We start from the raw sequence: 57,671 nt of genomic DNA, 5'->3' as shown, positions 1-57,671 counted from the left end.
GGGGGCGAGGGTGGTGGTGACGCCGTCGATGGTGAGGGTGATCGCGCCGTCGAGCAGGACGAAGGCTTCCTCACGCAGAATGCGGTGCGGGACACCGGCGGTGGCGGGGGCCACTTCCACTTTCCAGACGCAGACCTCCGCGCTGCCGGAGGACGGGCGGATCAACGGGGTGAAACGGGAGCCGTGCAGGTGGTGGACGGGTACTTCGGCGGCACGGACTACGGACATCGGAACTCCTATTGGTCAAGCAACTTGTCTAAATAGTCAAGCTTGTTGACCTTCTTGTCAAGTGCCAAAATCTCCCCTATGCCCGCTTCCGCCCAAGACCTGCCGCTGCTCCTGCTCGCCGCCGCCGCGGAGGTCACCGATGCGATCCATGCGGGCGTCGTGGCGGCCGGATTCACCGACGTGCGGCCGACGCACGGGTTCGCCTTCGTCCGCATGGCCCCGCACGGGGCCACGGTCGGCGAGATCGCCGAACACCTCGGGGTCACCAAACAGGCGGCCAGTCAGCTGGTGGACGAGCTGGTGCGCAAGGGCTACGCGGAGCGCAATCCGCATCCGCTGGATTCCCGCGCCCGGCTGATCACCCTGACCGAGCGCGGATGGGCCTGTACCCGGGCGGCCGATGCCGCCGCGGCGGACCTCACCGCCCGCTGGGCCGCCACACTCGGCGATTCGACGCTGGGCGCGCTGCGGGACGTGCTGGCGCAGGTGGTGACGCCGGGACGGGTCCGACCCGCGGCCTGGTGAGTGCGGATTCGCCGATCAGGTGAGACCGGCGAGATCGGCCAGCACCTCCGAGGCGGTCACCTCCGTCACGGTGCCGAGATCGCCTGCGGTGAAGCAGATCTCGGTAATCTTCTGGACAGGGTGGATGTCGACGGCTCCGACCACGATGCCCGGATCCAGCTCGACGACCAGCTTCAGCCCCGCACCCAGCACGCGGTACAGGCCCGGCTGGACGCCGCCGTCCTGCGCGGCCGCCCGGTCCCAGCCCCGACGGGTGAGTCCCAGCAGCGCACCCACCGAGACCTCGACCCCCTCGAACCGCCGGATCCGGCGCGTGGCGCGCTCCTCCGGCGTGAGCGCGTACACGGGCCGCCCGAGCTGCCGGAACGGTTGGGTTATCTCGTAATCGGCGAAGACCTCACCCCAGCGCGCGACCGCGTCGCCGAGTTCGAGCGGGTGGGCGATGCCGATACGCGCCGATTCCGGGAGCCGCACCGGCGCATCCTCGATATCGGTCGGCGTGAAGTCCTCCGCCAGGCGGAAATTCGTCTCACCGGTCGTCCACACCAGACGGCGTGCGAGATGCCGCAGCAGCGGATGCGTCACCAGGTACCGGTCGAATTCGGCTGTGCTCCAGCGGCGCTGCGTGATCATCGCCCGCTCCAAGCGGCGAATCTGATCGCCGACCACACCGCGCGCGGACTTCTTCAGCACACCGAAGCGCTCATAAGCGGCGGGTGCGAGCTCGCCGTCGTCCTTGACGCCGGGTTTGGGCAGCGTCTTGCGCCGGGTGCCCGACTCGTCGATCACGAACGGCGCCAGTTGCTCGTCGAATCCGACGGTGAAGCGGCGTGACCCGTAGTCGAGCAGCAGCGTGCCGTCCGCGTCCAGACCGAGGTCGGGTACGAGGCGATCGGCGAGTTCGTCGGCGGTCAGGCCGCGTGCGGTGGCGGCGAGGTGCAGACAGCCTTCGGCCGTCGTTCGCTGGCCGGGAGCCTTGGCGCGCTGGGAGATTCGGTGCAGGTGCAGCAGCGCGGTATCGGTGCCGATGGCTCCGAGCACACCGATGGCGTGCTTGTCGCTGCCCGCCCCCGGCCAACGCAGCAGCAGCGCGCCCAGCCGCTCGACGGCCGCGTCATCGGCCAGCCAGCAGAACTGGTCGACGACCCAGGCGTTGCGGCCGGGCATACGGGCGTGCAGCCACTGCTCGAACAGCGCCCAGCCGAAGTCGGCCAGCGTTCGGGAATCACACCGCTCCACGGCTTCTCGCAGCCCTGGATAGGCCTGCGCGGGACCGTTCCACCGGTAGCCGGGCGACAGGGCGAGCCCGCCGATCAGATTGTCCCGCGCGGTCGCGGACAGGGGGCTGCCGTCGTGCAGGCGCACCTCGGGCAGCTCGTCGCGATTCAGCCAGGGCAGCTTCGGTGGTTTGGCGGGTTTGTCCACCGGCCCGGCCTGCACGACCTCGGGTGTCTCGGCGCTCAGCAGTCGCGCGATTCCGGCCGCCGCCTCCTCACCGAACACCCGGGCAGCCGCCACCACCTCGGCCACTCCGTGTGCCTCGGCGATGAGAGCCAATGCGGCCGTGGCCTTTTCCCGCGGAACGCGGCGCTTGGCGAGCGCGTCGGGCACCAGATAGGGCACGGCCGTGAGACCGTGCCGGGCGAACCAGCCGCGAGCGATCCGCTGCGCCGATTTCAAGCGCACCAACCAGTCGGCCATCAGGCGCGCCACCTCGACCTCCAGGAAGGGCACCAGCGCCGGACCGTTGTCGTAGGCGTTGGACTTGGCATTCGAGGCGATGACGTGCAGCGCGTCGCATTCGAACCGGGCGGCCAGCATCCGAAGATCGTGGCCCGCCCCGATTCCGGTGAGGCGCGGTTGCCACTCCGGCAGCAGCGGTGCCACCAGTTCGACCGGCGCGGCACCGAACATATTCGCCTGATACGAGGGGCGGGTGATCGCGCCGTCACGGTAGGCCCGCACCACCTGACCCCAGTCCTCGGCACCGCTCAGGGCACTGGCCGGGCGCAACCGGTCCGCGAGCCGAAGCCACCCCTCCCGTTCACCCGGTTCCCAGACGGCGCTCCGCTCCGTGGGCGGTTTCAGGCCGGGTACCAGCGGTATCTCCTTCGCCCGCTCGGCTGCCGCCGCCGCGACGGCGGCCCGGGCCTGCTGCTCCCACAGCGGGTCGACGAACAGTTCGGGCAGTGCTGCGCTCATGCGTGTCGATCTTCCGTTCTCCGAGCAGGTTTCAGGCAGTATGCCGCAGCGTCCCGACACCCGGCCCGGTCGTATCGCCACCGATGGTTCGGTCGCCGCGGCGCTGTCGGTGGCCGGGACTACCCTGGGATCGCCCCCATCCGAAAGCCTGGACCATGAACGACGCCGAGAACGACGACTACGCCCACAGCAAGGCCGCCGAACACGCGCGCCTGGACAAGGCGCGGCGACTGGCGGCGTATGTCTGGCTGCGCGATATCAGCAGCGCGGAGCTGCGGGAGCTGCCCATGGCGCAGTTGCGCAAGCTGGCGCGGGAGGCGGGGGTGAATCCGCCCGGCAGCGAGGAGACGTGGCAGGTGGTGGCGCGGCTGCTGGACGCGAAGGATGCGTGGGCGACGCGGCATCCGGACCATCCCGCGGCCCGGCGCAGCCATGCCGACGAGAAGATCACCTGGGTGAAGCCGCCGGTGAAACCGTGGGTCACCGGCGAACACTGATCCGCCCGTCGTGCCGCCGTCGGCCGGACGAACGCGGTGCCGGAATCATGTCGGCTCTTGACAGCAAGAAATGAACTGGCGTTCACTGCTTGCGTGTCCCCCGATGACCAGAACCATGCCGGTACCCGCCCCGCGGCTTGGCGCGACGACCTGACCGGCGGCGCGGATTCGCTGTTCGCGGATCGGCCCGAGCCGGTGAACTCCTACACCGCGCGCACCCTCACCTACGAGGTGACCGGCCGCATCGCCCGCATCACCTTCAACCGCCCCGAGCACGGCAATGCCATCACCTCCGACACCCCGATCGAACTGGCGGGAGCGGTCGAGCAGGCCGATCTCGATCCGCGGGTGCACGTGATCGTGGTGAGCGGCCACGGCAAGGGCTTCTGCGGCGGCTACGACCTGTCCATCTTCGCCGAGGGCGCGGGCAGCGGCGGCTTCGGACCGGCCGGCGGGACGGCCGACGGCAGCGTGCTCGACCCGGTGGTCCAGGCGCGCAACCACGACCCCCGCGGCACCTGGGATCCCATGGTCGACTATCAGATGATGTCGCGATTCAACCGCGGCTTCGCCAGCCTGCTGTACGCCAACAAGCCCACCGTGGCCAAGGTGCACGGATTCGCCATCGCGGGCGGAACCGATATCGCACTGTTCGCCGACCAGATCGTCTGCGCCGAGGACGCCCGCTTCGGCTATCCCCCCACCCGCACCTGGGGCATTCCGGCCGCGGGCATGTGGGCGCACCGGGTGGGCGATCAGCGCGCCAAGCGACTGCTGTTCACCGGCGACAGCCTCAGCGGTAAGCAGGCCGCCGAATGGGGACTGGCCATCGAAGCACCGCCCGCCGAGCGGCTCGACGAGCGCACCGAAGAACTGCTGCGCCGGATCTCGCTGGTGCCGATCAATCAGCTCATCATGGCCAAGCTGGCGCTCAACAGCGCGCTGCTCAATCAGGGCGTGGCCAACTCGGGCATGGTCAGCACGGTGTTCGACGGCGTCTCGCGGCACACGCGCGAGGGGTACGCCTTCCAGATGCGCTCCATGACAGCGGGATTCCGCGAGGCGGTCCGGGAACGCGACGAACCGTTCGGCGATTGGAAGCGCGCGCAGTTCGCGCGGGACGAGCAGAGCTAGTCGAGCGCACTCTCGCGCTCGACCGCCTCCGCCACCTTCGCACCGAGCGAGCGCAGCGCCGTCGCCTCGGCATCGGTCATATGGTCGATGAAAGCCCGCCGGACCAGTTCCACATGGTTCGGCGCGGCGTGTTCCAGGGCGGCGCGACCAGCATCGGTCAGCCGCACCTCACGCCCCCGCGCGTCGTCGGTGGCCGGGCACCGGGACACCAGGCCGCGCCCGTCCATGCGAGCGAGGTGCTTGGACAGGCGGCTCTTGTCCCAGCAGATCTCCGCACCCAGATCCTTGGCGCGCAACTCTCCCCCGTGTGCCGACAGCGCGACCAGGATCTCGTAGTCCGAGGGTGAGAGCCCGTCGGCCGCCAATCCGGCCGCGATGGCGGCGTCGAGACGCTGGCGCATCCGGATATAGGACTGCCAGGTCTGCTGCTCCTCGTCATTCAGCCAACGCACCATGGAATAGATCTTAGCGGCTAATGGTTGACATGGACACCAACCGGTCCACAGGAGGTTCCCATGCCCGCCATCACCGTCGACAACATCCTGGTGCTGCCGCGGCTCCCGCGCCCCGACGCCGCCACCGGACGCGAGCGCGCCGTCCGCACCCTGGTCACCGCCCACAGCCAGCGCGAGGGCGCGGGCTTCGAGGTGCGGCGCCCCTTCCCCAGCGTGGACCTGCGCACCGCCGACCCGTTCATCCTGCTCGACGAGATGGGCCCGGTCACCTACGAGCCGCACGAGGCCAAGGGCGCGCCCTGGCATCCGCACCGCGGTTTCGAGACCGTCACCTACGTGCTCGACGGCAGCATGGTCCACCACGACTCGCACGGCGGCGGAGGCGTCATCGGCGAGGGCGATACGCAGTGGATGACGGCCGGATCCGGCATCCTGCACGACGAGCTGCCCGCCGAGGAACTGGTGACACACGGCGGCCGGATGCACGGCTTCCAGCTGTGGGTGAACCTGCCGCGCGACAACAAGATGGCCGCGCCGCGCTACCAGGATCTGCGCGCGAGCGAACTGACCCTGGTCAGCTCGCACGACGGCGGGGCGCTGGTGCGGATCATCGCCGGGGATGTCGGCGGATTCTCCGGACCGGGGTCGACCCATACGCCCATCGCCTACGCGCACGCCTCCATCACGCCGGGCGGTCGGCTGGAAACGCCCTGGCCGCGCGACTTCACCGCCATGGTCTACGTGGTCTCGGGCAGTGGCGCGGTCGGCGGGCGGCCGGTGACCGCGGGCCAACTGGCGGTGCTGGGGCACGGCGATTCGCTCACCGTGGCCGCCGATGCGAAACAAGATACGCGCACCGGCGATATGGAAGTGCTGCTGCTGGGCGGTCGCCCCATCCGGGAACCGGTCGTACAGTACGGACCGTTCGTCATGAACAGCCGACAGGAAATCATCGACGCCATCGAGGATTTCCAAGCCGGGCGAATGGGTCATATTCCCGCGGAGCACCGCGCGGGGCACCGCCTCGGAGAGTGAAACGCGGCGAAACGGGCCTGCGCGCAAGGCTTCTGCCTCGATGAATAGCGCAACCGGTTGACAATGCAACGGTCCGTTGTGATGGTGGACGGCGGACCGGACCGGCCACCGTGCCGTCCCCGGTAGCGGTGGCGCCCGCGTCGAGCCGGTCCGCCCCGTCCATCGCGCACAAAAACGCACGAAAACACAGAGGAATACATGAACGTTCGCAGGCTCCTCGTCACCGCCAGCGTCGCGGGTCTGACGACTCTCGCCCCCGCCGCGGCGGCCGTCGCCCAGGTTCCCGCCGGATCCTCGGGCACCGGCTCGTCCACCATCGACACCGGCTCGGCCGCGGTCGGCTCGGCCCAGCTGTCGCAGACCGGCTCGGCCGGCGGTTCCTACCGCAACTGCGATGACGCCCGCGCCGCCGGGCACGCACCCCTCTTCCGCGGCGAGCCCGGTTACGGCCCGCACCTCGACCCCGACGGTGACGGCTTCGCCTGCCCCACGGTCTGATTCGCGACGCCGTCGCAGCCAGACAGAAACCCCCGGTGCCTCGATCGCACCGGGGGTTCGTCATCTCTCGAAACCCGCCGATACCGGTCGCCCGGATCGGCGGCGGGCGCTCAGTCCCGGAAGATCTTCACCACCAGCAGCAGGAACACCAGCAGTCCGGCCCCGATGAGGCTGTACTTGATCTTGGGCTCGTTCACCTTGGCCACGAACGCCTGCTTGGTGTTGTCGGCCAGCCGCTGGGGATCGGCGCGCACCGCCAGCTCATCGAGGGTGTTCGCGAGCCGGTGCCGCGCGGCCTCGATCTCGCGCTGAATGTCCTCGGTATCCCTCGCCACGTCACACTCCTGTCTCAGGCCGCTCCCGATGGGCGGCGCGATCGTCGTCCGCCAGCCGACCGCCCATCGCCACATCCGCCGTGGTGAGTAGGGCAAACGCGATGTGCGCCGGCCTGCCAGCGAGTGTATAGCCCGGTGCCGGATCGGCTAGCGTGCTGGCATGACCGAGAACCACCGCCTCAGTCCCGGCGACACCGCCCCCGCCTTCACCCTGCCCGACGCGGACGGGAATCCGGTATCCCTGTCCGACTTCAAGGGCCGCAAGGTGATCGTGTACTTCTACCCGGCGGCGAGCACCCCCGGCTGCACCAAAGAAGCCTGCGACTTCCGCGACAACCTGGCCGAACTGAACGGCGCGGGTATCGAGGTGGTCGGCATCTCCCCCGACAAACCCGCCAAACTGGCCAAGTTCCGCGACAACGAGCAGCTCACCTTCGCGCTGCTGTCCGACCCGGACAAGGAGGTGCTCACCGCGTGGGGCGCCTTCGGCGAGAAGACGATGTACGGCAAGAAGGTCACCGGGGTGATCCGCTCCACCTTCCTGGTGGACGAGAACGGCAAGATCGAGGCCGCCCAGTACAACGTGCGCGCCACCGGGCACGTGGCGAAGCTGCGTCGCGACCTGTCGGTCTGAGCACGACGAAGGTCCGGCCATCCGTCGGTTGGCCGGACCTTCGAGCGGGTTGCGGTGCGCTACAGCGCTATACGCGCGGCAGCATCTGCACCGCCCACTTCAGCATCATCGCCCAGTGGCTGTCCCACCAGCTCTGGAATTCGGGCGTGCCCAGCGGCGGCGGGGCGGATTCGCCCGGGAACAGACCGAAGCCGTCCGGCGCGCCGACCGGGTTGGTCGGTGCGGGGATGATGGACTGCTGGCCCACGCCCGTCTCGCGCTCCGCCGGAGCGTCGAGCAGCGGTTTGGGGCCCATGAGTCCGAGCGGCTCGGAGTCCGCTTCCGAACCCCAGCTGGAGGTGCCGGGATCGAGGGTCACCACGGTCGGCTCGGCCGCGGGCTCGCCCTCCAGCACCGCACCCGCCTCCGAGGGCTCGACGACGGCGGGTTCCCAGTGCGTCTCATTGGACGAACCGACCGCCGAACCGGAATCGGCGATGGCCGGATGCGGGCCGCGGTGACCACCGTCCGCATTGATCCGGGCGTCGGTGAGCATGGGCTCGGGTACCGTGCGCGAACTGCCGCTGGCCGAGTACACCCCGCCCGCCACCAGACCGCCCGCGAGCACACTGGCCGCCGCGAACAGCGCCGCGGTGCCGCGGGTGCGCTTCATCCGCTCGGCCGCCTCGCCCGCGTACTCGGTCTCCGGCAGCGCGGCCAGTGCCGCGCCGATGGCCGGGGCCTGCGCCGCCACCGCGCACGGGATGATGGGGGCCCCGAATCCGGCCTCCAGCGCCGCCACCACGGTGGGTTCGCTTGCGGCCGAACCGATCAGCACCACCGCGTCGGGACGCACCCCGGCCGCGTCGAACTGATCCCAGGCCGCGGTCACGGCGGCCCGCATGGCCTCCTCGGTGGCCGCGCCACCGCTGAGCGACACTGCCGCCAGCACCCGGGTGCGATCCCCGTCGATGAGCGAGAACGCCTGGAAGCCGGGCACGACCTCGCAGATGGCGAGATCCTCGAATTCGTCCACCCAGGTCATGGCCCGCGCGGCCGCGAGATGCGAGGACTTGGCCGAGACCAGCGACGCCTCGTGCCAGCGCCCGGAGGCCAGCCTGGTGACGATCGCGCGCCGCTCGGCGGCATCGCGGTAGGCGACCGCGGCCCCCACGACGTCGCGATCGGGACCGATCTTGTCGGCGACGGCATCCATGACCGCCTCGACAGCCGCGGCGAGGTCCGCCTTGGTCTCGCCGCCGACCCTTCCGGTGAGGTGCAGCAGCACTCGCTCGGGCAGCTTGTCGCCGTCGTCCGCGAGCGCCACAGCATGGACGGTGCCGCGTTCGGTGGAGACACCGATGGTCACCGCTGATCGAACTACCGCAGGAACAACCACAGATTCAGCCTTCCGCCTAGCGCGTTGGAGTCCAGCCGCTATAAGCAGCTGCAATGAGTGTTCGACGCCACACTCGGCGCGGATTGGTCATAACCGATGGGCCTTTCGAAAACACGCAGGACACCGCCGCGTGTCATCAGCGTGTCGCTACCAGTAGCCTGTTGGACGTGGAAACGCGCACGGGAGCGAGGGCAACGCCGAGGCCCGACCCTGCGTTGGAGTTGCAGGACGACCCGCAAGAGTTGATGCCCCGCCGCCGTCCGACGCAGGAACGGAGCAAGCGGAAATTCGACGCACTGCTCCAATCGTCCAGGGAGCTGCTCGTCGAGGTCGGCTTCGAATCCTTCACCTGTGAAGAGGTGGCGGCCCGCGCGGAAGTGCCGATCGGCACGCTCTACCAGTTCTTCGCCAACAAGTACGTGATCGTCTGCGAACTCAATCGCCAAGACCTGGTGGCGGTTTCACAGGAGCTGGCCAACTTCCACGGTGAAGTGCCGTCCATGGACTGGCTGCGGTACATGAACAGCTTCGTGGACCACATGGCGCAGCTGTGGATGACCGACCCGTCCCGGCGCGAGGTGTGGCTGGCCATGCAGTCCACGCCGTCCACGCGGGCCACCGGCGCGATTCACGAGAAGGAGTTCGCGGAGGTGGTGGCGCAGATGCTGCGGCCGCTGATGCCGCGCACCCCCCGCGCCCGCCGGTCCATGATGGCGCAGGTGCTGGTGCACGTCGTGTACTCGATGCTGAACTTCTCGGTGCAGGACGGGCTCAGCCACGATGCGGCAGTGGCGGAGCTGAAGCGGCTCATGGTGGCGTATCTGCTGATCGCCGAGAAGGAATCGCGAACGGGCGGGCAGAAGAACGCCGGAAGCTAGCCGCGCGCGGCGGTGGTTTCGCCCGCTGGCCTACTGGCCGATGAGGTCGGCCAGCTCGCCCGGATCCTCCAGCACCACCATGGCGGCCGCGGTGTCGCCGTCGTGGGTGAGCGACAGGTGGATTCGCACGCGCGGCAGGAATTCCGCGGCGAGGCCGTGCAATCGGATGCTGGGGCGGCCCCAGGCGTCGTTGACCACCTCGATGAGCGGATACGGATTGTCGCCGACCTGCGGGCTACGCGCGAAACGGGAGGAGGCCCACGCCTTGAGCACCGCTTCCTTCGCCGCCCAGCGGGCCGCGTAGCTGCGCGCCGAATCGGTGGACTTGCTCTCGCAGTAGCGGCGCTCCCCCGCAGTGAAGCTTTCCCGCAACATGGTGGTTCCGGTGCGCTTCAGCTGCTCGGAGAACTCCGAGATCGTCACCAGGTCCAGTCCGATACCCAGGATCGTCAACGCGCCGCAGCTCCTCGTCGGTCGGTGTGCAGTCGTGGTCGGCTGAACATACCAGCGGAGCCTACGGTTCCGTAGGCTCCGCTGGTAGTCGATCGGTTCCGCTGGCTGACAGCAGTGCTTTGGTCTGCGCCGCAAGCGTTCCCGCGTCCGGGCGGCAGCGCCGCGTCGGAGGGTGCTGCGCTTGCCCACCCTGCGCCCCTGGCGCAGACTGCCCAAGCGCAGCGGTTCCCGATGATCAGCTACAGGCGGGTCCCCGCTGGGCGATGTACATGCCGTCGGTACCGAGGCGGGCGTCCTTGGTGAGCAGGACGTCGGCCTCGAGTTGGCGGGACTGCTTGGCGGGGGTGCCGTCGCCGCCGAGGCGGCGGTCGGCGGGGCGCTCGTAGAGGGGCGCGCCGCCACACATGGCCTCGACGAAGCGCTGGCGGCCGTTGAGCTTCCGCTCTTCGGCCTTGCGCAGGTACTCCTCGCGCCGCTCGGGGTCGATGGCCGCGACGAACGCCTGCGGGTGCACGACGGCGAGCAGGCCGGAGACGTGGCCGAAGCCGAGCGAGGTGACCAGACCGGCCTTGAGCGGGAGGCGATCGCCCATCGCGAGCGGTTCGCGCAGCCACACCAGGTGCGGGTATTCGCGCATCTTGGCGTCCACGCAGTCCAGGCTGCGGTTGGGCGGGATCACGCCCTGCTCCAGCACCTGGCACAGGCCGATGAGCTGGAAGGCCGCCGCGCCGCCCTTGGCGTGGCCGGTGAGGGTCTTCTGCGACACCACGAACAGCGGTGCCCCGTCGGACCGGCCGAGCGCCGTGGCGAGCCGCTCGTGCAGTTCGGACTCGTTGGGATCGTTGGCCGCGGTGGAGGTGTCGTGCTTGGACACCACCGCGATCTCGTCCGGCGCGACGCCCAGCTTCCGCAGTGCGGCGGCCAGTTGCGACTCCGGGCCGCCGCGACCGGCGGCCAGCGCGCCCAGGCCCGGGGCCGGAATCGAGGTGTGCACGCCATCGGCGAAGGACTGCGCGAAGGCGACCACGCCGAGCACCGGCAGGCCCATCTCGACCGCGACGCTGCCGCGGGCGAGCAGAACCGTTCCGCCGCCCTGGGATTCGACGAACCCGCCGCGACGACGGTCGTTGGCCCGGGAGAAGTAGCGGTCGCTGATGCCCTTGGCGCTCATGGCCGCCGAATCCGCGGTGGCCGACATGTCGCCGAAGCCCACGATGCCCTCGATGCCGAGATCGTCGTAGCCACCGGCCACCACCAGATCGGCCTTGCCGAGCCGGATCTTGTCCACACCCTCCTCGACCGAGACCGCCGCCGTGGCGCAGGCCGCGACCGGGTGCACCATGCCGCCGTAGGAGCCGACGTAGCTCTGAACCACATGGGCCAGCGCCACATTCGGCAGCGCCTCCTGGAGGATGTCGTTGGCGCGCGGCTCCCCGAGCAGGTTGTCGATGTAGAGCGAGCGCATCGAGGACATGCCGCCCATACCGGTGCCCTGGGTGTTGGCCACCATGGCCGGATGCACCCAGCTCATGAGTTCGGCCGGGCTGAAGCCGGAGGACAGGAACGCGTCCACGGTGCAGACGATGTTCCACAGCGCCACCCGGTCCACGGAGCCCGCCATATCGGCCGAGATGCCCCACCTGGTGGGATCCCAGCCGGTGGGGATCTGGCCGCCGACGAAGCGCGACAGCTTGGCCTTGCGCGGCACCCGGATCTCGGTGCCCGCCTTGCGGGTCACCTGCCAGTCACCCGAACCCTCGACCGGCGTGACGACGGTCTGCTCCGGGTTGGCGGCGTGGAAGGCGCGCGCCTCGGCCTCGCTGTTGACCACGAAGGTCAGATCCTTGTCCAGGAACACCGAGGTGAGCAGCGGGGCGGTGTTGTCGACCATCGCGCCGTCGTCGCCGTAGCGGCGCACGCCGCAGCGCTCCACCACGGTGTCGTGGTAGCGCTCGGCCAGCTCGGATTCGTCGACGTAGTCACCGGTTTCGGTGTCGTACCAGCCCGGCTTGGGTTCGTTCTCCCAGGTGACCAGTCCGGTGGTCCAGGCCAGTTCGAGTACGCCCGCGGCGGAGAGCTCGTCGGAGACCTCCATCTCGAAGCGGGTGCGCGCCGAGCCGTAGGGGCCGAGTTCGCCCGCGCCGACGATGACGACCATATCGTCGAGATCGGCTGTCACCGCGCCCCATTCGGGAACCGGCAGCGCCGACGACACCATGGTCGGCGGGGCGGGCAGCGCCGGAATGGTCGCGGCCTTCGCGGCCGTATCCTCCTCGGCCGCCGCCGCTTCCGCGGCCTCCCTGCCCAGCGCGGACAGATCCAGCTTGGCACCGGCCAGGCCGCCGGTCAGATCGATCTGCTGCGGTCCCTGCGCGGTGACGCCGCGCGCCCGCTCGGTGCACCACTTGAGCAGCTCATCGGCCATCTCCTGGGTGGACCAGGTCTGCACGCCCGCCTGCTCCACGGCCTCGACCAGCGGATCGTTGTGGCCCATGAGGCCGGTGCCGCGCACCCAGCCGATGAGAGCGTGCACCAGGGTGACCCGCTGCGCCCAGGACTTCTCGGCCCGCCACTTGGCGACCACGGCGTCCAGCGCGGCCTTGGACTCGCCGTACGCACCGTCACCGCCGAAGAGGCCGCGGTTGGGCGAACCCGGCAGTACCACATGGAGTTTGGCGTCCACGTCGTGGTCCGCGCCCAGCTTGGACAGGCCGCCGATGAGGCGCTCGACCGACCAGAGCAGCACCCGCATCTCCATTTCGGCGCGGGCCCCGGCGTCGGCGAGGTCACCGGCCACCCGCGGCGCCGCGAAGGGCAGCAGCAGAGTGGGGGTCATGGCCTCCTTGACGAGCACCTTGGCGCCGCCCGCGGTGTCGGTCTGCTCGTTGCCGACCCACTCGACGAGGGCGTCGATATCGCTGTAGGAGGCCATATTCGCGGGTACCACCCACAGCGCGGCGCCGTGACGGGCATGGTCACGGTAGAGCTGCTTGTAGAAGGCCAGGCGCGCGTCGTCGAGCTTGGAGGTGGTGACGACGACGGTCGCACCGCCGCCGAGCAGACGCCCGGTGGCCGCCGCGGCGATGGAACCCTTGCTGGCGCCGGTGATCACGGCGATCTCCGAGGACCAGACACCGGGTTCGGTCACCTCGACGGCGGCCGCGGCGATGCGTCCGTAGAGTCCGGCCAGCACCGAGCGGGCCTCGTGCATGGCGCGCTCACGCCACCAGTTGGCCTGCGCGGCAACCGCTTCCCCGGCACCGACGTAGCCGTCGACCGGCAGTTCGTCCAGTCCGGCGTCACCGCCCAGCCACAGCCGCGCGAGATCCTCGCGGGCGCTGGCCCAGCGGTCGTCGATGAGGACGGCCTTGCGGGCGTCGAAGGCGGGAGCGACCAATCGCGGCCAGTCCGAACCGAGTTCGGCCGAGACCAGGTCCACCAGGGTGTCGTCGGTGGACTCCGGCGCGGAGAGCTGTTCGGCGTGGCCCAGCGATTCCAGGATCACCCGGGCGGCCTGCGCCAGCACGCCGTCGCGGCCGGTGATCTGCTCGGTGAACTCGCCCAGCGCGGCGGCGTCGACGGTCGCGCCGCCGCCGCCACCGGCCGACGGGATCGACACCGCGACACCCCGGCGAGCGGCCACGGCCTGCACGGCGGCGTCGATGGCGGCGTCCACGGCCGCACCGTCGCCCAGCGCGCCCGAGACCAGGCCGCCCAGATCACCGCCGCGCACGGACGCGCCCTCGCGGGTGCCGAGCGAGACCTCGGCGGTGACGTGGCTGGCCCAGCCGTCGCCGAGTCCCCAGACCTTCTTGACACGTTCGGCGATGGCGGCGGGGCGCTTGCCGGAGGGACCGAACACCTTGCGCAGGTGGTCACCGATGGCGTCGGAGAGCACCGAGCCGAACGGCTTGTAGGTGCGCGCCAGGCGGTCGACGGTGGCCGAGAGCGCGCCCATGTCGGCGTCGGCGGCACCGTCGATGGCACCGAGCGAGAGTTCGGAGCCGAGGTCGACGAGCAGCTGGTTGCGGCGCGAGGAGACGCCGTCGCACAGACCCTCGATGGTGTCCACCGGACCGATCTGGTCCAGCCGCAGCTTGGTCCACAGCGCGATGAGCACGCGGGTGGCGTCGGCGGCGGTGAAGGCGATGTCGTCCGGAGTCGGGCCGCCGGTCGGGGCGGCCGGAGCGGCGACGGGGGCGGTGGGCGCGGCGGCCGCGGCGGGTGCCGCGGTCTCGGCCGAGGTTTCCTCCGGCTCATCCACCGGGGCCGGGTCGGTGTCGGTGGAATACACCACACCGGCCTCACGCTCGATATTCAGCACCTCGACCGCGGTGTTGGCGAACATCGGCAGCTTGAGCGTATTCGTCGCCAGATTGGCCACGGTCGGCGTTGCCGCCAAACCGATTTCGACGAAGCGCTCGACGCCGAGACCACCGTGGGCGGCATCGGTGAACAGCAGATCCTGGGTCTCGATCCAGCGCACCGGGCTGGCGAACTGCCAGGCCAGCAGCTCGATCAGCACCACGCGGCACAGTTCGGTGGGACGCGCGGCCCAGTCGTCGAAGTCGGCCAGCACCTCGGCCAGCGGCTCGGACGGCACGTAATCGGCGATCTCGGCGATGAATTCGCGCTCCAGCGAGAACGGGCGCGGCACCAGGTTCGGGATGTAGCGTCCGACCAGCAGTTCCGGATGCAGGTCCGCGGGCAGCAGCTCCTGGAGCTTGTGCCGGAACTCCGGCACCCCGGCGCGCAGCACGGTCGAGTGGAACGGCACGTCGATGCCGGGCACCAGTACGAAGGCGCGCTTACCGCCGAATTCGGCACGGCGGCGCTCGATCTCGGCCTCCAGGGCCTCGAGTCCGGCCACGGTGCCCGCGATGGCGTACTGCGAGCCGCGCAGGTTGAGGTTGACCACCTCGAGGAATTCGCCCGCCTTCGCGCCCACGGTAGCGACGAAGTCGATCACCGCGGCATCGGGCACGCCGATCTGCGAGGGGCGGATGGCGGCCATGCGATAGTCGCTGCGGCCCTGAGCATCCCGCGGCACCAGCTCGTGCATGGCGGAGCCGCGCTGGAACACCACCTCGAGCACGGCCTCGAGCGGCAGCACCCCGGCGACGGCGGCGAGCGCGTTGTACTCGCCGACCGAGTGGCCCGCCAGCATCGCGCCGTCCACGAAGGCTCCGGCCTCCCGCAGTTCCGCGACCTGGGCGACGCCCAGGGTGGCCATGGCGACCTGGGTGAACTGGGTCAGGTGCAGCACACCCTGGGGGTGGCGGTACTCGACGCCGCGCGCCTTGAGGTAGGTCGGATTGTCGCGCACCACAGCGAGAATCGAGAAGCCGAGGGCCTCGCGAGTGTGCTTGTCGGCGCGGTCCCAGACCTCCTTGGCGGCCTTGGAGCGGGTGCGCGCGTCCAGACCCATCCCCTTGGTCTGAATGCCCTGTCCCGGGAAGGCGTAGACGGTCTTGGGCGGTGCGATACGACCGGTGGCGGTCATCACCAGATCTCCACCGATGCGGCACCCGACCTCGACGATCTCGCTGCCGCGATCGACCGCGACCCGCTCGACCCGCACGTCGATCTGCGCGCCCGGCCGCACCATGCCCAGGAAGCGGGTGGTCCACGCGGTCAGCGTGCGCGGCGGCAGCTTGTCGGCGGAGTCGATCGCCGAGACGGCGTGCTGCGCGGCGGCCGACAGCCACATGCCGTGCACGATCGGGCTGCCGAGTCCGGCCAGCTTCGAGGCGGCCTCGGAGGTGTGGATCGGGTTGTGATCGCCCGACACCTGCGCGAAGGCGGCCATGGCACGCGGCGCGGTGACGGTGACATCGCGGCGGCGACGGCGCGGGGTGTCGGCGGCATCGGTGGACAGGGTGCCCGCGGCGCGCGGCGGATCGGTGAGTTCACCGGCGCCGGTGCGGCCGCGAATGGCGAAGCGCTCGGTGAGGGTGGCGATGGTCGGCATGGACATGCCGGTCTCGGGCTTGTCCAGCATGCCGGTGATGCGCACCCGCACCTCGATCACCCGGCCCAGATCGGTGTCCAGGGTCTCCCCCGCCTCGGCGCGCACCGCGAGAACGCTTGCGCCGTCGGGCAGTTCACCCGCCAGCTCGATGCGGTGGTCGAGATGCACCAGGTCGAGCATGCCCTCGATGACGCTCGAGCCGTCCTCGGTGCGAGTCGCGCCCAGCACCGCGAACACGGCGGGCCAGCACGCGCCCACCAGCACGTCGGGCACCGTGCGGCCGTTGGTGCTCAGGTTCTCGGGCAGGCCGGAACCGGTGACGCCCGCGTGGTCGGCGATGAGGTCGGGGGTCCAGGCGGTGTTGACGTGCGCGACCTTCGCGCCGTCGACGGTCTTCACCTCGGGCAGCGCCTGGCCCGCGGCGACGGCCAGCAGCGCCGACATGGCGGTCTCGGCGTCGGCCTCCGAAACGACCGGCGCGCCACCGTTGTAGACCGAGGTGGGGACGGTCATGCGAATGCGGACAGCGTCTTTCGCGGCGGCTACCGCGCCGCCCAGCAGCGGCACCGTCAGTTCCACGTAGGCGTGGTCGGTTTCGGGTCCCTCGGTGGCGCTGAGGGTGGCGCCGGTGGGCGGGTGGATCGCGCCCTTGCCGTTCATGGTCCACTCGTGCACGTCGCCGAGCCGGTGGACGGGGTTGACGGTGGTGCGTCCGGCCCACTGCACGTCGGGGGCGGCGAGCACGGTATCCAGTGCGCCGTGGGCGATATCGGCGCGGCGGCGACCGTCCACGGCGGCGGGGACCAGGCCCGCGCGCACCATGGAGTAGGCGGCGTCCTGCTCGAAGCGGTCGAGCAGCTCACCCACGGGCTCGTCCGCGCGGGTGATGCCCGCGACGGCGACGGTGCCCGGGATGATGCACACCTGATCGGCGCTGTAACGCGGATCGTGGGCCTGCCACAGCGAATCCGAGCGCCACCAGCGGCGCACGTCCTGGTCGACGACCGGCACGAAGTTGACCGGCTTGCCGGGGGTCTTGCACAGCGAGATGAAGAACGGCACGTCCGCCGGGTGCAGCACGGTGTCCGCGGCGGCCGGGTAGCGCTCCTTCAGCGCGCACAGCGCGCGCACCGGCTCCTCGAAGGCGGCGTCGTCGGCGAAGAGGGTCTCGATCTCGCCGCGGTCGGCCTCGTTGAGGCGGGATTCGGTGCGGCGCATCATCTCCGCGAAGCGGTCGCGCCAGGTGATGTCCAGCCAGACCGAGCGGGTGGCGTCGGCGATGGCGTCGGCGAAGTCGCCGCCGCAGTCGAAGTCCTTGCGACGGTCCAGGCCCACCGCCAGTTCGACGTAGCGCTCCAGCCACTCGACATACGTCATGGTGGCGACATCGCCGAAGTACGGCTTGGCGGTGCGGTCGAGCGCCTCGATGATCTCGGTGCGGCGCTGGGCGACGGCCTCGGCGTCACCGGCGACCTCGTCCAGCAGGCGGCCGGTACGGGAGGCGGCATTGTCGATCTCGTGGATGTCGGCACCCAATTGACTGCGGCCGGAAGCCATTCCGCCGCTGGCGGTGCCCGCGCCCACCCAGTCCGGGGTGCCGGGGGTGTCCACCAGCATCTGCTTGACCTCGGGCGCGGTGGTGGCCTCCAGGGTGGCCATGGCGGCGGTGCCGACCAGCACGCCGTCCAGCGGCATCACCGGGTAGCCGTGTGCCTGCGACCAAGCGCCGGTGAGGTATTCGGTGGCGCGCTCGGGGGTGCCGATTCCGCCGCCGACGCAGACCACCACATTGCCGCGGCCGCGCAGTTCGGCGTAGGTCTCGAGCAGCAGGTCGTCGAGGTCTTCCCAGGAGTGGTGACCACCGGCGCGACCGCCTTCGATATGCATGATGACCGGGTAGTCCGGCACCGCGTCGGCGATGCGCAGCACGGCGCGGATCTGGGCGACGGTGCCCGGCTTGAACGCCACGTGGGTGATGCCGGCCTCGGTCAGCTCCTCGATGAGGGCGACGGCCTCCTCGAGCTCCGGGATGCCGGCGGTGACCACCACGCCGTCGAAAGGCGCACCGGCGCTGCGGGATCGCTGCACCAGGCGCTTGCCACCCAGCTGAAGCTTCCACAGGTAGGGATCGAGGAACAGCGAGTTGAACTGCACCGCACGGCCCGGATGCAACAGCGTCTTCAGCTCCGCGACCCGGTCGGCGAAGATCTGCTCGGTGACCTGGCCGCCACCGGCGAGTTCGGCCCAGTGGCCCGCATTCGCCGCCGCCGCCACGATTTTCGCGTCCACGGTGGTGGGGGTCATACCCGCGAGCAGGATGGGCGAGCGGCCGGTGAGGCGGGTGAAGGCGGTCTCCACCACGATGCGGCCATTGGGCAGGCGCACCGGCTTGGGCGCGAATTCCGCCCAGGCGGGGGCGATCTCGGGGGCCGCGCCCGGGGTGAACAGGCTGCGCTGGCCGGGGCGGGTGGAGGCGGCGAGCACGCCGACGCCGGTGCCCTTGAGCGATCCGGCGGTCAGGCGGGTGAGCAGGTCACCGGGGCCGAGGTCCAGAATCCACTGCGCGCCTTCGGAAACGACCTCGTCGACGGTGGCGACCCAGTCGATCGGATCGACCAGGATCTCCTTGGTCAGCGCGGCGGCCATTTCGGTGTCGAGTCCGCACTGCCCGGCCCAGGTGCTCACCAGTTCGACGGTCTCGGCCAGGGCCGGGTGGTGGAAGGCGACCTCGACCGGAATGTCCTCGAAGACGGGCGCGAACACCGCGCCGCCACGCTTCTTGGCCTCGCGGTCGCGGGTCTGCTCGGCGCTGATCTCGGCGCAGCGCTGCCGCACCCGGTCGAGCTGGGCCACCGGGCCGGAGAGCACGGCGCGGCGGCGTCCGTTGCGGATGGAGACCACGGCGGCCTTGCTCGCGTCGACGTCCGCCGACACCTCGTCGACCACGGCCCGCAACCGGTCGGGGTCGACATGGGAGACGGCGACCATGGGCATGCGCTCGCCCACCGGCACCAGCCCGCGACGGCGGGCGATCAGACCGGCGGCGGCCCCGATCAACTGGGCCAGCGCGAGCATCTCGGCATCCCGCTCGCCGTGCGCGGCGGCGGCGGTGGCGGCCAGGCGGCCCTGCGAATGACCGATGTAGGCCACCGGAGCCTGCGCGACAATGTCCAGGCCCTGCAGCCGCAGCGCGCGCAGCGCGGCCACCTGGGTGAGGAAGACGCCGGGCATGGAGACCGCGGCGGACCGCAGGATCTGCGGCGACGGGGCCGCCGAGACCTCACCCTGCTCGGGGTCGGCGATCTCCTCCTCGAGCATCCAGCCGATGGGGTCGAAACCGACCGGCCGGACCACGAGCAGCTGTGCCGCAACGGGTTCCAGCCGCTGCGCGGCCTCGTTCACGAGCGCGGTGAGCTCCGGTTCGAGCGCGGAATCCCGCCCGATCTCCTCCAGCTCCCGCAACCACTGGGCGCCCTGCCCACCGAACGCCAACGCGTACGGCGCGCCACCCAGCAACCTGTCCAACAGCGACGACCTGACCCCGCCCTCCGAGGCCTTGCGCGCCACCCTCGCCCTAGATCCGGTCCCGGTGCTCTCGTTGATCGTCAAGACGTTCGACTTCCTTCTCGTAGCGGCTTGCCCCCGCAGGACGGGGCCGCGCTCTCGTCGCGCAGGTCTCCCCGAGGCCACCCGGCCCTGGTAGTGCCCGAGGATTCCACAAAATCATGAGGGGTTCCTCATGTTTACCCCTACGCACGACCCCCTACCGCGCAGTATTCAGGTACGTCCGTCCCAGAACGATCAGAAACATGACTCCGCCTCATGTTTGAACCCCCAGGTCCACGCGGTTACACCCATGAAGGAAAGTTGAGCCTCCCTCATATTCACGGTTACCAAATCGTTATAACCCCTGGTAGGGTTACTGACCAGTACGCCACACCCCACCGGTGCTTCGCTAACGCGGTCAATCCCGGTAGAGTTTGGACGGTCGTACCATCAGCGCGAGTGGCGAAATTGGCAGACGCGCCAGATTTAGGTTCTGGTGTCCACGGACGTGGGGGTTCAAGTCCCCCCTCGCGCACCACGTTTCACATCCCGTCCGGAAACCCGCCGAACGCCCGCTTCGTCCGTTTCCCCGGGACGAACGCCCCCAACTCCCCAACCCGCCGTAACCATCTAGCAAACGCACGAGTGCATTCGCGCTCGGGCGAACCGGTTCCTTGCCTGGCCCATGCTCGATGAACATGCGTCACGGCTAGCCGTGAGACAGTGATCAGCACAGCTGACGATGTCGAGATGCATCCATTCCTTCGAGGCTTCGCGATCCACCGCCTAGCCAGCGGCGAATCCACCACCAGACCAGCGGCAGATCCACCATTCGCGTATTCACGTGACAGGAACACCGCCTCGCCGCGCCTATACGGCAGACCACCGCGGCGCGGTGGTGAACGCCGTTCACTGCCAAGCGCGCAACAGGTCCTCAGGCCCCCAACAGGTAGCGACCGGCAGGTCACCGTCGACTCCGGACCGCGAGACCGCCACCAGCGGCGTATCGAACTCGGTCCCTGGAATCGCGAGCACACTGCGGGCGAGGGCATCGTAGTCGTGGCGGTCGAACGGCCGGTCCTCGAGCCATTTGATCGAGCCGACGAAATGCACTGCGCCCGCGACAGGCTCGCGGTCGGCACCGATCAGGTCGATCTCCGGATTATTCTGCCGATTCCACCAGCCACCCACCGCCTCGGTCCCGGACCAGCGCTCGTCGGGCAGCAAGCGCAGCAGCGATTCCCGAACCACCGGCTCCACCGCACGACCGCGCCAGGTCGTCCAGGAGCGCTCGATCCGCTCCAGCGCCAGATCGCCCCGACCGCGTTCGATGAGCGGAATTCCGCGTTCCAGGAAGGCCAACCAGAACCGCAGGTAAGAATCGGCGATGCGGTAGCGCTTGTTCTTGCTGTCCGTCTTGGTCGACAGCGGCAGATCCGCGGCCACGATGCGCTTGGCCTGCAAGGTACTCAGCAACGGTGTCAGCGTGCCCGCCGGCAGGGCGCCCACGCTGCCCGCGGCAGCGGCAATCGTGCCGAAGGTACGTTCTCCGCTGCCGATCGCCTCCAGCACCGCCCGCGAACGCGACGCCTCCGGAAACTCGCCCAGCAGCGACAACTCACCCGCAACCAGCAGCGGAGACAACGGATTCGCCGTCGCATCGCGCAGGAAATCCGTGCGGCTCATGCCCGGACGCCACGACTGGACGATTTCCGGGAACCCACCCGTAATCAACAGCGCATCCATCGCCTCGGCCGCCGACAGCTCGGTCATGGCCTGTACATCCGCCAACTGCAGCGGTGCCACCGTCATTTTCGTCGCTCGCCCGAAGAACGGGCGACCGTGTGACTGCAAGGCCTCCATAACCGAGACGTCACTGCCCACCAGCACCAGCAGCACCGGTTTGGCCGACAGATGCCGATCCCACACCGTCTGCAGCGCCCCTTCGAACTCGGAGTCCTGCTCCACCAGCCATGGCACCTCGTCGATCACCATGATGCTCGCGGCATCGTCCGGCAGCGCGATGGCCAGCGTCCGCAGCGCCTGATTCCAATCCGCCGCGGACATCCCCTCAACCAGCTCCGCACCTCGCAGCGGCGAATGAGCCACGGTCGCGACGAAGTCCTCCCGCTCCGCGACAGGGTTACGACCCCGCGTCGCTTGGAAGACGACGTACGGCAGATCGGAGCGATCACAGAACTCCTGAACCAGCCGCGACTTCCCCACCCGCCGCCGACCGGTCATGATTACCGCACGGCCCCGGGTCGAACCGGCCCCGTCCGTCACCAGGCCCAGCTGCCGCGCCAACAGGTCAAGATCCGCCACCCGCCCCTTGAACTCCACCGCCCACCTCCAGTAAGAAGAATCAGCTCATTATACTTAAATTCAATCTAAGTAAGATGCAATCTATGTAACTCGTCCCACTCTGCCGCAACGGTCACGGCAACCCTCCGCGGGTACGACGCCGATGCGTGGGACTCATTCCTGGAGTGCGAACGGCGCCTTCGAGGCACCACCGCATCGGGCACGATCCGGCAGCACTGCGCAGGGGCATTTCCACCAGGATGATTGCGGCAGATCCACCCACCGACGGGCCGAGCAGCGGGCGGTGGGGACAGTGCACCCGCCGACCTACTGCTCCGGCAAGATCTCGACGTACCCCTCCGACCCGTGCACCCGAATGCGCTGCCCGTCTCGGATGCGGGTGGTGGCGTTCTCCACGCCGACTACGGCGGGGAGGCCGTATTCGCGGGCGATGACGGCACCGTGGGTCATCAGGCCGCCCACCTCGGTGACGAGGCCGGAGACCGTTACGAACAGTGGGGTCCAGCTGGGGTCGGTGTAGGCGGTGATCAGGATGTCGCCGGGGGTGAGGTCGGCTTCGGCTATGTCGGAGATGACGCGGGCGCGGCCTTCGACGGTGCCGGCGGATACGGGCGTGCCGGGGAGGGCGGTCGGGGGGAGGTCGGCGCGGCGGTAGGCGCCGGTGATCATTTCGCCGTCCGAGGTGAGCACCCGGGGTGGGGTGAGGGTTTGGTGGGCGCGGAAGGCTTGTTCGCGGTCGCGGAGGAGGGTGTGGTCGGCGCGTTGGGTGGACACCACTTCGCGGAGTTCGTCGAAGCGCAGGTAGAAGATGTCCTCGGGGGCGGTGAGCACTCCGGTTCGGACGAGGTGTGCGGCCTCCCGCAGGAGGGCCTGCTTGTAGACGAAGTAGCGGCTGACCATCGCGTACTTCGGGTACTCGCGGTAGCCGGTGAAGGTGCGGAGGCGGTCGATCATCGCCTGGGTCTCAACGGCTTTCGACTCTCCGTCCGGCAGTGCGCGCAGCCGCTCCAGGATGTCGCGGGTGTGCTGTTCGGCGGCGCGCAGGCCGTCCGCGAAGCGCTGTTCGGCCGCGCCCGGCGCGAAGTTGGCGATATCGGCGAGGAGGGTCGGGACGAGGGCGGCGGGGTGTTCGCTCCAGCGCGGGCGGGTGATGTCGATTTCGCCGACGCAGCGCATGCCGTAACGGTCGAGGAAGGCGTCGAGCGCGGCGCGGGGCGCGGCGCCGCCCGGACGCTGCGCCAACTCGTCCAGGAAACGCTGGCCGTCGACACCGGTATCGGCGACCTGCCGCAGGTAGTCCACCACGTCCGGGTGCGGCCGGATGGCGTCGGCGACATCCAGTAGAGCCAGGCCCATTTCGGCGGTGACATTTCCGGGCACCGACTGTGCGAGTACGTCGGCGGCGTTCGTCTCCCCCAGCCAGGTCCGCAACCGGTCGTTGAGCCAGCCCGCCGCCTCCATGCCGGCCATGATCGCCTGTCGGCTCCGGGCGTTGAACAGGACCCGCCGGAGTTCGCCTTGGATATCGGCAGCGATGAAATCCAGTAGGGCCGTGCCGGTTTCGGCCTCGATGTCCTTCTTCAGCGCCGCGAGGGACTGCTCGCTGGCGGCGATCAGTTCGGCGACCAGTTCCGGGTCGGCGTCGATCGGCGTGGCGGCCTCGGCCGCCGGGGCGGCGGGGGTCGTGTCCGGGACCGTGGGAATGAATCCGCGGTCGACGATGGTGCGCAGCGCGTCGCCGGAGAGCGGATCGGCTTGGCTGAAACCGTCGACCAGTGCCTGCCGCGCCGTCGGCGACGACAGGGCGCGGGTGATGTCGACGAACAGGCGACCACCCGCGTGCCGCATGGGTGCGGGGCTCGTCAACTGCCACACCGACAATCCCAGCGGTGTCATCGCATCGGTCATCATCTGCTGGTGGCCGACCGAGAGGTAGACGTGGTTGTCGTCGTCGGCGGCCTCGGGGACCGGGAACAGGGTGGTGATCGGACGACTCTGGACGATGCGGAAATCCGTGTCGTCCAAGCACCATTCGACGTCCTGGGGGCAGCCGAAATGCGCCTCGATGTCGCGGCCCAGCCGTGCCAGCCGCAGAATCTGCGCGTCGGTCAGCACCTGCCGGTGCTGTCGCTCCGGCTCGATCTCCCGGACCTGCGTGCCGCCCGCCGGGTTCGCTTCGACGGTCAGTTTCTTGGTGGCGACGGTCCGATCGGTGATCGCGTCGTCGCGAACCCGGTAGACGTCGGCGTTCACCAAGCCGGATACCAGTGCCTCACCGAGACCGAACCCGGCATCGATGGAAACCACCTTCCGATCCGAGGTGACCGGATCGGCGGTGACCATGATGCCCGCGGCCCGCGGGAACACCATCCGCTGGACGACCACCGCCATATCGATTGCCCGGTGGCCGAAGCCGTTGCGCTGGCGATAGGTGATCGCCCGCTCGGTGAACAGGGAAGCCCAGCACCGGCCGATGTGCTCGAGAATCGCCCGCACGCCGGTGACATTCAGGTAGCTGTCCTGTTGACCGGCGAAAGACGCGGTCGGCAGGTCCTCGGCGGTCGCGCTGGACCGCACGGCACAGGCGGTATCCGCGCCCAGCCGGGCGTACGCGGCGGCGACCGCCGTCGCGATATCGCCCGGAATGACGAATTCTTCTATCGCACGGCGGATGTCGGCGCTGAGCGCCGCGATGCGGGTGCGGTCGTCCGGAGCCAGGGCCGTCAGTTCGCCGAGCTGAACCTCGACGGCGGGCAGCTCGGCCAGCACCCGACGGAACGCCTCCGTGGTGACACAGAAGCCGTCCGGCACCCGAACACCGTCGATCCTCGCCAGTTCCCCGAGGTTCGCACCCTTCCCGCCCACACCCGCGATCCGGCTCCGGTCGACGTCCGCGAAGTCCAGCACATAGGCCATTCGGCTTGCTCCTCACCTGGGGTTTCGGCATGTAGCGAGCGATTATGGACCAGATTTCGATTCGTCATGAGCGACGCCGATCGGCTATACAGTAGAAGGGGGATGGAAGTTCCAGTGATGCCATCCGCCTTTCGACACGCCCCCGAGCGACAGCAGCGTCAGTGTGGCGAGCACGGTGCAGGCCGATACGACGACGAAGGCAAACCCGTCTGCGGCCGCGATGCGCCCGAGGCAGGTGAGCATGAGCATGACTGCCGCCACGGCGAGGAGGTTCGGACCGAACTTGCCGTGGTCGGCGTCGACAATGCCGGAGTCCGCCAGCCAGCGCCGTCGGTCAGCACTCCTCGGATGGGCGCGCCAGAAGCCGAACAGGGCCGCGAATACCGTGCCTCGCAGCGTAATCCGATGACCGTCGGAGCCCGGGCGGAGTAGCTGCCAGACCGCGGGGTCCGCACCCCAGGCACGGGCGTCGTGATCGGCGACATGTTCACGAGTTCGCTGTACCCGGGCATGGATGAGGTAGCCGACGGTCACCATGACCGCGACCAGCAGGAGATCGCGCGGCAACGCCTGCTGGCGTCCCGGCCAGAATTCGGCGTAGGGGCCGGTGATCTCACCGGTGGAGCGCGACCACAGGCGGGTTGCCGTGAACGGGACCACGACGGCGAGCACGAAACCACGCCACACCGCTCGCGCGCCGTACCCGATCCCGACGTCGCTGTTGCGCGCATGGGCGAGTTCGTGCAGTACCACGGCCTCCACGACGGCGGGCCGGAACCATGCCTGCCGGGCCAGGCCCGCGCTCAGGCAGACCACCGTGCGACCGGACCGGCGCAGGACGGCGGCATCGGATCCGGTTTGTGCGACATCGACGACGAAATCCGGTGCGCGGCGGTCGATTCCGGCGCGACTCACGAGGCGGGCCAGCAGCGGCCGCAATTCGGGTGGCGGGTCGAGAAAACGTGCGCGCCGCGCCCATCGCGGCCCACGCCGACAGGACACGACCGCGGCGAGGAGTACGCCGACGGTCCAGAGCAGGGCGATCAGCAGAGCTGATGACAGCGTCTCGGAATAGCAGTGACCGAAACGGCCGTGTCGCGCCGGAATATCCAGCATCGCGATATGCAATCGGTTCTCGGGATCGAATCCCGCTGTGTTCATACAGGTCCGGTAGGCGGCTCCACCGTGCCACGCCAGGACCACTCGACTGGTCAGCACTGTCGACCAGAGGACGGTCGCGGTGAGCAGCAGCATGAACAGCTGCTGCGCGCCCCATCCGACGAAACGACGATGCCGTGCGACGCCGACGCCGTCGTCACGGATCACGGCGACTCCGGGTCGTCCCCCACTCGCCGCAACCGGTCCACCACCTCATCGGCCAGCGACTCGGCCCGGCGGGCGTCGAAACCCGCTGCCATCGCCTGCTCGACCACCTGCCGCCGCACCCGCCGCAAGGTTTCGGCGTCCACCGGCGGCACGGTCGGGGGCCGCGCCGACCGACCGCGCAGGGAGCGGCGAATCCGCGCGCCCGCCCGGTCGGCGACGCTGCCGACCACCTTCCCGGTCGCGTGGTCGCTGAGCTGTTCGACGATCATCCACACCAGTGGCACCACGAACGGCGCGACATCGGAGAACCCGAACCGCACCGGCCCGCCTCGCCGCCGCCCGCGCAGCGCCCGCCCGATCCGCTCATCGTCCCAGCCGCGCATCCCGTCGAGCAGCCACACCTCCTCCGGAGCAGCAACTTCCGCAACATCCCACACGATCTCGCGCACGGTCGCGCCCACGTCCACCCCTGCCGGTCCGATCCAACGGGAACGATTGCCACTCGCTATATAGCCAGCACCCGTCCCGGCATTACGGGGCGCGACCACGACGCCGTTCGACGCGGTGCGGCGGCGGCCCGTGACCGACCGACCGACGAATCGGCAGCAGGCAGGCCGGCGAGGGTTCATTCTGGAGGCACTGGCATCGCGTTGTGGAAGGAGCGCTGTCATGAGCACGGAGACTTCCGCCGTCGAACCGGCGCGGCCCGCTGTCCATCCGGTACGGGTGCGTGGTGATCTGAGTGAGAATTTGTCGCGGTGGCTGTGGCTGGTGAAGTGGATTCTCGCCATTCCGCATTACCTCATCCTGATCTTCCTGGGGATCGGATTCCTGCTGCTGACCATCGTGGCCTTCTTCGCGATCCTGGTGGTCGGCAGATATCCGCGTCCCATCTTCGATATCAATGTGGGCATCATGCGGTGGTCGTGGCGGGTGATGTTCTACACCTACAACGCGCTGGGGACCGACCGGTATCCACCGTTCTCGCTGCGCCCCGACGACGACTACCCGGCGGATCTGACGGTGGACTATCCCGAACGGCTGTCACGCGGGCTGGTGCTGGTGAAGTGGTGGCTGCTGGCCGTTCCGCACTATCTGATCCTGGTGGCCATGCTGAGCGGGGCGGTGATCGTCGACGCCGAATCGGATTACGCGAATTTCGTTCCCCCGCTGCTCGACCTGCTGGTTCTCATCGCCGCGATCGCGCTGCTGTGCACTGGACGCTATCCGCGCGGGGTGTTCGATTTCCTGCTCGGCATCAACCGATGGGCGTATCGCGTGGTGGCCTACGCCGCACTGATGCGTGACGAGTATCCGCCGTTCCGGCTCGATCAGGGCGCACGCGAACCCGAACGCTGACCAATCTCGGACCGCGTCAGCACCGACGCGGGCAGGCTCGCTGCCGCGGCGGGCCGCTGCGCCCGTCTCGAGGAGTGGGCACGGGGTGCCACTCGCCAGGAGATCTATCTTACAGTAGCCTATCCTAATTTAGGTGAGGCTAAACTCCTATGGCACGAGAGAGGCGCACGTCGGGCGACGACTTCGCCACCGGCGAGAGGTTCGCCGATGACAGCATGCCGCTATCGCTCTCACGTCGCGAGCAGCCGAACCCGCCAGGCTTGTTAGCTTACCCTAACTTAATTAGGGTACGCTAACCCCGCGAAAGTGGATCTGCGAGAGGCGTTCTCATGGTGGTTGCTCGTCCCGAGGCGAGTTCGGGTGTCGATGGTCGAGCCGAGGCGTCTCGGTCCGATATGCCCAGCTCAGCGGTACCGAGCTATGAGCTGACGTCGCGGCGGATCGAGGTCGAACGCGATACCGAGACCGCGCACCGGTGGCTCAACCATCCCAAGTCCGCGTACTGGGGGATGGTGAACAGCAGCCTGGCCGATGTGGAGCGATTGCTCCGGGGGGCCGAAGCGGATCCCGATCCCCGATTCGGTATGCGGATGGGGTATTTCGAGGGCGAGCCGCAGTTCCTCTTCGAGCTCTACAACCCGGTGACCAGCGATCTCGCCAAGCCGGGCACGGGGTATGCGCACGAGCCCGGCGATATCGGCATGCATCTGCTCGTTGCCAGCAGCGAGCGGCGATTGGCCGGATTCACCGGGAACGTGATGCTGCACATCATGCGCACGGCGTTCTTCGACTGCGGCGCCGAGCGGGTCGTGGTCGAGCCGGACCACCGCAATCTGGATGTGCAGCGGCTCAATGCCGCCGTCGGGTTCCGCGTCGTGGGTGACTTCCCGGTCGCCGACAAGATCGCACGACTGAGCTATTGCACGCGCGCCGATTTCCTGCGAGTGACCGACAGCGGGCGCTCCCTGGCGACCGATCAGCTCGAGAACCCCTGAGAAAGTAGCGTTTTGAACAGCACCGTGGCCTCCGCCCGCCGATCCGCGTACTGGCAGACGTACGAAACCAGAATTGCGAAGAAGATCCTCTCCGAGTTCTGTCACGAGCGTTTCGTACATCCGGTCGAATTGTCCCCCGGCGTCTTCGTGGTCCACTCCGACGACGGGCGGACCGAGTATTTCTTCCGCGCCGAACTGCTGTCGCTGGACAGCTGGAGTATCGACGAGAACTCGCTGCGCCGGGTGCGGGCGGGTGAGGAACTGCGCATCGACGCGATCCAGCTCGTCATCGACCTCAGCGGCTCGCTCGGCATTCCCGCCGAGGCGTTGCCGGAATATCTGGAGGAGTTCACCAATACACTGCTGATCAGCACGAATCGTGCTGATGCTCGGCGCATTCCGGTGGCGGAGCTGGCCCGCGCCGACTTCCAGACCATCGAGCGCACCATGACCGAGGGCCATCCCTGCATCGTGGCCAACGCCGGTCGGCTCGGATTCAGCGCCGCCGACGTCGAGCGCTACGCCCCGGAATCCGGACAGCGGTTCCCGCTGACCTGGGTGGCCGTGCGCCGGGAGAACTGTGAGTTCGCGGCGGTGGCCGGGGTCGACTACGCCGATCTGGTCCGCGACGAGTTGGGTGCGGAGACCCTCGCGCGCTTCGACGGCGTCCTCACCGCGCGGGGGCTCGAACCCGCGGCCTACTACTACATGCCGGTGCACCCGTGGCAGTGGGTCGAGAAGGTCGCGCGCGTCTACGCCGTCGACATCGCCGAAGAGCGCATCGTGGAACTGGGCGAGGGCCCGGATCTGTACCAGCCGCAGCAGTCCATCCGGACGCTGTTCAACACCACGCACCCCACCCGGCATTACGTCAAACTCGCGCTCTCCATTGTCAATATGGGATTCACGCGCGGGATGTCGGCGGACTACATGCGCAATACCCCGCTGATCAACGACTGGGTGCGCGCGCTGGTCACCGATGACGAGTACCTGAAATCGCTGGATTTCGAGATGCTCTACGAGGTCGCGGCCATCGGCTACCGCAGCCCGAACTACACGGCCATCACCCAGCCCGGCTCGGAGTACCGCAAACTGCTGTCGGCGCTGTGGCGGGAGAGCCCGATTCCGCTGGTGCGCGACGGGGAGCAGCTTGCCACCATGGCCGCGCTGCTGCACGTCGACCACGACGGAAATCCGTTCGTGGCGACCGTGGTTCGCGATTCGGGCATTCCGGTGCGGGACTGGCTGCACCGCTATCTGCGCTCCTACCTGCACCCGATCGTCTATCTGCTCTACAAGTACGAGCTCAAGTTCTCGCCGCACGGGGAGAATCTGATCCTGGTGCTCGACAACGGCATTCCGGTACGGGCCGTGCTCAAGGACATCGGCGAAGAGGTCTCCATCTTCGGCGATCCGGACGACCTGCCCGAATCCTGCCAGCGGGCGCGGGCGGAAGCGACCGACGACATCCGCAATATGGGTGTGCTGTCGGATGTGTTCGACGATTTCCTGCGCCATCTCGCCGCCGTATTCCATGCCAGCGGGCTGCTGCCGGATCGGGACTTCTGGGCCGTCGTCGCCGAGAGTGTGACCCAATTCCAGGAACTGCACCCGGATCTGGCCGACCGGTTCCGCGCCTGGGACCTGTTCGCGCCGACCTTCAAGGCGATCCATATGAACCGGCTGCAGCTGACCAACAACCGCCGGATGGTCAATCTCGGCGATTCCTATTCGACCCTCGTCGACGACCGGCACGAACTCGTGAATCCGATCGCGGCATTCCGGCCGTCCGCGACTCGGGAACACACGACTCGGGAACACAAGGAGGAGGTGGCGGTTTCGTGACCACCGAGCCCACGAACCACCCGGATGTGGAAATCATCCGGGACGCCTGGGGCATTCCGCACATCACCGCGACCTCGGCCGCGGGCGCGCTCTTCGGCCAGGGCCACGCCTGCGGGACCGACCGCGCCTGGCAGCTGGAATTCCTGCGACTGCGCGCCGAGGGCCGCACCGCGGAGGTCTTCGGCAGCGACAGCGTGGGCTGGGACGAATTCGCCCGGCGCGCCCGCCTCGACGCCGCGGCCCGGCGCATCTTCGAGGCATCCTCCCCGCGCACCCGGGAACTGGTCGCGGCCTTCGCCGACGGCGTGAACAGCACCCTGGACACGGCCGACGCCATCGAGCTGACCGAGTTCGACCACACCCCCGCGCCGTGGCGGCCGTGGACGCCCATCTCGGTGTTCATCGTCCACAACGTGCTGTTCGGCCGGTTCCTCACCAAGCTCTGGCGACTGCACGCGTGCCGGGCGCTGGGCGTGGACGCGCTGGCGCTGTTCGACTGCGAGGGTGTCGACGACACCACCGATCGCGTCCCCGCGATGCCGGACAGCGCCTTCGTCGCCGATCTGCTGCGGTGGCTGCCGGACGCGGCCACCGCCGGCGCGGCTCCGAAAGCCTCCTTCGGCGATGCCATCTCGGGCAGCAATGCCTGGGGCGTGGCCGCGACGCGCACCGCCACCGGCGCACCGCTCATCGCGGGCGATCCGCACCGTTTCCTGGAGCTGCCCGGCATCTACCAGCAGTTCCATTTGGCGGCACCGGAATTCGACGTGGTGGGCTTCTCGTTCGCGGGCGTGCCCGGGGTGCCGCACTTCAGCCACTCCGGCACGGTGGCCTGGGGCATCACCAATGCCATGGGCGACTACCAGGATCTCTACGTCGAGAAACTGACCCGCTCGGGCGCCGCCGTGTACGCCGAATCCGTCGACGGCACCACGCTCGCCGAGACGCATACCGAGGAGATCCGGGTGCGCGGCGGCGAGCCGGTGCGGGTCGAGATCATCGTCACCGACAACGGGCCGGTCATCTTCGGCGGTCCGGACGAGCCGTTCGCGCTGAGCCTGCGCACCCCCATGCTGTGCGATCCGGAGACGACCTTCGACGCGTCACTGGATCTGCTGTTCGCCACGTCGGTGCCCGAGGTCGAACAGGCACTGCGGCAGTGGTCCGAACCGGTCAACCGGATCGTCATCGCCGATACCGCCGGCAGCCTGACCCACCACGTGGTGGGCGCCATGCCGGAACGCGCCGCCGAGAACTACTGGCTGCCGGTGCCGGGCTGGGACGAGCGCTACCGGTGGCGCGGCTACACCGGCGCGTCCGTGCGGGACGAGACGTTCGACGCCCGGGTGTCCGAGTACTCGGTCATCGCCAATCAGCGCATCGCGAAAACAGCTCCGCTGCAACCGATCACCACGGAATGCGCGGCTCCGTTCCGGGCCGACCGCATCGACGCATTGCTCGCGGAGACCGCGGCCGTCTCGGCGGCGGACTGCGAACGCATCCACCGCGATGTCACCGTCGACGCCGGCGACGTCGTCCAGCGGGTGCTGCGCCCGCTGACCGGGCTGAGCCCGCGCGCCGAGGCGGTGCGCCGTCGGCTGCTGGACTGGGACCGCACGATGCACGCCGACAGCACCGACGCGTATGTGTACGCGGAGGTGCGCGCCCACCTGGTCCGCGCCCTCACCGGCGATGCCGCGCTGGCCGGGCTGGGTGCACCCCATCCCTTCGGCCGCACCTTCGATCCATGGTTCGTGGTGGGCACCCGGGTCGCGGCGGCACTGGATGCCGTGGTGGATCGGGCGGCCACGCTCGGGGTGGAGGTGGACCGACTGGTCCGGGAATCCGTCGAAGCGGTCGCGGCTCGACTCGAGGCGGCCGAAGAGATTCCGACCTGGGGCAGCGTGCACGTGTTCGCTCCCATCCACGGCTTCGATCTGGTCGGCGCGAGCCTGCGGTATCCCGAACTGTCGGCACGGATTCGGCCGGGTCGGCTGCCGCTGGGCGGGGATGCCGAATGCGTTTTCGCCAATGCCAGCGCCGTCGGCTTCTCGCACGCGTGCAGCGTCGGCTCCGCCGCCCGCTACGTGTGGGACCTGAACGACCGCGACGCGAGCCGGTGGATCGTGCCGCTGGGTGTGAGCGGAGACAAGCGCTCGCCGCACTTCGAGGACCAAGCGCCGCTGTGGGCGCGCGGCGACCTGACCGGCATCGTCAGCGACTGGACAATACTGCGCGAAACAGCAAGCAAGCGTGAGGAATTCAGCCGCACGCCGGGCTCCGACGGCTTCCGCCCGGCACGCCCGAGCGCATCGGACTCCGCCGTCGCCTCGAGCTTGGGAGACCTATGACCACCCTGACCGACGCGCGACTCGAACTGCTGCGCCGCCGCCTGACCGCCGCGGGCGTGGCCGCCGACCGCTCCCCCGCCCCGGCCGCGACACCCGCCCCCGACCTGCCGGACGGCGCGCTGCGGACCGCCGAGCGGCGTATGTGGAAGATCTACGAACTCGACCCGACCTCGGTGTCCCACAACATCGGGCTGATCCTGGACTTCGAGCGCGGCTACACCCTCGACGGCGTGATCGCGTCCTTCGAGGCCATGGTCGGTAATGCCGCGGTGCTGTCCTCGGTGGTCGCCACCGAGGACGGTGTCCCGCGCCGCGTACCGGCCGAGGTCGAGGGACGCTGGGTCGCACCGGGAGCGGTCTGGGAGTGGGGAACGATCCCCGAGCGGTGCGCAACGGAGCGGCGACGAGCCGAGATGACCTCCGTCGCAGAGGTTCTGACACGCGCGCCCTTCGATCTGACCGTGGAGCCGCCGCTGCGCGCACGCATCTACGGCGGAGACGAGCGGGTCACGCTGGTGCTGGTCGTGCATCACCTGGCGGTGGACGACACGTCCTGGCCGCTGCTGCTGGGCACCCTGACCACCGGTGTGTGGCCCGCGCAGGCGGATCGACCGAACCGGTCGAACGCGCCGGTGACCGCCGACGAGGTGGATCGCGCGGTGCGGCACGCCCGGTCGACCTGGGCCGCCGAGGGGATTCGCTTCCCGCTGTCCGGGGAACTGCCCGCGGTCAGCGCGGCGGAGAGCTGGCTGTCACCCATGGACGAGAGTGCGGGCGTGCGGTTCGAGCGGCCCGTCGAGCGATCCGCCGTGGCGGCGCTCGAGGGTGTCGCCCGCGAGGTCGGATCGACCTCGAACGCGCTGCTCATCGCGATCTGCGCGGTCACCGTGTACGCCCTCACCGACGCCGCGGACCACGTGCTGCTCGTCCCCGCCGACAACCGGCGCCACGGCGAGAGCCCGGATACCGTCGGCTACAGCGGCAATATCGTCCCGATGCGCTTCGCCTTCGACCCGCACGCCACCGTGCGCGCGGCGCTGCGCGATGCCGTCGCGGTGGTCTACCGGTCCATGGAGTTCACCGGCGTCGACTACGGCATCGTGCTCACCGCGCTGCGCGCGGCGGGCGGGCGCTTCCCGGTGGCGGAGATCATGGCCTCGGTGCGCAACGCCCCGCTGCGCGGCATCCCGATCCCCGACGGTGCGCGGGTCGACTGCACATCGGTGTTCCACGGGATCGGCAATTACCCGCTGACGCTCGCATTCGAACTGGGTGCCGATGACGACGTCCACCTGGAGGTGGATCACCAGCCGGAGGTGGTCGACACCGCCCGCGCCCATCGGGCGGCGGCCATCGCCACGGCGCTGGTCACCCGCATCCCCGCGGCCTTGGACCGCCCGCTGGCCGAATTGGTCGGCGCGGTAAGCGAATCCGAGGCCGGATAGCCGAGCCCGCCTGCGGCCCCAGACATTCCGAATCATCCCCCGCATTGACGTAACGAGGTCTACCTGTGTCACCTGAATTCGAGTCCCCCTGGGGGAGAGCGTCCAAGTTCGCCACACCCGGCGACGGCTGGACCGCCGTCGGCGGCGGTCTGGCGCAACTCGCCACGGCGGTCGAGCGGAGCCACCACGGCTCACCGCTGCCCTCCGGACAACCGGCGGAGATGCTGGACGCCGTCGCGGCGTCCCTGGGGGCGGAACAGGTTCCGGACGACGGCGTGGGCGAGGCCGCCGCACTCGCGCAGCTGGCCGACGTGATCGCCCGCTACGGACTGGATCTCACCCACAAGCTGTGCGCCGCGCACCTGCAGCCGCCGCCACTGACCGTTGCCGTGGTGGCCGACGCGCTGGCCAGTGCCACCAACGCCTCCCTGGACACCTACGACTCCGGCCCGGCCACCCTGGGCATCGAGCAGTGGACCATCAGCGCACTGGCGAAGCTGGCCGGATTCGGCGAGAACGCGGGCGGCGTCTTCGGTCCGGGCGGGTCGTACTCGAATCTGCTGGCGCTGCTCATCGCCCGCGACTACGGGGCCGCCCGGCAGGGCATCGACATTCGCCACAACGGCGTGAGCGCACTGCCCCGACCGGTGGTGCTGTGCTCGCAGGTGGCGCACTTCTCCATTCACCGCGCCTGTGCCGCATTGGGTTTGGGTGAGGCGGCGACCATCCCGATCCCGGTCGACGCCGACCACCGGATGATTCCGGAGGCCCTGGAGACGACGCTGACCGAACTGCGCGAGAGCCATACGCCGGTCGCCATCGTGGCCACCGCGGGCACCACCGACTTCGGCTCCATCGATCCGCTGCCCGAGATCGCCGATATCGCCGCGCGCCACGGCGTGTGGATGCACGTCGACGCCGCCTACGGTTTCGGTTCGCTGTTCTCCGACAAGCTGGCTCCGCTGCTGCGCGGTATCGAGCGCGCCGATTCGGTGACCCTCGATCTGCACAAGGTCGGCTGGCAGCCCGCCGCCGCCAGCGTGCTGCTGCTGTCGGATCAGCGCCGGTTCGCCTCGCTGAACCGCTCGGTGGCCTACCTCAACCCGGACGACGACGTGGAGGCCGGATACGGCGGTCTGCTCGGCCAGACGCTGCAGACCACGCGCCGCCCGGATGTGCTCAAGGTGGCGGCGACCTTCCTCGCCTACGGCCGCAGCGGCCTGGGCCGGATGCTCGACGCCTGCCACGACCTGGCCCGCTACGCCGAAGCCCGCATCACCGCCGAACCGCTGCTGGAACTGGTCGCGCCGGTGACCCTGACCACGGTCGTATTCCGTTACCGCTGTGAGGATCTGGACCTGGACCAGGTGAACGGCGAACTGCGCCGCCGCCTGATCAGCTCCGGCACCGCGCTCATCGGCCGCACCCAGGTGCGGGTGGGCGGCGCGGGCGAGCCCCGCACCTGCGTGAAGCTCACCCTGCTGAATCCGGAGACCAGCGCACAGGACATCGACGATCTGTTCGACGAATTGCTGCGGGTGGGATTGGAAGTGGAGTCCGAGGGCTTGCGCAGCGGACACGACGAAATGGTGAAGGTCCATGAGTGACATCGAATCGGTCGACATCCTCGCCATCGGGGCGGGTCCGTTCAATATCGGCCTGGCCGCCATGGCCTCCACGGTCGATGATGTCGAGGTGCTGGTGGTGGATTCCGTCGAGGAGTTCCACTGGCACCCCGGCATGATGTTCGAAGAGGCCAAGCTCCAGGTCAGCTTCCTGTCGGATCTGGTCTCGCTGGTGGACCCGACCCACCCCATGTCGTTCCTGGCCTACCTGGCCGATGTCGACCGCCTGTACCCGTTCCTGGTGCGCGAGGACTTCTTCCCCACCCGTCGCGAGTACGAGGCGTATCTGCTGTGGGCGGTGCGGCGGCTGTCGTCGCTGCGGTTCTCCACCACCGTCGACGCGGTGCGCTGGGACGACGCGCACGACCGGTTCGAGGTGTCGGTCACCTCGGGCGGTACCACCTCGACCATCCACGCCGGTCATATCGTGGTGGGCGTGGGCACCGAGCCCGCCATCCCGGCCGCGCTGGCCACCGACTCGCCGAAGCTCGTCCACAGCGCCGACTACCTGCACCACCGCGACGACGCGCACGCCGCGGGCGCGGTAACGGTGATCGGCTCCGGCCAGTCCGGCGCGGAGATCGTGGTCGATCTGCTCGAGGCCAACCTCGACGGCGGTCCGGCGGTGCAATGGTGGACGCGCACACCGTGGTTCGCGCCGCTGGACTTCACCAAGCTGTCACTGGAAATGACCACGCCCGCCTATATGGAGTACTTCCACGGGCTGCCCGAGGACACCCGCGACCGGGTGCGCGCCGGACACTGGCAGTTCCACAAGGGCATCTCCACCGACACCCTGGACCGGCTGCACGATCTGCTCTACCGCCGCGAACTCAAGGAGAAGCCGCAACCGGTGCGGCTGCGCAACGGTGTCGTGGTGGAGGGCATCGACACCCTGGACGACGGGCGGCTGCGCATTCGTGGACGCCACCGCGACACCGGAGCGCTGCTGGCCCACACCGCCGATATGGTCGTCGCGGCGACCGGCTACCAGCCCCGCGCGCAGGCGTTCCTGGACCCGATCGCGGACCGGCTGCACCGAGACACCAAGGGCCGCCTGATCATCGAGGGCAATCACGCGGTGGCCGCCGACACCGCACTGGCGGGACGAGTGTTCGTCGCCAATGCCGAGGCGCACGCGGTGGGCGTGTCCGCGCCGAACCTGGACATCGGCGCGATGCGCAATGCCAAGATCCTCAACTCGGTCCTCGGCCGCGAGGTCTACCGCTTGCAGCGCAATACGGCGTTCACCAGCTTCGGTGTCGGCGACGAGGAAGTCCTCGAATAGCGCCGCTCGCGCACCGGTTACCCATTCTCTTCTGTTCCCAAGGAGTTTCGACATGTCCGACCACATCAGTGACGCGCTGAACAGCATTCTCGAAGAAGACCTCGATCTGTCCCTGGCCGATGTCACCCGCTCGTCGCTGCTGATCGAGGATCTCGGCGTCGACTCGGTGGCCTTCGCCATCGGCGTGGTCGCCATCGAGGAGCGGCTCGGCGTGAAGCTGACCGAGCGGGAGATGTCGCAGGCCGCGTCGGTGGGCGATCTGGAAGACCTCATCCGCTCCAAGGTCGGATCGTGACCGTGACGACCGCACCGGAGACCTACGAGGAACTACTCGACCGCGTCTTCGACGATCAGGTGGTCGCCTGGACCGAAGCGGCCGAGCAGGACAAGAAGTTCCCCCGGGTGCTGCTCGAGCATCTCGGCAAGGAGGGCGTCTTCGCCCGCAAGTGGGAAGACCGCAAGCTCACCGACCTCGGCAAGCATTTCGCCCTGGCGCAGCGCTTGGGCGCGCTGAACTCGGCGGGCATCGGAGTCGGTGTGAGCCTGCACGATTCGGCCATCGCCATCCTGCGGCGGTTCGGACGCAACGATTTTCAGCGGGAACTGGCCGACCGGGCCATCGAGACCCAGGCGGTGCTGTGCATCGCGGCGTCGGAGGAATCCGGCGGCTCCGATCTCCAGATCGCCCGCACCATGCTCGAACCCGAGGGCGACGGCTACCGGGTGGTCGGCCACAAGAAGTTCGTCTCGCTCTCACCCATCGCCGACCAGATCATGGTGGTGTGCCGCAGCGCCGGGGACGGCTCGTCGGCCGAACACGGCAATGTGGCCCTGGCGATCGTGCCCACCGCACAGGTCCAGATCGCCACCCCGTACGAGAAGCTGGGGGCGGGACCGCTGGACACCGCCGCGGTCACCATCGACACCTGGGTGCCCGCGGAAGCGCTCATCGGTCGTCCGGGCACGGGTCTCGCCATGATCAGCTGGGGTCTGGCGCACGAGCGCTTCTCGGTGGCCGGACAGATCGCCGGGGCCTGCGAGGTCATGCTCGGCGTCACGCTGGCCCGCATGATGGACCGGACCCAGTTCGGCAAGCGCCTCTACGACCACCAGGCGTTGCGGCTGCGGCTGGCCGACCTGCAATCGCGGGTCGACATGCTGCGCTACGCCCTCGCGGGGGTCGCGGCGGAAGGAAAGATCAACCTGCGCACCGCCGCCGCGCTCAAGGCCACCGCCGCCAACCTCGGTGAGGAGGTGGCGTCGCAGTGCCTGCACATCTTCGGCGGCATCGGCTATCTGGAGACCGGACTGCCGATCGGACGCTGGTGGCGGGATATGAAACTGGCCCGCGTCGGCGGCGGCACCGACGAAATCCTGTGGGAGCTGGTGGCCGCGGCCATGAAACCCGATACCGCGCGATACCGGACGATGTTCGAGAACCAGGTGGAACTGCCATGACCAACGCCAGCGCACCCATCGAACTGGCCCCGCCCGACCACACCTACCTGCACCTGGACGCGAAGGGTCGCCCCATGCACTGGGCGATGCTGCTCGAACTGGAGGCGGCCGGGGAACGGCTCACCCTCGACGCCATCCGGGACCGGGTGGCCGAGCGCATCGGCCTGTTCGACATCTTCCGGGTCGGCATCGCCGAAGGCCGTTGGCGCCCACCGCGCGTCGTGTTGACCGACCGGCCGGACCTCACCCGGCACCTCACCGGCGGCGACTTCACCGATCAGGCCGACCTGCGACGGCAGCTGGCCACGCTGATGGAGACGCCGCTGCCCCGTCCCGAGCCGCTATGGCACATCACGCTGCTGACACCGCGCGGTGACGGCGCGCAGCGCATACTGCTGCGGGTGCACCACGCGCTGTCCGACGGCATCGCCGGGGCCGCCTTCGCCGCGCTACTGGCCGACGGCACCGCCGACGACCTGTCGGAGTTCGAGCGTTTCGCCACCAGCCCGCGCTTCCGCACCCCGCCCGTCGAGCCGGAGGTGCTGAAGGAGTCCAAGGCCGCCTTCAACGACCAGTGGGCCGCCGGGCGCACGGGCCGCGGCTGGCCCAAGCTGACCAAGAACGGCCGCCGCGAGGTCGCGACGACCGGCATCTCGACCCGGGAACTGCGCCGCGCCGCCAAGAAACACGATGCGACGGTGCAGGAGTTCGTGCTCGCCGCCGTCGGGCGCACCCTCAGCACCATCCCGCCCGGCGCCCCGGCACAGACGCTGCGGGTGACCCTGCCGGTGACCAACGATCCGGAGTTCCGGCACACCGGCAACGCGGTCATCGTCACGCCGCTGAACCTGCTCGGCAACGAACCCGATCTGGGTCGCCAGATCGAGCGCTGCCGCAGCGAATTGGCGACCATCGAGCGGCGACGGCCGGAACTGACCTCGGCCGCACCCGACGGTGGACCCGCGCTGCCCTGGCCGGTGCAGCGGGTCATCGCGCATGCGGCGATGGCGCATATGAGTCCGGATATCCACATCGGCATCAATCCGGGCTTCTCCCGGATTCGCGCGGTGCTCGGCCGGCGCATCGCCGAACTGACGCCGCTGTCGCCGCTGGCCGGGTACTCGTTCTCGGTGACCTCCCTGATTCTGGGCAATCGCACCTCGTTCGGCGTCGTCACCGACCCGGCCGCCCTGCCCGCGGGTTACGCCGCGACCTTCGTAGAGAACTTCGACCGCGTGCTGCGCGAGGCAGCGCCGTCGGCATGAGCCGGGAAGAGACCGGAAGAGTTATGAGCACAGTCACCGAGCTGCTGTTCGAGCAGCCCGCATCCACCACCACCGGCCTGTGGAGTGGAAGCGACACAACGGAATTGGCTTTCCACAGCTGGGAGCAGGTGCGCTCGCGCGCCCGCCGGATCGCGGGCGGCCTGGCGAACGCGGGCGTCGAACACGGCGGGTCGGTCGCCATTCTCGCCGGTGCGCCCGCCGATGTGGCGGCCCTGGTGCAGGCCACCTGGCTGCGCGGCGCGGCCTTCACCATGCTGCACCAGCCGACGCCGCGCACCAATCTGGAAACCTGGGTGGCCGACACCCGCGCCGTGGTGGCCATGCTCGGCGCGGCGGTGATCGCGGTCGGCGAGCCGTTCACGGCCGCCGTGCGCGATCTGGATCTGGGCGCGCCCATCGTGTCGGTCGAAGAACTGGCGGCCGCCACCGAGGTGGGGCCGGTGCCCACCGCCGAGGACGATATCGCGATTCTCCAGCTGACCTCCGGCACCACCGGTGTCCCGAAGGCCGTCGCCATCTCGCACGGCAATGTGCGGCAGAACCAGCACGCCATGGTCGCCGCGGCGGGATTCCGGCCCGAGAGCGACGTGGTGGTGAGTTGGCTGCCGCTCTATCACGATATGGGCATGGTGGGCATGATGCTCACGCCCATGCTCGCGCAGGCGACCACGGTGATCACCACCCCGCTGGCCTTCCTGAAGAGCCCACTGAAGTGGGCCGAGTACATCACCCGATTCGGCGGCACCTACACCGCCGCACCGAATTTCGCGTACTCGCTGCTCGCCCGGCGGCTCAAGCGCGCCCCCGAGGGCGCTTACGACCTGTCGACGCTGCGGGTCGCGGTGAACGGCGCGGAGGTCATCGACGAGAGCACTCTCGACGAATTCGTCACCCAGGCAGCACGTTTCGGCCTGCGACCGGAGGCCGTCATGCCCGCCTACGGCATGGCCGAGACCACCCTCGCGGTGTCGTTCGCCCCGGTTGACGAGGTGTTCTCGGTGGATGTCATCGACGGCGAGGTGGCCGAGCGCGACGGCGTCGCGCGCCGGGACGGCATCGAGCGGCCGCGGTCCCTGGCCAAACTGGGCGCACCAGTACCGGGGATCGAACTGCGCGTGGTCGACGAGCGCGGCACCGTGCTGCCCGCCGACCGCATCGGCAGCATTCTGGTGCGCGGCGACGCCGTCACCACCCGCTACCTCGGACCGGACGGGTACGCGTCGGCCGTCGACGCCGAAGGCTGGCTGTCCACCGGCGATCTCGGCTATGTCACCGAGAGCGGTGAGGTCGTGGTCACCGGCCGGAAGAAGGACGTCATCATCGTCGCGGGCCGCAATATCGCGCCGACCGTGGTCGAGCGCGCGGCGGGCACCGTGTCCGGCGTGCGTCCCGGTGGTGTGGCGGCGGTGGCGGTGCGACTGCCCTCCATGGCCCGCGAGGGCATCGCGGTCATCGCCGAATCCGATGCGGCCGCCGATGCCGATGCGGCCGAACGGATTCGCAAGGAGGTGGCGCGCGCGGTATACGACGATGTCGGCATCGCGCCCGCCGTGGTCACCATTGTGACGAAGGGGGCGCTGCCGAAGACCCCGTCGGGCAAGCTGCGCCGCTCGCTGGCGACCAGCCTGATCCCGGCCTGAGACCGCGCAGGCAAACGAGCAGGGGCCGGAACGCGATTCGCGTTCCGGCCCCTGCCGTTTCGGTGTTCCGGCCCCTGCCGTTTCGGTTTTCCGGCCCCTGCCGTATCGGTTTTCCGGCCCCTGCCGTATCGGTTCAGCGGCGCTGCTCGGCGGCGTGGCGGTACCCCCGTGCCGCCAGCGGACCGAACACGACGATCAGCCCGATGGTCCAGACCACCGTGAGGACGAGCGGTTTCGCCACCGCACCGCTCTCGGTCAGGCCGCGCACGGCGTCCACCGCCGGGGTCATCGGCTGATGCCGCACCACCGGCTGCAACCAGCCCGGATATTCCGAGACCGGAGCGAAGCCGCCGTTGAAGAACAGCAGCAGCAGGAACAACCCGCCCAACTGCTGCACGGCCTGCCGTCCCGACGCCACCGTGGCCATGGCGATCACCGGCACCGCGATGCCGACCGCGAACACCATCGGCACCAGCACCGCGCCGACGGCGGCGGCGATCCCGTGCTCGAAGCGGAAGCCCAGCGGCACCGCCACGGCGAACAACACCACGGTGGCGATGCCGGTGCGCAGCGCCTCGGCGAGCAGCCGCCCGGCGATGAAGCCCGCGCGCGGCACCGGCAGCGTCCAGGTGCGCGCCAGCAGGCCGGAATCGCGTTCGGCGATCAGGCTGATCGCCGTGGCGAGGGTGCCGAACAGCGCCCCCACCAGCGCCACCAGACCGGTATTGCCGTACACGCTGTCCCCGCCGCCCATGGCGGTCACCGTCTTGCCCAGCACCAGCTGGAACATCAGCAGCATGAAGGCGGGAAAGACCAACGACTGCACCACGATTCCCGGATCACGCGACCACGACCGCAGCAGTGCGCCCGCGTGTACGAGCGACTGCCGCAGCAGCGGAACGGCCTGCCGCGACGGCCAGGTGGCGGTCATATCGTCGGACTCCTGTGCGGTGGGCGCGGACTCGGTTGCTGTCATGGCTTCCTGATTCATCGGCTCACCTGCGCTCGACCCGCCGCGACAATCGCGACCCCGCCCGCGGTGAGCAGCGCCGCCGCCCAGCTGAGAGCGGCCGTCAACTCGATCCCGGTCCCGCTCGCCAGCGCGCGCAGCGCATCGGCGAACACCGACATGGGCTGATTGCGGACGAACGGCTGCGCCCAGTCCGGAAACCCTTCCGCCGGAACGAGTCCCGTGGAGGCCATCACCAGGATCAGCTGCGGGATCATGAGAATGCTGGCAACGGACACCGAATTGCGCGCGACCGTGCCGACCGCGTCGGTGAGCATGCTCAGCGCCAGCCCGAAGATCACCACCAGCGCCAGGAAAGCCACTGTGTGCCACGCAGTTCCGTGGAATCGGAAGCCCAACGAGGAGCCGATGCCGACGCCACCGGCCAGCGCCAGCAGCATGCGCACCACCACCCACGCCATGCGGCCCAGGAACGGGGTGACGCGCGGGATGGGCAGCGACATCGTGCGTTCGTGCACCCCGGCGCGGGCGTCGTGCCCGGCGGTCTCGGTGGCGGTGATGGCGGTGAACAGCCCGGCCTGTAACAGGATGATCGGGGTGAGGAACTGCGCGTAGTCGCCGCCGCCCAGTTCGAACTGCCGATGCAGCGGCACGTAGAAGCAGACGAAGAACACGACCGGCCCGAAGACGGCGAAAATCGCGTCGCCGGAACGGATCGCGGCCACGATCTTCTGCCGGGCCAGGGTGGCGGTGGCCGCGCCCAACCCCACCGAGGCACGGGCGATGGAGCCGCCGCGCGCCGGGGTGGCGGAGACGGGCGTAAGGGTGGTCGACGACATCAGTGCTTCTCCGTGAGTTGCAGGAACACCTCGTCCAGCGACGGCTGCCGCAGCCCGATATCCACCACCTCGATCCGCTCACCGCGCAGCCGCGCGATCACATCGGACACGGTGTCCATGCCCTCGGGGGCCCGGACCACCAGGCGGGGGTGCACGGTGCCGGCGGTCCCGTCCGCGGGGGCGTCGACCAGTTCGAAGCCGTCGAGCAGGGACAGCACTCGCGCGGTGTCGGCGCGCTCGATCAGGGTCACCTCGCAGACGGCCGCGCCGACCTGCTGTTTCAGCTGACCGGGCGTACCGGCGGCGACCACCGAGCCGCGGTTGAGCATGACGATGTGGTCGGCGAGCCGGTCGGCCTCCTCCAGGTACTGCGTGGTGAGCAGCACCGTGATGCCCTCGCCGCGCAGTCCGGAGACGGTATCCCACACGGCGGCACGGCTGCGCGGATCCAGCCCCGTGGTCGGCTCGTCCAGGAACAGCACCTCCGGGCGGGTGACCAGCGCGCTGGCGATGTCCACGCGCCGCTGCATACCGCCGGAGAGCGCCCCGACCCGCCGATCCCGCACCGCCGCCAGATCGAATTGCTCGACGAGTTCGTCGATCCGGACCCGCAGCGCATGTCCGCGCAGACCCGTGAGCTTGCCGAAGACGGCCAGGTTCTCCACGGTGGTGAGCCCGGAGTCCAGGGCGGCGTACTGCCCGGTGAGCGAGATCAGCTCGCGCACCCGCGCCGCGTCGGCGACCACGTCGCGCCCGCAGATGCGGGCCTGGCCCGAGGACGGCCGCTGCAGCGTGGACAGCAGTGTGACGGTCGTGGTCTTGCCGCTGCCGTTGGGGCCGAGCAGGCCGAGCACCTCGCCGGGCGCCACCTCGAACGATATCCCCTGCAACGCCGAGACCTCGCCGTATGTCTTGACCAGATCGACGACCTGTATGGCGGGTTCGGTCGACACCGTGCATCCTTCCGTTCGCTTGTTAGGCAAGGCTAGACTAACTTATCGCGAGCGCGGGTGTGACCCGCCTCGCTCCACACCAATCACTTTGGGAGACCTCACACTTCGGCGGCCACGCCCGACTTAGGATTGACTTGCCTAATTTGCCTGGCTAGCGTGTGCTCTCGCTGCACGTTTCGCACGCTGTTCGAGAAGGGCTGTCATGCCAAAGTTCATCAAAGTCGCCGCCATCGCCGTCTTCGCCGCCATTCTCGGCCTGGGCTTCGCCCAGCCCGCGGCCGCCGATGTGTCCATTCGCGATTCGCAGGTCTCCGACCTCTATGTCCGCGCCGACGTGCCGAGCCTGCACCAGATCGAGAAGCAGTTCGCCGCGTTCTGGAACCCGAACATCGGCATGGACGCCAAGGTCGAGGTGAGCTACAACGGCGCCAACGCTCGCGGTGCGCTCGAGCGCGTCATGAGCAACAGCGCCACCATGGACTTCTTCTCCATCCAGGGCCGCGCGCTCGGTCCGGTGAACGTCGCCGGAAACACCATGTCGGTCCAGGTCGAGGGCCTGATGGCGGGCTTCCCGGCCACCAGCACCACCTACCACTACATCCGCGAGGGCGGCCTGTGGAAGTTCGACTGGAAGAGCATCTGCCAGTCGATGCAGTGCGCCGGTAACCCGAACTTCGGCTACTGAGCCACCGCTGACATCCGGCGCGACCCCCTGATTGCGTCCACGCGATCCGGGGGTCGCGTTTGTCATGTCAGCGACCCCAGAGAAACGAATTCGATTGTGAAACAGCTTTTCAGGACTCCCCTATGATCACCGTTCGCGGCGTATCCAAACGCTTCGGCGACACCGTCGCCGTGGATGACGTCAGCTTCGAGGCCGAGCCGGGGGCCATCACCTATCTGCTCGGCCCCAACGGCGCGGGCAAGACCACGGTCATGCGCATGATCGCCGGGCTGGCGCGGCCGAGCTCCGGGTCGATCACCATCAACGGCAAGACCCTGCACGACTTCCCGAACACCCTGCGCGAGATCGGTTTCAGCCTGGGCGCGTTCGCCCGCAACCCGCAGCACACCGCCACCCAGCACCTGCTGTGGCAGGCACGGCTGGGCGGGCTGCCGACATCGACGGTCGGCGCGGCGCTGGAGCGGGTCGGACTGGAACGGGTCGCCGGGCGGCCGGTCGGCAAGTTCTCCTACGGCATGTTGCAGCGGCTCGGCATCGCCTCGGCCCTGCTGGGTGATCCGCGGACCGTCGTACTGGACGAGCCCGCGAACGGCCTCGATGTCGAGGGCATCCTGTGGCTGCGTGAGCTGGTCGTCGGCCTGGCGGCGGAAGGCAAATGCCTGCTGGTGGCCTCGCACAATCTCACCGAGGTGGAGATCACCGGAACGCGGATCGTCATCATGGGCAAGGGCGCGGTGCTGTCCGATACGACCAAGGAAGAACTGGTGGCGAAGGGATCCGAGCCCCGACGGCTGGAGTCGGCGTACATCGACATCACCAAGGGCAGCGTCGAATACGCGGCGGCCGGAGGTGCGAGTCTATGACGATCACCTATCTGATCCAGGCCGTGCGCAGTGAGCTGGCGAAACTGTCGTGGCGCAGCTCCGTCTGGTACTCGGTGGTGCCGCTGGCCGTGCTGATTCCGGTCGCGATCAATTTCGGCATCGCCAAGGCCACCCAGTCGAACGCCTTCCGGGGCGCGGGCGGTATGGACACCAACAACGCCGCCTACTGGATTCTCATCTTCTCCACCTTCATCCTCATGTCGGCCGGAGTGTCCTCGCTGAGCGCGGAATTCAAGGACCGCACCGCCGAAACGGCCTTCGCGATCCAGCCGCGGCGCTGGATCCTGCCGGTGGCGAAGCTGATCGTGTTCGGCGCGATCTCGGCCGTCACCGCCGGGCTGACCACCTTCGCACTGCTCGCCGGATTCCCGCGGCTGTTCCCCGAGATCTGGGGCGAGGTCGACGCGTTCTCCGCCGACGGCGTGCGCCTGCTCATCGCGGTGCCGGTCTTCGCCCTGCTCATCTGCGCACTGGGACTGGGACTCTCGGCGCTGGTACCCAAGCCGGGACTGGTCGTCATGATCGTGCTGCTGTGGAAGTTCGGCATCGAGGTGTTCGTCACCTTCATTCCGGGCGATCTGGGGCTGCTGCTGCAACGGCTCTCGCCGTTCAAGAACGGTGAACTCGGCGTGGGCCAGCTGGCGACCATCGAGAGCTACTTCGGCGGGCAGAACGGCTCGCTGGCGTACTTCGCGATCCTGTGTGTGGTGATCTTCGTGGTAGGCACGGTGCGACTGTCCGTCGCCGACACGCGAAGCGAATAGACCAGCCGCGCGCGCATACGAAAGGCCGCCCTGCCGGAACCTCGAGGTTCCGGCAGGGCGGCCTTCGTCTGTCGCCGAATCGGCTGTCGTTCAGACGCGTTCGGCGGCGGCGATGCGCCAGCCCGCCGCGTTCTCCTGATGCGCCCAGAACTCCGCGAACCGCCCCGAGGCGTCCAACAGCTCCTGGACCGTACCGTCCTCCACCACGCGCCCCTCCTCGAGGAACAGCACCCGATCCGCGCCCGCGATGGTGGGCAGTCGGTGTGTCACCACGATGCGGGTGCGGCCGCGCGGATCGTTACCGATGGCGGCGACCACGGCGGCCTCGTTCTCCGCGTCGAGGGCGCTGGTGCCCTCGTCCACGAGCAGCACCGACGACTCCTTCAGCAGCGCGCGGGCGATCGAAACCCGCTGTCGCTCACCGCCCGACAGCGCGGTGCCCTCATCACCGACGAGGGTGTCCAGGCCGTCGGGCAGGCGGTCGGCGAAGGCGTCCACCCGCGCCAGGCGCAGCGCGGTGGCGAGCTGGTCGTCGTCCGCGTCGGGGTTGCCCGCTAACACGTTCTCCCGGATCGTCCCCGCGAACAGGTACGGCTGCTGGAACACCATGCTGGTATCGGCCGGGCGGTGCGCCGCGTCCACCGACGCGCGGTCGACGCCGCCGATCCGGACGCTGCCGGAGGTGGGCGTCTCGAGGCCGGACACCAGTGCGAGCAGGGTGCTCTTGCCGGAGCCGGACGGGCCGACGACAGCCGTGGTCTGCCCGGCGCGGAATTCGATATCGAGGCCGTCGAGCACCGGCGCGGCGGTATCCCCGTAACCGAAGCGGACGCCGCGCAGTTCGACCGCGGCGGGCTCACCGGTGACCCGTTCCACCGCCGACGCCCCGGCCGGTCCGCCCGCGTCGAGGACGGTCCGGATGTCGCGCAAGGCGTTTCGGCTCGTCTCCACGGCGGAGGCCAGATCGCCCATGGCGGCGAACGGTTCCAGGAAGCGGACCACGACCACGATGAGCGCGATGGCCTCCGGAATGCCGACGGTGCCGCGCACCGCCAGCCAGGCGGTGGTACCGGCCAGCAGCAGCAGTGCGATCTGGCTGGCCAGGCTGAACAGCACCTGGCCGGGAATGTTCAACAGCAGCAGTCGAACCGTCGCGCCGTGCTGCGCGGCCAGCGCCGCACCGGTCTGGCTGCGTTCGGGTTCCACCCGCCGGGCCGCGCGCAACGCGGCCTGGGTGCGGGCGAATTCGAGTATGCGTTCGGTGAGCGCGCTGTTGGATTGGGCCGCCACCCGATCGGCGTGCCGGGTGATGCGCCCGGTCGCCCACAGCGCGCCCAGCAGCAGCGGCACCGCCAGCAGCGCGACCACCGCGAGCTGCCAGGCGATCGGGATCAGTGCCACCGCGATGGCGATCGGCAGCAGAATCGCCTGGATCACCGGGGTCACCAGGTAGCCGACCAGCCCCACCAGATCCGGTCCGGTGGTGGCGATGGCGCGGCGGGTGGTGGCCGCGTTGTCCTCATCGAACCAACGCAACGGGATCCGTGCCACCTGCGTGGAGACATCACGCTGCGCGTGGTCGAGAATCGTGAAGCCGAGATCGAAGCCGACCCGGGAGGCGATGGAGTCCACGATCCAGCCACCCGCCACCGCGGCGGTCAGCAGCGCCACCCAGCGCCAGGCATCGGCCGGGGTGTCGCCGAACAGCGCGGCGACCAGCGGCACCACGAATACCACCGCGATGGCGCGCAGGATGGTTGAGATGACGGTCAGCGCGAGGTAGCGGGCCACCAGGCCGCGCTGTTCGGCGGGCAGCAGCATCAGTACGGTGCGCGTCATCGCACGGTCTCCTTCACATCGGCGGCGACGGCTCCGGCCTGCCACAACTGCTGGTAGCGGCCTTCGGCGGCGAGCAGTTCGCCGTGGGTGCCGGTCTGGGTGATGCGGCCGGACTCCAGCACGACGATCCGGTCGGCCGCGGTGACGGTGCGCAGCCGGTGCGCGATCACCAGCACGGTGCGGCCGACGGCCAGGCGGTCGATGGCCTGCTGCACCAGGTATTCCGATTCGGGATCGGCGAAAGCGGTGGCCTCGTCCAGGATCAGCACCGGGGTGTCGGCCAGTAGTGCACGAGCGATGGTGAGGCGCTGCTTCTCACCGCCGGACAGCGTGGTGCCCGAACCGAGTTGGGTCTCGTAGCCCTGCGGCAGCCGCAGAATGCGCTCGTGGATCTGGGCGTCGCGGGCGGCCCGTTCGATGGCGTCGTCGGAGGCGTCCGGGACGGCGAGGGCGATGTTCTCCCGCACCGTGCCGCGGATCAACTGGGTGTCCTGGAAGACGAAGCCGATGCGGGTGTACAGCTCGTCGGGGGTGAAGGTGGTGATATCGCGGCCACCGACCCGAATCGAACCGCTCTCGATGTCGTGGAAGCGCGCCAGCAGTGCGGCCAGGGTGGACTTACCGGCCCCGGAGGGTCCGACGAGCGCGGTGACGGTGCCCGGCTCCAGGGTGAGCGAGATGTTCGCGACCACCGGGACGCCCGGACGGTAGCCGAAGGTGACGTCGTCGAATTCGACATGGCCCGGCTGCCGCTCGGCCGACGCGGTAGCGCCGCCGCGCACCTCGAGTTCGGACTCGTCCAGGGCCACCTGAATGTGCTGGGCGGCGAGGCGGCCCTCCCGCAGACCGGACAGGCCGTAGCCGATGCCCAGCAGGCGCGAGCCGAAGGTGGTGCCCAGGAACAGGAACGGCAGCAGGTCGACCGGGTCGATCCGGTCGGTCACCACGAGCGCGGTGCCCACGGTGAGAATGATCCACAGGAACGTGACCGGGCGGGTAATGAGGTCCATGGCGGACTTCTTGCCCACGAACGGGCGCTGCCAGTTGTCCAGGAAGCGGATGTATTCGTCGAGGCTGCGCCGGAACGGGGAAGCGGCCGCGCCGCCGAACACGCGGATCACCGGCTGGCCGTCGAGGTAGGAGGTGGCCTCGGCGTTCATGCGCTCGGCCCAGCGCTGCGACTGCATGATCTTGGGGCCCGAGGACGCCATCATGGTCAGCATGGTGAAGACGTAGCCGAGCACCGGGATCAGCAGCACCAGCGCCAGCCGCCAGTCCACCCAGAACAGGTAGCCCAGCACGGCCAGCGGCGCGACCACCGCGGCGACCGCGTCGGTGACGGCGTGGGTCACCAGGTAGTGCAGTGACAGGGTGTCGCCGGTGATCAGCTTGTTGATCTTGCCGGAGCCGCGGGCGGTGAACCAGCCCAGCGGCAGCCGGGCCAGCTTGCTCAGCAGACGACCGCGCAGATCGCGGCTGAAGCGGGCGTCCACGGTGTGCAGCCACAGTTGCAGGGCCGATTCCAGCACCGCGCCGACGGCGAACAGGCCCAGCGCCCACAGGCCCACCGACCACAGGGTCGATTCGTCGCTGCCCGCCAACAGTTCCCGGGCCAGTTCCACCAGCAGCACGAAGGGGGCGAGCTGAACCAGGGTCACCAGGATCTGGAGGATGCCCGCGACCCACAGCTTGGCGCGGATATCGGCGAACAGGCGGCTGCCCGCCTGGGAACGCCAGCGTCCGCGCGGGGCCGCGGGGGTCTCGGCGGCGGGCGCGCTCGGGGCGGCCGGGGTTTCGACGGCCGGTTCGATGACCGTCACGGTCTCCTCGACCGGTGTCGCCTCGGCGGCGGCCTGCGCCCGCTCGGAGCCGTCGCGCTCCTTGCCCATGGACCGACCGTGCACCCAGTACGCCTGGGCGTAGACATCGCTCTTGGGGAAGCCGAAGTCGTCCTTCAGGCGCGCGCGGATGTGCTTGAGCGACTTGGACTCCGGGCCCGCCCACGCGTACCAGTTCGACCAGTCGCGGGCCTCCAGGGCGGCGGCGAGGGAGTTCTCGGAGGTGCGGGGCACCCAGTGCACCCGGGCGCGCGGATGCTCGGTGAGCGGAATGAGCAGGTCGTCCTCGTGGTGCTTCTCCAGGTACACCTCGATCGCCACCTGCGGCGGCACGGCGGCCAGAATCGAGTTGATGGCCGGAATCGAGGCGGAGTCGCCGATCAGCAGATATCCGGCGGGCAGATCCTCGGGGATCGGGAAGCCCTTGGAGCCGAACGAGGCCACCTCGACCATTTCCCCGCCCCGCACCCGGCAGGCCCAGGCCGAGGCCGGACCGGCGGGTTCGTGCAGGACGAAGTCCACGGCGAAGCGCCCGGTGTCCAGATCCGCCTCGGCGATGGTGTAGCCGCGCTGGAATTCGGCGTCGGAGCCCTCCGGATCCGGGAACCAGATCCGCAACCAGGCGGTCGGTTCTAGAGTGATCTCCTCGAAGAGGCTGGGCGAACTCAGCCAGACCCGCAGCATGCGCGGTGTCGTCTGTTCGGTGTCGAGTACCGTTGCCGTGTGGTACTGAACGCCGAAGCCGCGTAGCACCGCCCCCTGAAACCCTCTGCGCGCCATTATCGCCTGTCCTCCGATCGATGTGCGGCGGAGGCGGCCCCGCGCCAGCGCCGGCCGCACGGTCTCTCAGCTGGGGTTCCCACCTCCGACTTTGGGTAGCCTACACATACTTGGCATGCTCCGGAGTCCCAGACGGCCGCCGATTCCACCGACAAGATCGAAGATTCGACCCGGCCGAAATCGGGTACCCCCCGCACAGCGAGCCATCGTGGAGTCGAACCGAACCCGGAGGCCGACGATGATGTCGAACAAGCGGACCGAATTCCGCTCGCCCAACACCGAGATGGCCGTCACCCGCGCCGAACGGCCACGCCCCAACCGCTCGGCCTGGGGTCACACCCGCTTCGACGCACAGATCGCGCGACTACGCCAGCAAGCCCTGGCGGCCCGGGACGAATCCGACCGCTCCTAGCGAGGCCGCTGCGCGAGGGACCGGCGTTCGTCGATGACAGCCGCCGCGACCTCGGCGATCTCAGCACCGATCATGTCCGCGAACACCCGGGCGTCCGCGGACCGCGCCACGGTGGGCGGTCCGGGGACGATCACATAGCGGCCGTCCCCCGGTAGCTCCCGCCAGCGCAGCAGACGGCTCACGCGTCCGCGCGGACCGAAACCCGATACGCCCTGCGCCACCTCGACCCAGCCGACACGCGACGGCGCTGTCGCCACGAACCGCCGGGCGATATCCAGTTCGGTGTCCTCATACGTTTCCAGGGCGCGGTAGCGCTCGTGGCTGTAATCCAACCCGTCGGACAGCACATCCAGCACCAGCCGTGGCCGACGACCCGGCGGCGCCTCCGGCAGCGCCGCCACCACCGCATCGGCCAGTCCGGCCGGATCGCACTCGGCAATGGTGAATCCGGCGCTGTGATCGACGGTTTCGCCGGGCAACTGCCGCAGCAGGTACGCCTGCCCGCTACGGAGAATCCCCAACAGCCGAATACTGCTCGCCGGATCCTTCGGAATACGGGCGTCGGCCGCGCGGACGGCGATGCGGATTTCCGGCCGCGCCACCATCCGCAGCACGTCACGGACCTCGGGCGACACGCTGTGCCGCAACCGCTCACGCGTCCGGGCAAGCTCACGCACGTAGTCGTCATGCAGGGGGATGCGGCTGGTGAACACGAACGGATGCGGTAGCTCGTCCTCGTCGTGCTCCGACCACAGCGCCACGAACTCCAGATCGCCGAAGGTCCAGTCGGGTGTCATTCGTCCAGCACCGGCCGGGAGACGATGAGCGGCGCCCCGAGGCCCTCCTCGAGATGATGGGCGCCCTCCAGATGGACCGGCCGCTTGTGCGCGCTCCCATCCTTGTTCGCAGTGCCGCCGTGCGCACCCGCCGCGCCCGGGGTACCCGGAATCCCGGCCATCGGCGTCGCCGCGCGCGTGGACGCGGCGGGAATGTCCGCCGGCGGGGTGGCGCGCGGGAACAGCCGGGCCGACTGCGCCGGATCGCGCACCGGGGACGCTCCTCCCCCGCCACCCCCGGCCCGACCGCCCGTCGAACTGCCGGAAGGCCCCTTCACCGCGGCATCGGTGGGTCGCGCCGAGATCGGCGAGGGGTCCACCCGCCCCGGACCAGGAATGCCCGACAACGCGCTCTGACCGGCGGTGAGCGCCTGCTGGGCGGATCGCAGTGCGCTGTCGGCCAGTTGGCTGGAAGTGTCGGCCCCGCGTGGCGCGGTGGCGGCCTCGGTGACACCGTGCGGCGCGGTGGCGGACTGCCCCTGCACGCCCGGCCGTAGACCCCGGGCGTCGGGGTACCGAGGAGTGGGCGTCGACATCGGCACGACCGGCTGCCCGGTGCTGACGGAACCGGGTATCGCGGCCCCGACACCGGCCGCCGCGGGAGCCGCACCACCAGCACCCCCCGCCCCGGTGCCGCCGGAGCCACCGGACTGTGCGGGAGGATCGATACCGGGCAGCGAAACCTGCGGTTCGGGTAGAACGGGCAGCCTCTCCATGGACCAGGGCAGGCCGATGATGTAGGTGTCGCGCATATTCCGCCGATACTGCGGGGTCGGATCCGTGGCCACCTGACCCGCGAGAATGTCACCACCCGAGTCGATATCGCCGATATCCCCGGCGGGATTGCTCGGTTGCTGCGGCATGCTGACCCGGGTCGCCTCCAGCCAGCCCGAGGTGTAGGCGAGATTGTCGCCGACCAGGTACATGCTGTCCCACAGCGCCGACATGTTCTGCGCATAGGTGTGCACCGACGTCGTCGCCGCGTCGCCGCCCGCACCGCGCCAGTTCTCGGCGGTGACCGAACCCATCCGATTGACGAAATCGGTGTAGGTCTCCCGCAACTGACCCGCCATCCACGCCCAGATGCCGGACCAGTCCGCGGTTCGCTGTGCCGACGACGACACGGCGATGCTGTTGCCGAGCTCGTAGAGATACCCATAGGTCTTGCCCGCGGCGCTCTCGACCTCGAACACCGGCGTATCGAAGGAGTCGTGTGCCCCCAGGCGTTCGGTCGGCGGCATGATGCCGTGTGCGGTGCCCGCTTCCGGCATCACGTACCGGCCGTCGTGCGCACCCACGATCGGGGTCGTCTCCGGCGGGCGACTGGACAACTCGGCGGGACGCTGTGGTGCCGATAGGTTGTCGAAGATGTCGGCGTTCTCGCCCTCGGCCGCGGCGTAGCTGCGTCCGGCGGCGATGAAGGTGTCCACCATGTCTTCGAGGATGTTGATATGACGCCCGAGCAGGCGGTGCAGGTCACTGCCCTTCATCGCGAATCGGGACCCCAGGGCGGAGCCGGACGACAGATTCGACAGCGGGAGGTCCGTCTCCACCTGTTCGGCGACCAGCCGAAGGGCGAGCAGCTCGCCGATCACCTCCGAGGCCAGTTCGGCGGCCTCGTACGCGACGTCCGGTTCGAATTCGAGTTGCCCGGTCTGTGCGCGCTCGCGGAGCACCGGCCAGGGGTCCGTGGGGTTATGGATCTCGCTCATATGATCGCTCTCCTACCGGTGATCGACCGGACATCGCTCGGAATCGCTGTGCACGAGCAGATTTCGACCCCATCGTGCGGCGTGCCCGGCCCGCCCACCAGGGCGTCCCCAACCTGGGCTGGGGATGCCCTGGATGGACGACCGACCGCGCCCCCGCATCGGCCTATCCGACCGGCATCGACGGCTGGACCTCTGCCCGCGCGGGCATCGCGGGCGCGTCACCGGCATGGGAATCGAAGCGGGCGGCCAGTTTTCGCAGCGGTGCGGGGGCCCACCAGTTGGCGCGACCGGCCAGGCGCATGAAGGCCGGTACCAGGACGGCTCGGATGAGCGTGGCGTCGACGATGATGGCCACCGCCGTGCCGATGCCGAGCATCTGGAGGTACATGACGCGGCCGGTGGCGTAGAGCGAGAAGGAGACGGCCAGGATGACCGCGGCGGCGGTGATCAGCGGGGCGGCGCGTTGCAGGCCCTCCAGGACGGCGCGGCGGTTGTCGCCGGTGGCGCGGTAGCGCTCGGCGATGCGGGAGAGCAGGAACACCTCGTAGTCCATGGACAGGCCGTAGGCGACGCAGAACAGCAGGATGGGAAAGGCGGGGTCCAGGGTGCCGATCGGGGTGAAGCCGAGAAGCGTTGCGAGTGCGCCGTTCTGGAATATGAACACCAGCGCACCGAACATGACCGACAGGCTGAGCAGGTTCAGCACAATGGCTTTCAGCGGGATCAGCAGGCTGCCCGACATCAGAAACACCAGCACGAAGGTGACCACCGCGATGAGCACCGCGACCAGGGGGATGCGGTCGGTCAGCGTCGCGCGGAAGTCGGTGAGTTCGGCGGGATAGCCGCCGACCAGCACGGTGTCGAACGGTGCGGGGACCGCGCGCAGCTGTGCCACGAAGCCGGGGACGTCGGTGCCCGCGAGCACCTCCCGCAGCGGAACGGCCTCCAGCCGGGCGGCGGTGTCGCCGACGAATCGTTCCGGATGCGGCACGGCGCGCACCTCGCGGCCGTCCACGAAGACACCGGCGGCCGAATTCACCTGCGCCACACCGTCGATGCGGGACAGCTCGACCGCGTACCGGGCGATGCGGTCCGCACCGACCCGCCGCCCGTCCGGTGCGACGAAGTGGATGGCGTCATTGGCTTCGACGGCGAAGGCGGCGCGCAGTTCGTCGTACGCCTGCCGGGTCGAGGCACTGGGCGGCAGCACGCGATCATCGGGCAGGCCGATCCGCATACCGAGCGCGGGTGCGGCGAGGACGGCGATCAGCAGCAGACCGGCGATCGAGAACCGCACCGGGTAGCGCATGACCGCATCACCGAAGCGATACCAGAAGCCGCGCTCGGTCTCGGCGCTGGCGCGGGGGCGACGCGGCAGCGCGCGATGACCGATCACGGCCAGCGCCGCGGGCAGCAGCACCAACGCACCGAGGCAGGCCATCAGCACCACCAGCACACCCGCGTACGCGAACGACCGCAGGAACGAATACGGGAAGACCAGCAGCACCGCCAGCGCCGCCGCGACCGTCGCGCCGCTGAAGAGCACCGTGCGCCCGGCGGTGCGCACCGAGGTGATGACGGCATCGGAAACCGTTGCACCCCTGCCGAGTTCCTCGCGGAACCGGGTGATGACGAACAGGCTGTAGTCCACGCCCAGGCCGATCCCCATCACCAGCGTGATATTCGCCGCGAAGGTCGAGACGTCGGTGCGGGCGGCGACCCCGCGCAGCGCGGCGAGGGTGGCGACGACCGAGAATACGCCGACGCCCAGCGTGCACAGGGCGAGCCGGGTGCGGCGGAACATCAGCAGCAACAGCAGCAGCATCACGGGCAGGATGATCATCTCGGCGCGCAGGAAGTCCTGCGCGGCCTGGGCGCTGATCTGGCCCGATGCCGCCTCCGCGCCCGCGACCTGAACCCGCACGACATCGTCGGCCCTGGTGTACGCGGGCAGCAGCCGATCCACGATCTCGGCCCGCGCGGTGGTGGCGTCGCCCGCGACGTGAGCGAGGACCACCGCCTGCCGTCCGTCCGCGCTGCGCATGGTCGGGTCGCCCTCCTCCGACCAGTACGACCAGGCATCGGCGACAGCGGGGTCGGTGCGCAACTCCGCGGTGAGTTCACGCCCTGCGTCGGCGACGGTGGCATCGTCCACGCCGCCCGCGACAGCCGTCACGAGCAGAATGAAATTGGCGTTGCCCGTGTGGAATTCGCGCTGTAAGAGCTCCTGCGCGCGCACCGATTCGGTGCCGGGAGCCTCCCATCGGTTCAGGATCATCGCACCCATCGCGCCCGCGCCGATCACCGCCAGCACGATGGTGAGCAGCAGCCCCGCGGCCAGGACCGGCCGGGGTCGATGAGCGAGAAGGGTGCCTAGTCGGTGCAGTACAGGCATGGGTGGACTCCGTCGGTCTGCTAGCCTCAGCGAATACGAGAGAGCTCTCGTGTTTTTGAAATTACGAGAGGTCTCTCGTATTTGTCAACAGGAGGTGTGGTGCCCGAAGCCCGTTCCGTCCGCCGCCAGGAGCGCGGCAGGCAGCGCATGTCCCTCATCCTGGACGCGGCACTGGAACTGTTCGGCGAACTCGGCTACGAGGCGACCTCGACCAATGCCATCGCCACCCGCGCCGGGGTCTCCCCCGGTTCGCTCTACCAGTTCTTCGCCAACAAGGAGGCCATCGCGGAGGCCCTCTCGACCCGACTGGTCGACGCCTTCCGCGCCGCACACGCCTCCGCCTTCGACCGCACCGACCTCGCCGAACTCCCCCTCGACGAGCTGATCGATCACCTACTGGACCCGCTGATCGCCTTCAACCTCGCCCACCCCGGCGCCAAGGCCCTGTTCACCAACCCCGATATGCCCCCCGCCCTCGCCCAGGGCACCAAACCCCTCCAGGACGCCGTCCTCGGCCGCGCCGAATCGGTCATCACCACCCGCTTTCCCGACCTGCCGACCACCGACCGCCGCCGCGGCGCCCTCATCGCGGTCCAGATCGTGCGGGCGACCATGCCCGCCATCGTCGCCGCGACCGAACCCGAACGCGCGGCCCTGATCCGCGAGACCAAGCGCGCCCTGCGCGGCTATCTCGCCGAACTCGCTCGCCACTGAGGCGGCGGCACGTTCTCTCCGGTATGGCCGATCGGATCGCACCGATTCGGACATATTCGGCGGCGATTCCACCGACACTGGGCTAGGGACGATGGTCATCAAGGTCGAAACCCACCGCCTCTGCTGAAGATCTCAGGGTTCGGCCGATGCTCGAGGTACCGTCGAAACGGGCGGCATCGATGACACGACCGGATGTGGGATGTGGCGATGAGCGCAGCCGAAGAGAACCTGAAAACACCTGCGACAGAACTAGTTCCGGTCGCGGACGACTCCGAGTCCACGTCGGCTCGGGCACTCCTGATGCTGACGGTGGCGACGGTCGGGTTCGCACTGAACTTCTGGGCGTGGGCGCTGCTGAGTCCGCTGGGACCGTCGTTCAAGGAGTCATTGGGTTTATCCTCGTTCGCGCAAGCGGCGCTGGT

General features: G+C 69.2%; 42 protein-coding genes, 1 tRNA gene and 1 pseudogene (1 of these 44 running past the window's edge). 25 read left to right on the top strand and 19 right to left on the bottom strand.

Going from position 1 to position 57,671, the window contains the following annotated elements:
• On the bottom strand, nt 1–228 hold the 5' portion of the coding sequence (locus ON31_RS07880; RefSeq protein ID WP_039810976.1) for a cupin domain-containing protein. It extends 147 nt beyond the left edge of the window; 228 of the gene's 375 nt are visible here — the first part of the coding sequence; the start codon lies at nt 226–228; the stop codon falls past the left edge of the window.
• A gap of 78 nt (nt 229–306) precedes the next feature.
• On the opposite strand from ON31_RS07880, the gene ON31_RS07875 reads away from it, so the two are divergent.
• Entirely contained in the window at nt 307–753 is a 447-nt protein-coding gene (locus ON31_RS07875) for a MarR family winged helix-turn-helix transcriptional regulator (RefSeq protein ID WP_029926802.1), read from the top strand.
• A 15-nt stretch (nt 754–768) separates the two neighbouring features.
• Here the strand turns inward: ON31_RS07875 and ON31_RS07870 are convergent, their stop codons facing one another.
• Nucleotides 769–2,955, bottom strand: a complete 2,187-nt coding sequence (locus ON31_RS07870) for a DUF4132 domain-containing protein (RefSeq protein WP_051036970.1) — start codon at nt 2,953–2,955, stop codon at nt 769–771.
• A gap of 155 nt (nt 2,956–3,110) precedes the next feature.
• Between ON31_RS07870 and ON31_RS07865 the strand changes: the two genes are divergently transcribed.
• Both ON31_RS07865 and ON31_RS07860 read left to right on the top strand, forming a co-directional pair.
• The gene (locus ON31_RS07865; protein WP_039810972.1) at nt 3,111–3,452 is read left to right on the top strand and encodes a hypothetical protein; all 342 of its coding nucleotides are present in this window, start codon (nt 3,111–3,113) and stop codon (nt 3,450–3,452) included.
• A gap of 93 nt (nt 3,453–3,545) precedes the next feature.
• Nucleotides 3,546–4,586, top strand: coding sequence for a crotonase/enoyl-CoA hydratase family protein (locus ON31_RS07860; protein WP_039810970.1), 1,041 nt, complete (start codon nt 3,546–3,548; stop codon nt 4,584–4,586).
• Here ON31_RS07860 and ON31_RS07855 read toward each other — a convergent pair.
• The gene (locus ON31_RS07855) at nt 4,583–5,041 is read right to left on the bottom strand and encodes a MarR family winged helix-turn-helix transcriptional regulator (protein WP_051036969.1); all 459 of its coding nucleotides are present in this window, start codon (nt 5,039–5,041) and stop codon (nt 4,583–4,585) included. The two genes, ON31_RS07860 and ON31_RS07855, sit on opposite strands and share 4 nt — an antisense overlap.
• 60 nt (nt 5,042–5,101) lie before the next feature.
• On the opposite strand from ON31_RS07855, the gene ON31_RS07850 reads away from it, so the two are divergent.
• Nucleotides 5,102–6,076: a pirin family protein gene (locus ON31_RS07850; RefSeq protein ID WP_029926793.1), complete on the top strand. Its 975-nt coding sequence runs from the start codon at nt 5,102–5,104 to the stop codon at nt 6,074–6,076.
• A 198-nt stretch (nt 6,077–6,274) separates the two neighbouring features.
• Nucleotides 6,275–6,574, top strand: coding sequence for an excalibur calcium-binding domain-containing protein (locus tag ON31_RS07845; RefSeq protein WP_029926791.1), 300 nt, complete (start codon nt 6,275–6,277; stop codon nt 6,572–6,574).
• Nucleotides 6,575–6,684: 110 nt separating this feature from the next.
• On the opposite strand, the gene ON31_RS07840 is transcribed toward ON31_RS07845, so the two are convergent.
• On the bottom strand, nt 6,685–6,909 hold the full coding sequence (locus tag ON31_RS07840) for a DUF3618 domain-containing protein (protein ID WP_029926789.1): 225 nt from the start codon (nt 6,907–6,909) through the stop codon (nt 6,685–6,687).
• Nucleotides 6,910–7,069: 160 nt separating this feature from the next.
• On the opposite strand from ON31_RS07840, the gene bcp reads away from it, so the two are divergent.
• Nucleotides 7,070–7,543: a thioredoxin-dependent thiol peroxidase gene (bcp, locus tag ON31_RS07835; protein WP_039810967.1), complete on the top strand. Its 474-nt coding sequence runs from the start codon at nt 7,070–7,072 to the stop codon at nt 7,541–7,543.
• 67 nt (nt 7,544–7,610) lie between these two features.
• On the opposite strand, the gene ON31_RS07830 is transcribed toward bcp, so the two are convergent.
• Nucleotides 7,611–8,891 carry a DUF7159 family protein gene (locus ON31_RS07830; protein ID WP_039810964.1) on the bottom strand — a complete coding sequence of 427 codons (1,281 nt, stop codon included), beginning with the start codon at nt 8,889–8,891 and terminating at the stop codon, nt 7,611–7,613.
• Between the two features lie 275 nt (nt 8,892–9,166).
• Between ON31_RS07830 and ON31_RS07825 the strand changes: the two genes are divergently transcribed.
• Nucleotides 9,167–9,799: a TetR/AcrR family transcriptional regulator gene (locus tag ON31_RS07825; RefSeq protein ID WP_085996356.1), complete on the top strand. Its 633-nt coding sequence runs from the start codon at nt 9,167–9,169 to the stop codon at nt 9,797–9,799.
• A 30-nt stretch (nt 9,800–9,829) separates the two neighbouring features.
• Here ON31_RS07825 and acpS read toward each other — a convergent pair whose 3' ends face one another.
• A complete protein-coding gene (gene acpS, locus ON31_RS07820; RefSeq protein WP_029926780.1) occupies nt 9,830–10,252 on the bottom strand; it encodes a holo-ACP synthase AcpS in 423 nt (140 codons plus the stop codon).
• A gap of 235 nt (nt 10,253–10,487) precedes the next feature.
• On the bottom strand, nt 10,488–19,832 hold the full coding sequence (locus ON31_RS07815) for a type I polyketide synthase (protein ID WP_039810960.1): 9,345 nt from the start codon (nt 19,830–19,832) through the stop codon (nt 10,488–10,490).
• Nucleotides 19,833–20,222: 390 nt separating this feature from the next.
• Here ON31_RS07815 and ON31_RS07810 point away from each other — a divergent pair.
• Nucleotides 20,223–20,307 (top strand) — tRNA-Leu (locus ON31_RS07810).
• Nucleotides 20,308–20,678: 371 nt separating this feature from the next.
• On the opposite strand, the gene ON31_RS07805 is transcribed toward ON31_RS07810, so the two are convergent.
• The 4 genes from ON31_RS07805 to ON31_RS07790 all read right to left on the bottom strand — a co-directional run bounded on the left by ON31_RS07805 (nt 20,679) and on the right by ON31_RS07790 (nt 26,797).
• On the bottom strand, nt 20,679–22,112 hold the full coding sequence (locus tag ON31_RS07805) for an ATP-binding protein (protein WP_039810957.1): 1,434 nt from the start codon (nt 22,110–22,112) through the stop codon (nt 20,679–20,681).
• 288 nt (nt 22,113–22,400) lie between these two features.
• A complete protein-coding gene (gene rph / locus ON31_RS07800; protein WP_039810953.1) occupies nt 22,401–25,010 on the bottom strand; it encodes a rifamycin-inactivating phosphotransferase in 2,610 nt (869 codons plus the stop codon).
• A gap of 84 nt (nt 25,011–25,094) precedes the next feature.
• Nucleotides 25,095–26,336, bottom strand: coding sequence for a M48 family metalloprotease (locus tag ON31_RS07795; RefSeq protein WP_039810952.1), 1,242 nt, complete (start codon nt 26,334–26,336; stop codon nt 25,095–25,097).
• On the bottom strand, nt 26,333–26,797 hold the full coding sequence (locus tag ON31_RS07790; protein WP_147287067.1) for a hypothetical protein: 465 nt from the start codon (nt 26,795–26,797) through the stop codon (nt 26,333–26,335). The genes ON31_RS07795 and ON31_RS07790 overlap by 4 nt, the downstream gene beginning before the upstream one ends.
• A gap of 208 nt (nt 26,798–27,005) precedes the next feature.
• On the opposite strand from ON31_RS07790, the gene ON31_RS07785 reads away from it, so the two are divergent.
• The 11 genes from ON31_RS07785 to ON31_RS07735 all read left to right on the top strand — a co-directional run bounded on the left by ON31_RS07785 (nt 27,006) and on the right by ON31_RS07735 (nt 41,628).
• Nucleotides 27,006–27,695, top strand: a complete 690-nt coding sequence (locus ON31_RS07785) for a DUF4389 domain-containing protein (protein ID WP_039810948.1) — start codon at nt 27,006–27,008, stop codon at nt 27,693–27,695.
• Between the two features lie 395 nt (nt 27,696–28,090).
• Nucleotides 28,091–28,690, top strand: coding sequence for a GNAT family N-acetyltransferase (locus ON31_RS07780; protein WP_039810946.1), 600 nt, complete (start codon nt 28,091–28,093; stop codon nt 28,688–28,690).
• 12 nt (nt 28,691–28,702) lie between these two features.
• Nucleotides 28,703–30,535 (top strand): IucA/IucC family protein, encoded by a 1,833-nt coding sequence (locus ON31_RS07775; RefSeq protein WP_051036968.1) that lies wholly within the window; start codon nt 28,703–28,705, stop codon nt 30,533–30,535.
• On the top strand, nt 30,532–32,886 hold the full coding sequence (locus tag ON31_RS07770) for a penicillin acylase family protein (RefSeq protein WP_039810943.1): 2,355 nt from the start codon (nt 30,532–30,534) through the stop codon (nt 32,884–32,886). The genes ON31_RS07775 and ON31_RS07770 overlap by 4 nt, the downstream gene beginning before the upstream one ends.
• The gene (locus ON31_RS07765; protein WP_039810940.1) at nt 32,883–34,331 is read left to right on the top strand and encodes a condensation domain-containing protein; all 1,449 of its coding nucleotides are present in this window, start codon (nt 32,883–32,885) and stop codon (nt 34,329–34,331) included. The genes ON31_RS07770 and ON31_RS07765 overlap by 4 nt, the downstream gene beginning before the upstream one ends.
• A 65-nt stretch (nt 34,332–34,396) precedes the next feature.
• Nucleotides 34,397–35,938 (top strand): pyridoxal phosphate-dependent decarboxylase family protein, encoded by a 1,542-nt coding sequence (locus ON31_RS07760; protein ID WP_039810938.1) that lies wholly within the window; start codon nt 34,397–34,399, stop codon nt 35,936–35,938.
• Complete coding sequence (locus ON31_RS07755) at nt 35,931–37,244, top strand: lysine N(6)-hydroxylase/L-ornithine N(5)-oxygenase family protein (protein WP_039810935.1); 1,314 nt, start codon at nt 35,931–35,933, stop codon at nt 37,242–37,244. The genes ON31_RS07760 and ON31_RS07755 overlap by 8 nt, the downstream gene beginning before the upstream one ends.
• 52 nt (nt 37,245–37,296) lie before the next feature.
• Nucleotides 37,297–37,539 (top strand): acyl carrier protein, encoded by a 243-nt coding sequence (locus ON31_RS07750; RefSeq protein ID WP_039810932.1) that lies wholly within the window; start codon nt 37,297–37,299, stop codon nt 37,537–37,539.
• Nucleotides 37,533–38,702, top strand: a complete 1,170-nt coding sequence (locus ON31_RS07745) for an acyl-CoA dehydrogenase family protein (protein ID WP_370450455.1) — start codon at nt 37,533–37,535, stop codon at nt 38,700–38,702. The genes ON31_RS07750 and ON31_RS07745 overlap by 7 nt, the downstream gene beginning before the upstream one ends.
• The gene (locus ON31_RS07740; protein ID WP_039810928.1) at nt 38,699–39,967 is read left to right on the top strand and encodes a wax ester/triacylglycerol synthase domain-containing protein; all 1,269 of its coding nucleotides are present in this window, start codon (nt 38,699–38,701) and stop codon (nt 39,965–39,967) included. The genes ON31_RS07745 and ON31_RS07740 overlap by 4 nt, the downstream gene beginning before the upstream one ends.
• A 23-nt stretch (nt 39,968–39,990) precedes the next feature.
• A complete protein-coding gene (locus ON31_RS07735) occupies nt 39,991–41,628 on the top strand; it encodes a long-chain-fatty-acid--CoA ligase (RefSeq protein ID WP_039810925.1) in 1,638 nt (545 codons plus the stop codon).
• A 133-nt stretch (nt 41,629–41,761) separates the two neighbouring features.
• Here ON31_RS07735 and ON31_RS07730 read toward each other — a convergent pair whose 3' ends face one another.
• From ON31_RS07730 to ON31_RS07720, 3 genes are read right to left on the bottom strand one after another with little or no spacing between them, the layout of a single operon-like run.
• Nucleotides 41,762–42,604: an ABC transporter permease gene (locus ON31_RS07730; RefSeq protein ID WP_081592292.1), complete on the bottom strand. Its 843-nt coding sequence runs from the start codon at nt 42,602–42,604 to the stop codon at nt 41,762–41,764.
• An 11-nt stretch (nt 42,605–42,615) separates the two neighbouring features.
• Nucleotides 42,616–43,437 (bottom strand): ABC transporter permease, encoded by an 822-nt coding sequence (locus tag ON31_RS07725; RefSeq protein ID WP_039810923.1) that lies wholly within the window; start codon nt 43,435–43,437, stop codon nt 42,616–42,618.
• Complete coding sequence (locus ON31_RS07720) at nt 43,437–44,390, bottom strand: daunorubicin resistance protein DrrA family ABC transporter ATP-binding protein (protein WP_039810920.1); 954 nt, start codon at nt 44,388–44,390, stop codon at nt 43,437–43,439. The genes ON31_RS07725 and ON31_RS07720 overlap by 1 nt, the downstream gene beginning before the upstream one ends.
• A 202-nt stretch (nt 44,391–44,592) precedes the next feature.
• On the opposite strand from ON31_RS07720, the gene ON31_RS07715 reads away from it, so the two are divergent.
• From ON31_RS07715 to ON31_RS07705, 3 genes are all read left to right on the top strand, one after another.
• Complete coding sequence (locus ON31_RS07715; RefSeq protein ID WP_029926745.1) at nt 44,593–45,075, top strand: MTB12 C-terminal domain-containing protein; 483 nt, start codon at nt 44,593–44,595, stop codon at nt 45,073–45,075.
• Between the two features lie 122 nt (nt 45,076–45,197).
• Nucleotides 45,198–45,938, top strand: a complete 741-nt coding sequence (locus tag ON31_RS07710; protein ID WP_039810904.1) for an ABC transporter ATP-binding protein — start codon at nt 45,198–45,200, stop codon at nt 45,936–45,938.
• Nucleotides 45,935–46,723, top strand: a complete 789-nt coding sequence (locus ON31_RS07705) for an ABC transporter permease (protein WP_081592286.1) — start codon at nt 45,935–45,937, stop codon at nt 46,721–46,723. The genes ON31_RS07710 and ON31_RS07705 overlap by 4 nt, the downstream gene beginning before the upstream one ends.
• Nucleotides 46,724–46,813: 90 nt before the next feature.
• On the opposite strand, the gene ON31_RS07700 is transcribed toward ON31_RS07705, so the two are convergent.
• Both ON31_RS07700 and ON31_RS07695 read right to left on the bottom strand, forming a co-directional pair.
• Complete coding sequence (locus ON31_RS07700) at nt 46,814–48,562, bottom strand: ABC transporter ATP-binding protein (RefSeq protein ID WP_039810901.1); 1,749 nt, start codon at nt 48,560–48,562, stop codon at nt 46,814–46,816.
• Nucleotides 48,559–51,180, bottom strand: a complete 2,622-nt coding sequence (locus ON31_RS07695; protein ID WP_039810899.1) for an ABC transporter ATP-binding protein/permease — start codon at nt 51,178–51,180, stop codon at nt 48,559–48,561. Before ON31_RS07695 ends, ON31_RS07700 begins: the two co-directional genes overlap by 4 nt.
• A gap of 238 nt (nt 51,181–51,418) precedes the next feature.
• On the opposite strand from ON31_RS07695, the gene ON31_RS36550 reads away from it, so the two are divergent.
• Nucleotides 51,419–51,592, top strand: a complete 174-nt coding sequence (locus ON31_RS36550) for a hypothetical protein (RefSeq protein ID WP_157533610.1) — start codon at nt 51,419–51,421, stop codon at nt 51,590–51,592.
• Here the strand turns inward: ON31_RS36550 and ON31_RS07690 are convergent.
• The 3 genes from ON31_RS07690 to ON31_RS07680 all read right to left on the bottom strand — a co-directional run bounded on the left by ON31_RS07690 (nt 51,589) and on the right by ON31_RS07680 (nt 56,535).
• Entirely contained in the window at nt 51,589–52,389 is an 801-nt protein-coding gene (locus ON31_RS07690; RefSeq protein WP_051036967.1) for an ESX secretion-associated protein EspG, read from the bottom strand. The two genes, ON31_RS36550 and ON31_RS07690, sit on opposite strands and share 4 nt — an antisense overlap.
• On the bottom strand, nt 52,386–54,140 hold the full coding sequence (locus ON31_RS07685; protein WP_039810897.1) for a hypothetical protein: 1,755 nt from the start codon (nt 54,138–54,140) through the stop codon (nt 52,386–52,388). Before ON31_RS07685 ends, ON31_RS07690 begins: the two co-directional genes overlap by 4 nt.
• A gap of 163 nt (nt 54,141–54,303) precedes the next feature.
• On the bottom strand, nt 54,304–56,535 hold the full coding sequence (locus ON31_RS07680; protein ID WP_063821447.1) for an MMPL family transporter: 2,232 nt from the start codon (nt 56,533–56,535) through the stop codon (nt 54,304–54,306).
• Nucleotides 56,536–56,634: 99 nt separating this feature from the next.
• Here ON31_RS07680 and ON31_RS07675 point away from each other — a divergent pair, with 99 nt between their 5' ends.
• The gene (locus tag ON31_RS07675; RefSeq protein WP_218007294.1) at nt 56,635–57,249 is read left to right on the top strand and encodes a TetR/AcrR family transcriptional regulator; all 615 of its coding nucleotides are present in this window, start codon (nt 56,635–56,637) and stop codon (nt 57,247–57,249) included.
• 207 nt (nt 57,250–57,456) lie between these two features.
• Nucleotides 57,457–57,671, top strand: a pseudogene (locus tag ON31_RS07670) (MFS transporter); the annotation flags it as partial.

Origin of the sequence: Nocardia otitidiscaviarum NBRC 14405 (genome assembly GCF_000308635.1) — a bacterium.
GTDB lineage: Bacteria > Actinomycetota > Actinomycetes > Mycobacteriales > Mycobacteriaceae > Nocardia > Nocardia otitidiscaviarum.
Note: the sequence above shows the minus strand (reverse complement) of the source record. Positions and strands in the feature narration are given on the sequence as shown.

Coding starts and splice junctions, on each gene's coding strand:
- ON31_RS07850 (WP_029926793.1), top strand. CDS start 5,102: ATGCCCGCCATCACCGTCGACAACATCCTGGTGCTGCCGCGGCTCCCG.
- ON31_RS07730 (WP_081592292.1), bottom strand. CDS start 42,604: ATGACAGCAACCGAGTCCGCGCCCACCGCACAGGAGTCCGACGATATG.
- ON31_RS07875 (WP_029926802.1), top strand. CDS start 307: ATGCCCGCTTCCGCCCAAGACCTGCCGCTGCTCCTGCTCGCCGCCGCC.
- ON31_RS07785 (WP_039810948.1), top strand. CDS start 27,006: ATGAGCACGGAGACTTCCGCCGTCGAACCGGCGCGGCCCGCTGTCCAT.
- ON31_RS07825 (WP_085996356.1), top strand. CDS start 9,167: ATGCCCCGCCGCCGTCCGACGCAGGAACGGAGCAAGCGGAAATTCGAC.
- ON31_RS07855 (WP_051036969.1), bottom strand. CDS start 5,041: ATGGTGCGTTGGCTGAATGACGAGGAGCAGCAGACCTGGCAGTCCTAT.
- ON31_RS07750 (WP_039810932.1), top strand. CDS start 37,297: ATGTCCGACCACATCAGTGACGCGCTGAACAGCATTCTCGAAGAAGAC.
- ON31_RS07765 (WP_039810940.1), top strand. CDS start 32,883: ATGACCACCCTGACCGACGCGCGACTCGAACTGCTGCGCCGCCGCCTG.
- ON31_RS07705 (WP_081592286.1), top strand. CDS start 45,935: ATGACGATCACCTATCTGATCCAGGCCGTGCGCAGTGAGCTGGCGAAA.
- ON31_RS07780 (WP_039810946.1), top strand. CDS start 28,091: ATGCCCAGCTCAGCGGTACCGAGCTATGAGCTGACGTCGCGGCGGATC.
- ON31_RS07735 (WP_039810925.1), top strand. CDS start 39,991: ATGAGCACAGTCACCGAGCTGCTGTTCGAGCAGCCCGCATCCACCACC.
- ON31_RS07845 (WP_029926791.1), top strand. CDS start 6,275: ATGAACGTTCGCAGGCTCCTCGTCACCGCCAGCGTCGCGGGTCTGACG.
- bcp (WP_039810967.1), top strand. CDS start 7,070: ATGACCGAGAACCACCGCCTCAGTCCCGGCGACACCGCCCCCGCCTTC.
- ON31_RS07700 (WP_039810901.1), bottom strand. CDS start 48,562: ATGACGCGCACCGTACTGATGCTGCTGCCCGCCGAACAGCGCGGCCTG.
- ON31_RS07685 (WP_039810897.1), bottom strand. CDS start 54,140: ATGAGCGAGATCCATAACCCCACGGACCCCTGGCCGGTGCTCCGCGAG.
- ON31_RS36550 (WP_157533610.1), top strand. CDS start 51,419: ATGATGTCGAACAAGCGGACCGAATTCCGCTCGCCCAACACCGAGATG.
- ON31_RS07715 (WP_029926745.1), top strand. CDS start 44,593: ATGCCAAAGTTCATCAAAGTCGCCGCCATCGCCGTCTTCGCCGCCATT.
- ON31_RS07870 (WP_051036970.1), bottom strand. CDS start 2,955: ATGAGCGCAGCACTGCCCGAACTGTTCGTCGACCCGCTGTGGGAGCAG.
- ON31_RS07680 (WP_063821447.1), bottom strand. CDS start 56,535: ATGCCTGTACTGCACCGACTAGGCACCCTTCTCGCTCATCGACCCCGG.
- ON31_RS07865 (WP_039810972.1), top strand. CDS start 3,111: ATGAACGACGCCGAGAACGACGACTACGCCCACAGCAAGGCCGCCGAA.
- rph (WP_039810953.1), bottom strand. CDS start 25,010: ATGGCCTATGTGCTGGACTTCGCGGACGTCGACCGGAGCCGGATCGCG.
- ON31_RS07755 (WP_039810935.1), top strand. CDS start 35,931: ATGAGTGACATCGAATCGGTCGACATCCTCGCCATCGGGGCGGGTCCG.
- ON31_RS07690 (WP_051036967.1), bottom strand. CDS start 52,389: ATGACACCCGACTGGACCTTCGGCGATCTGGAGTTCGTGGCGCTGTGG.
- ON31_RS07710 (WP_039810904.1), top strand. CDS start 45,198: ATGATCACCGTTCGCGGCGTATCCAAACGCTTCGGCGACACCGTCGCC.
- ON31_RS07740 (WP_039810928.1), top strand. CDS start 38,699: ATGACCAACGCCAGCGCACCCATCGAACTGGCCCCGCCCGACCACACC.
- ON31_RS07695 (WP_039810899.1), bottom strand. CDS start 51,180: ATGGCGCGCAGAGGGTTTCAGGGGGCGGTGCTACGCGGCTTCGGCGTT.
- ON31_RS07725 (WP_039810923.1), bottom strand. CDS start 43,437: ATGTCGTCGACCACCCTTACGCCCGTCTCCGCCACCCCGGCGCGCGGC.